The 55724-nt window shown below is 68.1% G+C and carries 55 protein-coding genes and 2 pseudogenes (1 of these 57 running past the window's edge); 29 read left to right on the forward strand and 28 right to left on the reverse strand.

Annotation, left to right across the window (positions count from 1 at the left end):
• Positions 1 to 345: 345 nt before the first annotated feature.
• Both ADL25_RS30095 and ADL25_RS30100 read right to left on the reverse strand, forming a co-directional pair.
• Entirely contained in the window at positions 346 to 1278 is a 933-nt protein-coding gene (locus ADL25_RS30095; protein ID WP_059131028.1) for a 2-dehydropantoate 2-reductase, read from the reverse strand.
• Positions 1269 to 2549, reverse strand: coding sequence for an MFS transporter (locus ADL25_RS30100; protein WP_079050658.1), 1281 nt, complete (start codon positions 2547 to 2549; stop codon positions 1269 to 1271). Before ADL25_RS30100 ends, ADL25_RS30095 begins: the two co-directional genes overlap by 10 nt.
• 42 nt (positions 2550 to 2591) lie before the next feature.
• On the opposite strand from ADL25_RS30100, the gene ADL25_RS30105 reads away from it, so the two are divergent.
• Entirely contained in the window at positions 2592 to 3215 is a 624-nt protein-coding gene (locus tag ADL25_RS30105) for a CGNR zinc finger domain-containing protein (RefSeq protein WP_059131029.1), read from the forward strand.
• A 265-nt stretch (positions 3216 to 3480) separates the two neighbouring features.
• Here ADL25_RS30105 and ADL25_RS30110 read toward each other — a convergent pair whose 3' ends face one another.
• The 7 genes from ADL25_RS30110 to ADL25_RS46645 form a co-directional block, all read right to left on the reverse strand.
• Positions 3481 to 4200 (reverse strand): DinB family protein, encoded by a 720-nt coding sequence (locus ADL25_RS30110; RefSeq protein ID WP_059131030.1) that lies wholly within the window; start codon positions 4198 to 4200, stop codon positions 3481 to 3483.
• A gap of 145 nt (positions 4201 to 4345) precedes the next feature.
• The gene (locus tag ADL25_RS30115; RefSeq protein WP_420711380.1) at positions 4346 to 4846 is read right to left on the reverse strand and encodes a VOC family protein; all 501 of its coding nucleotides are present in this window, start codon (positions 4844 to 4846) and stop codon (positions 4346 to 4348) included.
• A gap of 144 nt (positions 4847 to 4990) precedes the next feature.
• Complete coding sequence (locus ADL25_RS30120) at positions 4991 to 5920, reverse strand: pyridoxamine 5'-phosphate oxidase family protein (protein ID WP_059131032.1); 930 nt, start codon at positions 5918 to 5920, stop codon at positions 4991 to 4993.
• Positions 5921 to 5971: 51 nt separating this feature from the next.
• Complete coding sequence (locus ADL25_RS30125) at positions 5972 to 6580, reverse strand: CGNR zinc finger domain-containing protein (RefSeq protein ID WP_199839225.1); 609 nt, start codon at positions 6578 to 6580, stop codon at positions 5972 to 5974.
• A gap of 441 nt (positions 6581 to 7021) precedes the next feature.
• On the reverse strand, positions 7022 to 7609 hold the full coding sequence (locus ADL25_RS30130; protein WP_079050659.1) for a LysR family transcriptional regulator substrate-binding protein: 588 nt from the start codon (positions 7607 to 7609) through the stop codon (positions 7022 to 7024).
• Positions 7506 to 7913: a LysR family transcriptional regulator gene (locus ADL25_RS46640; RefSeq protein WP_079050660.1), complete on the reverse strand. Its 408-nt coding sequence runs from the start codon at positions 7911 to 7913 to the stop codon at positions 7506 to 7508. The genes ADL25_RS30130 and ADL25_RS46640 overlap by 104 nt, the downstream gene beginning before the upstream one ends.
• A gap of 319 nt (positions 7914 to 8232) precedes the next feature.
• Entirely contained in the window at positions 8233 to 8844 is a 612-nt protein-coding gene (locus tag ADL25_RS46645; RefSeq protein ID WP_159045032.1) for a TetR/AcrR family transcriptional regulator, read from the reverse strand.
• A gap of 371 nt (positions 8845 to 9215) precedes the next feature.
• Between ADL25_RS46645 and ADL25_RS30140 the strand changes: the two genes are divergently transcribed.
• Positions 9216 to 10652 (forward strand): aldehyde dehydrogenase, encoded by a 1437-nt coding sequence (locus tag ADL25_RS30140; protein ID WP_059131035.1) that lies wholly within the window; start codon positions 9216 to 9218, stop codon positions 10650 to 10652.
• A 155-nt stretch (positions 10653 to 10807) separates the two neighbouring features.
• On the opposite strand, the gene ADL25_RS30145 is transcribed toward ADL25_RS30140, so the two are convergent.
• Positions 10808 to 11491 (reverse strand): TetR/AcrR family transcriptional regulator, encoded by a 684-nt coding sequence (locus ADL25_RS30145; RefSeq protein ID WP_063805772.1) that lies wholly within the window; start codon positions 11489 to 11491, stop codon positions 10808 to 10810.
• A gap of 159 nt (positions 11492 to 11650) precedes the next feature.
• Here ADL25_RS30145 and ADL25_RS30150 point away from each other — a divergent pair, with 159 nt between their 5' ends.
• The 5 genes and pseudogenes from ADL25_RS30150 to ADL25_RS30170 all read left to right on the forward strand — a co-directional run bounded on the left by ADL25_RS30150 (position 11651) and on the right by ADL25_RS30170 (position 17548).
• Positions 11651 to 12514: an SDR family NAD(P)-dependent oxidoreductase gene (locus ADL25_RS30150; RefSeq protein WP_059131036.1), complete on the forward strand. Its 864-nt coding sequence runs from the start codon at positions 11651 to 11653 to the stop codon at positions 12512 to 12514.
• Positions 12515 to 12638: 124 nt separating this feature from the next.
• Positions 12639 to 13535 (forward strand): annotated as a pseudogene (locus ADL25_RS48400) (Na+/H+ antiporter NhaA); the annotation flags it as partial.
• Positions 13489 to 13872 carry a DsbA family protein gene (locus ADL25_RS51625; RefSeq protein ID WP_107116740.1) on the forward strand — a complete coding sequence of 128 codons (384 nt, stop codon included), beginning with the start codon at positions 13489 to 13491 and terminating at the stop codon, positions 13870 to 13872. The pseudogene ADL25_RS48400 and the gene ADL25_RS51625, both read left to right, overlap by 47 nt.
• Before the next feature lie 451 nt (positions 13873 to 14323).
• The gene (locus ADL25_RS30165; RefSeq protein ID WP_059131039.1) at positions 14324 to 16750 is read left to right on the forward strand and encodes an ATP-binding SpoIIE family protein phosphatase; all 2427 of its coding nucleotides are present in this window, start codon (positions 14324 to 14326) and stop codon (positions 16748 to 16750) included.
• A 213-nt stretch (positions 16751 to 16963) separates the two neighbouring features.
• Positions 16964 to 17548 (forward strand): CGNR zinc finger domain-containing protein, encoded by a 585-nt coding sequence (locus ADL25_RS30170; protein WP_059131040.1) that lies wholly within the window; start codon positions 16964 to 16966, stop codon positions 17546 to 17548.
• Between the two features lie 119 nt (positions 17549 to 17667).
• On the opposite strand, the gene ADL25_RS30175 is transcribed toward ADL25_RS30170, so the two are convergent.
• Complete coding sequence (locus ADL25_RS30175; protein ID WP_059131041.1) at positions 17668 to 20121, reverse strand: FtsX-like permease family protein; 2454 nt, start codon at positions 20119 to 20121, stop codon at positions 17668 to 17670.
• Complete coding sequence (locus ADL25_RS30180; protein WP_107116741.1) at positions 20115 to 20852, reverse strand: ABC transporter ATP-binding protein; 738 nt, start codon at positions 20850 to 20852, stop codon at positions 20115 to 20117. The genes ADL25_RS30175 and ADL25_RS30180 overlap by 7 nt, the downstream gene beginning before the upstream one ends.
• 355 nt (positions 20853 to 21207) lie before the next feature.
• Here ADL25_RS30180 and ADL25_RS30185 point away from each other — a divergent pair, with 355 nt between their 5' ends.
• The gene (locus ADL25_RS30185; RefSeq protein WP_079050662.1) at positions 21208 to 22506 is read left to right on the forward strand and encodes a sensor histidine kinase; all 1299 of its coding nucleotides are present in this window, start codon (positions 21208 to 21210) and stop codon (positions 22504 to 22506) included.
• Positions 22479 to 23138 carry a response regulator gene (locus ADL25_RS30190; RefSeq protein WP_181923314.1) on the forward strand — a complete coding sequence of 220 codons (660 nt, stop codon included), beginning with the start codon at positions 22479 to 22481 and terminating at the stop codon, positions 23136 to 23138. The genes ADL25_RS30185 and ADL25_RS30190 overlap by 28 nt, the downstream gene beginning before the upstream one ends.
• 136 nt (positions 23139 to 23274) lie before the next feature.
• Here ADL25_RS30190 and ADL25_RS30195 read toward each other — a convergent pair whose 3' ends face one another.
• Positions 23275 to 24180: an NAD(P)H-binding protein gene (locus tag ADL25_RS30195; RefSeq protein ID WP_059131044.1), complete on the reverse strand. Its 906-nt coding sequence runs from the start codon at positions 24178 to 24180 to the stop codon at positions 23275 to 23277.
• A 511-nt stretch (positions 24181 to 24691) separates the two neighbouring features.
• Positions 24692 to 25144 carry a MarR family winged helix-turn-helix transcriptional regulator gene (locus ADL25_RS30200; RefSeq protein ID WP_059131045.1) on the reverse strand — a complete coding sequence of 151 codons (453 nt, stop codon included), beginning with the start codon at positions 25142 to 25144 and terminating at the stop codon, positions 24692 to 24694.
• Between the two features lie 302 nt (positions 25145 to 25446).
• Here ADL25_RS30200 and nthB point away from each other — a divergent pair, with 302 nt between their 5' ends.
• The 5 genes from nthB (at position 25447) to ADL25_RS30225 (ending at position 28710) form a co-directional block, all read left to right on the forward strand.
• Positions 25447 to 26115, forward strand: a complete 669-nt coding sequence (gene nthB, locus ADL25_RS30205; RefSeq protein WP_059131046.1) for a nitrile hydratase subunit beta — start codon at positions 25447 to 25449, stop codon at positions 26113 to 26115.
• Positions 26115 to 26711 carry a nitrile hydratase subunit alpha gene (gene nthA, locus ADL25_RS30210; protein WP_059131047.1) on the forward strand — a complete coding sequence of 199 codons (597 nt, stop codon included), beginning with the start codon at positions 26115 to 26117 and terminating at the stop codon, positions 26709 to 26711. The genes nthB and nthA overlap by 1 nt, the downstream gene beginning before the upstream one ends.
• Positions 26708 to 27064 carry a nitrile hydratase accessory protein gene (locus ADL25_RS30215; protein ID WP_059131048.1) on the forward strand — a complete coding sequence of 119 codons (357 nt, stop codon included), beginning with the start codon at positions 26708 to 26710 and terminating at the stop codon, positions 27062 to 27064. The genes nthA and ADL25_RS30215 overlap by 4 nt, the downstream gene beginning before the upstream one ends.
• A gap of 669 nt (positions 27065 to 27733) precedes the next feature.
• The gene (locus ADL25_RS30220) at positions 27734 to 27928 is read left to right on the forward strand and encodes a hypothetical protein (RefSeq protein ID WP_059131049.1); all 195 of its coding nucleotides are present in this window, start codon (positions 27734 to 27736) and stop codon (positions 27926 to 27928) included.
• A 269-nt stretch (positions 27929 to 28197) separates the two neighbouring features.
• On the forward strand, positions 28198 to 28710 hold the full coding sequence (locus ADL25_RS30225) for a hypothetical protein (protein ID WP_159045034.1): 513 nt from the start codon (positions 28198 to 28200) through the stop codon (positions 28708 to 28710).
• 121 nt (positions 28711 to 28831) lie between these two features.
• Here the strand turns inward: ADL25_RS30225 and ADL25_RS30230 are convergent, their stop codons facing one another.
• From ADL25_RS30230 to ADL25_RS30240, 3 genes are all read right to left on the reverse strand, one after another.
• On the reverse strand, positions 28832 to 29776 hold the full coding sequence (locus ADL25_RS30230; RefSeq protein WP_059131051.1) for a D-2-hydroxyacid dehydrogenase family protein: 945 nt from the start codon (positions 29774 to 29776) through the stop codon (positions 28832 to 28834).
• 426 nt (positions 29777 to 30202) lie between these two features.
• Positions 30203 to 30928, reverse strand: coding sequence for a hypothetical protein (locus tag ADL25_RS30235; protein WP_063805773.1), 726 nt, complete (start codon positions 30926 to 30928; stop codon positions 30203 to 30205).
• 159 nt (positions 30929 to 31087) lie between these two features.
• Positions 31088 to 31288 carry a hypothetical protein gene (locus ADL25_RS30240; RefSeq protein ID WP_147317815.1) on the reverse strand — a complete coding sequence of 67 codons (201 nt, stop codon included), beginning with the start codon at positions 31286 to 31288 and terminating at the stop codon, positions 31088 to 31090.
• Positions 31289 to 31692: 404 nt separating this feature from the next.
• Between ADL25_RS30240 and ADL25_RS30245 the strand changes: the two genes are divergently transcribed.
• On the forward strand, positions 31693 to 32241 hold the full coding sequence (locus ADL25_RS30245; protein WP_059131054.1) for a GNAT family N-acetyltransferase: 549 nt from the start codon (positions 31693 to 31695) through the stop codon (positions 32239 to 32241).
• A 365-nt stretch (positions 32242 to 32606) separates the two neighbouring features.
• Here ADL25_RS30245 and ADL25_RS30250 read toward each other — a convergent pair whose 3' ends face one another.
• Complete coding sequence (locus ADL25_RS30250; protein ID WP_059131055.1) at positions 32607 to 33983, reverse strand: FAD-dependent oxidoreductase; 1377 nt, start codon at positions 33981 to 33983, stop codon at positions 32607 to 32609.
• A gap of 71 nt (positions 33984 to 34054) precedes the next feature.
• Between ADL25_RS30250 and ADL25_RS30255 the strand changes: the two genes are divergently transcribed.
• The 3 genes from ADL25_RS30255 to ADL25_RS30265 all read left to right on the forward strand — a co-directional run bounded on the left by ADL25_RS30255 (position 34055) and on the right by ADL25_RS30265 (position 37063).
• The gene (locus ADL25_RS30255; RefSeq protein ID WP_059131056.1) at positions 34055 to 34987 is read left to right on the forward strand and encodes an AraC family transcriptional regulator; all 933 of its coding nucleotides are present in this window, start codon (positions 34055 to 34057) and stop codon (positions 34985 to 34987) included.
• A gap of 108 nt (positions 34988 to 35095) precedes the next feature.
• Positions 35096 to 35911, forward strand: a complete 816-nt coding sequence (locus tag ADL25_RS30260; RefSeq protein WP_059131057.1) for a DUF899 domain-containing protein — start codon at positions 35096 to 35098, stop codon at positions 35909 to 35911.
• A 483-nt stretch (positions 35912 to 36394) separates the two neighbouring features.
• Positions 36395 to 37063: an SAM-dependent methyltransferase gene (locus ADL25_RS30265; RefSeq protein WP_234381093.1), complete on the forward strand. Its 669-nt coding sequence runs from the start codon at positions 36395 to 36397 to the stop codon at positions 37061 to 37063.
• 232 nt (positions 37064 to 37295) lie between these two features.
• Here the strand turns inward: ADL25_RS30265 and ADL25_RS30270 are convergent, their stop codons facing one another.
• From ADL25_RS30270 to ADL25_RS49215, 3 genes are all read right to left on the reverse strand, one after another.
• Positions 37296 to 38522: a CaiB/BaiF CoA transferase family protein gene (locus ADL25_RS30270; protein ID WP_059131059.1), complete on the reverse strand. Its 1227-nt coding sequence runs from the start codon at positions 38520 to 38522 to the stop codon at positions 37296 to 37298.
• Between the two features lie 5 nt (positions 38523 to 38527).
• A complete protein-coding gene (locus tag ADL25_RS30275) occupies positions 38528 to 39754 on the reverse strand; it encodes an acyl-CoA dehydrogenase family protein (RefSeq protein WP_079050663.1) in 1227 nt (408 codons plus the stop codon).
• 289 nt (positions 39755 to 40043) lie between these two features.
• Positions 40044 to 40181, reverse strand: coding sequence for a hypothetical protein (locus tag ADL25_RS49215; RefSeq protein WP_159045035.1), 138 nt, complete (start codon positions 40179 to 40181; stop codon positions 40044 to 40046).
• A 424-nt stretch (positions 40182 to 40605) separates the two neighbouring features.
• Here ADL25_RS49215 and ADL25_RS49930 point away from each other — a divergent pair, with 424 nt between their 5' ends.
• From ADL25_RS49930 to ADL25_RS49940, 3 genes are read left to right on the forward strand one after another with little or no spacing between them, the layout of a single operon-like run.
• Positions 40606 to 40911 carry a hypothetical protein gene (locus ADL25_RS49930; protein ID WP_199839226.1) on the forward strand — a complete coding sequence of 102 codons (306 nt, stop codon included), beginning with the start codon at positions 40606 to 40608 and terminating at the stop codon, positions 40909 to 40911.
• Entirely contained in the window at positions 40847 to 41371 is a 525-nt protein-coding gene (locus ADL25_RS49935; protein WP_234381091.1) for a hypothetical protein, read from the forward strand. Before ADL25_RS49930 ends, ADL25_RS49935 begins: the two co-directional genes overlap by 65 nt.
• Positions 41368 to 41724, forward strand: coding sequence for a hypothetical protein (locus ADL25_RS49940; protein WP_059131061.1), 357 nt, complete (start codon positions 41368 to 41370; stop codon positions 41722 to 41724). The genes ADL25_RS49935 and ADL25_RS49940 overlap by 4 nt, the downstream gene beginning before the upstream one ends.
• Positions 41725 to 41922: 198 nt before the next feature.
• Here ADL25_RS49940 and ADL25_RS30290 read toward each other — a convergent pair whose 3' ends face one another.
• From ADL25_RS30290 to ADL25_RS30315, 6 genes are all read right to left on the reverse strand, one after another.
• The gene (locus ADL25_RS30290) at positions 41923 to 42459 is read right to left on the reverse strand and encodes a hypothetical protein (protein ID WP_059131062.1); all 537 of its coding nucleotides are present in this window, start codon (positions 42457 to 42459) and stop codon (positions 41923 to 41925) included.
• A gap of 285 nt (positions 42460 to 42744) precedes the next feature.
• Positions 42745 to 43257 (reverse strand): hypothetical protein, encoded by a 513-nt coding sequence (locus tag ADL25_RS30295; protein WP_059131063.1) that lies wholly within the window; start codon positions 43255 to 43257, stop codon positions 42745 to 42747.
• Positions 43258 to 43487: 230 nt separating this feature from the next.
• Positions 43488 to 43688, reverse strand: coding sequence for a hypothetical protein (locus tag ADL25_RS30300; protein WP_147317817.1), 201 nt, complete (start codon positions 43686 to 43688; stop codon positions 43488 to 43490).
• Between the two features lie 253 nt (positions 43689 to 43941).
• Positions 43942 to 44388: a hypothetical protein gene (locus ADL25_RS30305; protein WP_059131065.1), complete on the reverse strand. Its 447-nt coding sequence runs from the start codon at positions 44386 to 44388 to the stop codon at positions 43942 to 43944.
• Between the two features lie 284 nt (positions 44389 to 44672).
• A complete protein-coding gene (locus tag ADL25_RS30310) occupies positions 44673 to 46280 on the reverse strand; it encodes an FAD-binding oxidoreductase (protein WP_059131066.1) in 1608 nt (535 codons plus the stop codon).
• A gap of 158 nt (positions 46281 to 46438) precedes the next feature.
• Entirely contained in the window at positions 46439 to 47221 is a 783-nt protein-coding gene (locus ADL25_RS30315; RefSeq protein ID WP_059131067.1) for an SDR family NAD(P)-dependent oxidoreductase, read from the reverse strand.
• An 86-nt stretch (positions 47222 to 47307) separates the two neighbouring features.
• Here ADL25_RS30315 and ADL25_RS30320 point away from each other — a divergent pair, with 86 nt between their 5' ends.
• The 7 genes and pseudogenes from ADL25_RS30320 to ADL25_RS50805 all read left to right on the forward strand — a co-directional run.
• A complete protein-coding gene (locus tag ADL25_RS30320; protein ID WP_059131068.1) occupies positions 47308 to 48165 on the forward strand; it encodes a helix-turn-helix transcriptional regulator in 858 nt (285 codons plus the stop codon).
• 1110 nt (positions 48166 to 49275) lie between these two features.
• Positions 49276 to 50355, forward strand: coding sequence for a MerR family transcriptional regulator (locus tag ADL25_RS30325; protein WP_079050665.1), 1080 nt, complete (start codon positions 49276 to 49278; stop codon positions 50353 to 50355).
• Positions 50356 to 50411: 56 nt separating this feature from the next.
• The gene (locus ADL25_RS49220) at positions 50412 to 50714 is read left to right on the forward strand and encodes a hypothetical protein (protein ID WP_159045036.1); all 303 of its coding nucleotides are present in this window, start codon (positions 50412 to 50414) and stop codon (positions 50712 to 50714) included.
• 37 nt (positions 50715 to 50751) lie between these two features.
• Entirely contained in the window at positions 50752 to 51570 is an 819-nt protein-coding gene (locus tag ADL25_RS30330) for an SAM-dependent methyltransferase (protein WP_059131069.1), read from the forward strand.
• Between the two features lie 711 nt (positions 51571 to 52281).
• Positions 52282 to 53211, forward strand: a complete 930-nt coding sequence (locus ADL25_RS30335; protein WP_059131070.1) for a class I SAM-dependent methyltransferase — start codon at positions 52282 to 52284, stop codon at positions 53209 to 53211.
• Positions 53212 to 53463: 252 nt separating this feature from the next.
• Entirely contained in the window at positions 53464 to 54030 is a 567-nt protein-coding gene (locus ADL25_RS30340; RefSeq protein WP_059131071.1) for a GNAT family N-acetyltransferase, read from the forward strand.
• A gap of 102 nt (positions 54031 to 54132) precedes the next feature.
• Positions 54133 to 54620 (forward strand): annotated as a pseudogene (locus tag ADL25_RS50805) (sigma factor-like helix-turn-helix DNA-binding protein); the annotation flags it as partial.
• 151 nt (positions 54621 to 54771) lie between these two features.
• Here ADL25_RS50805 and ADL25_RS30345 read toward each other — a convergent pair.
• A complete protein-coding gene (locus ADL25_RS30345; protein WP_059131072.1) occupies positions 54772 to 55572 on the reverse strand; it encodes an MBL fold metallo-hydrolase in 801 nt (266 codons plus the stop codon).
• 48 nt (positions 55573 to 55620) lie between these two features.
• Between ADL25_RS30345 and ADL25_RS30350 the strand changes: the two genes are divergently transcribed.
• Positions 55621 to 55724, forward strand: the 5' portion of a protein-coding gene (locus ADL25_RS30350) for a MerR family transcriptional regulator (protein ID WP_059131073.1). Its footprint extends 316 nt past the window's final position; only the first 104 of its 420 coding nucleotides appear in the window; its start codon is at positions 55621 to 55623; the stop codon falls past the right edge of the window.

Below are 55724 nucleotides of genomic sequence, written 5' to 3' on the forward strand. Positions count from 1 at the left end.
CCAGGCCGTCCAGCTCTTCGCCGGCCCCGACCGCGACCGGCTGCGCCCCTGCCTGGCACCCAACTGCCTGCTCTTCTTCGTCAAGAACCACGCACGCAGTCGGTCAGCGCTGCACGAGCGTCGCGACGGCATCACCTGTCCGCCGTGCCGAAACGTACAGATCCCTGATCCTCCCTCGCCGACTTCACCAACGTGTCCGGATGTCCCAACGAGACACCCGGCTCAACGACGTCAGCGTTCGCCCGCCCGGTCGGCTACGGGCCTTCGAAATCTCGACGGAAGACAGCAAACGCGCTGCGGCAGCCAGTTCTTCCGGCGGAAGGCAGAAGCAAGCCGCCTCACGGTTCACCGGTCGGGATCGGGCCGTCCCAGCTCGTACGGGGCGAGGACGTCGGCGATCGTACGGTTCCGTGGTACGGGGACCCCGAGTTCGCGGCCGAGATCGACGACGCTGCCGCTGAGCCAGGGCACTTCGAGGCGGTTGCCCTGCATCAGGTCGTGGTACATCGAGGAGGTCATCCCGGGCGGCAGGGTGTCGCAGAACTCCAGCCGCTCTTCGGCGAACCGGGGGTCGAGATGCACCCCGGCGGCGCGGCCCACGTTCACGGCCTCCGCCATCACGTCGTGCAGGAGTTCCCGGGAGTGGGCATCGGAACGGATGACGCCGATGGGCTGACGCACGGCAGCGGTGGTCGCCGAGAGCCCCACCAGAAACACGAACTTCTCCCAGATGACCCGTTCGATGTCGGCGCTGAGTTCCGCATCGATTCCGGAGGAGACACAAGCCTCCAGGAAGTCCTCGGCGCGCTGGGTGTCGGCGTCGTCGTAAGGACCGAAGACGACCTTCTGCATCTCCCCGCGGTGGGAGACCACGCCCGGCTCCTCGATGACGGCCGAGATGTAACAGACTCCTCCCCACACGTTCTGCGCGGGCAGATGCTGCCGCAGTACCGAGTCCTTGCGCACACCGTTCTGCAGGGAGATCACACGGGTCCCCTCGTTCACGACCGTACTCAGCTGAGCACCGACATCCTCGCTGTCCCACAGCTTCACGGCGACGAGCACCACGTCGACGGGGTCCAGTTCAGCAATGGTCGCCACCACCGAGGTCGCCGGGACCTTCAGGTCACCCAGCGGACTGCGTACCAGCAGTCCATGTTCCCGTATGGCCTCGAGATGCCGGCCTCGGGCGACGAAGGTGACCTCGTGCCCCCCTGCGGCGAGCCGGGCACCGAAGTAGCCTCCGACACCGCCCGCTCCCACGACGGCTATGCGCATGACGTTTTCCTTTCCCATGCGGGATCTGGGTGTGATTCGCGCCGGACAGTCGGCGTCCCGGCAGGACCTTCGGTTCCGCGCCGAACCGACCGGCCACGCCCCGCAGAGGGGCCACTGCCGGAATCCGGCGCGCGGACCAGCGCTGTGGCCGGGATCAGCGCGGCGACAACGCAGGCGGCACAGATCAGGGGTACGGCCGGTGGCACCCAGTGCCCGACCGCGGTCACTAGGTAGGGGGCCGCGAACCCCAGATAGCTCAGACAGTAGAAGACAGCCGCAGCACCGGCGAGTTCGTTCGGCGCGGCCAGCGCCTCCACGCGGCTCAGTCCGGCCACCATCAGCAGGCCGTAGCACGCGCCGAGGGTGATCGCCGCCGGGATGAGGACAACCGGATCGTGCAGCCGGATGGTCACGGCGCCGAGCAGGAACCCCACGGTCCCCGCCGCCAGGCCCCAGTGGCGGATCGCGTGATGACTGCGCTTCGACATCCGTCTGGCCAGCGGTTGCGCTGCGGCACCGCTGGCCAGCGTCAGACCGGCGAGACCGCCGCTGGCAGCGACGCTGGGGCCGTGCGGTGGTACCAGAGCGGGCAGCACAGCGAGACTCGTGGTCGCGGCCCCGAACACCAGCGGAGCCGTCGGTGCGACCTGGAAACGGAATCCCCTGTGTCCGAAGATCGCGCCCAGCCCACGCAGTCCCGCTTCGTCGTAGCCCGTTGCCGATGTGACGCCGGTGGGAGCGTTCCACACCAGTGGCGCCACGCAGGCCGTCAGGCCGATGTGGACGAGGTAGGGCACCACTTCCGGTGCCGACAGCCATTGAGCGAGCGCCCCCGCCACCAGCGGGCCGCCCCCGAATCCCACGGAGAGGGCCATCGCGGCGCGGCGCGCACCGGCACCGGGAGCGTCGCCGTCCGACAGTTCCTTGACCCAGGCCGTACCCGGCCCGAACGCGGCGCCCGAGGCGACGCCGGCGAGCAGCCTTCCGAGCACAAGGGCCCAGATCCGCTCGCCTCCGACCACAAGGATCAGCGACGCGACGGCGGACAGAGCGAGTACCGCCCGCATCGTTCTTACCTGCCCGCAGCGGCGAGCGATGGGGACGGCCAGCAGTGCCGGGATGAGACCGAGCGCGTACGCCCCGAACGCCATGGTCACCGCGGACTCCGAGACCGCTCCGCCGCGCCGGTAGACCAGGAGAAGAGGGGAGAACTGGTTGGCTCCCCAACCCACGGCGAACATCGCGAGGGCGACGCGCATCCATGGTTTCATGTCTGGCCCCTTAGTAACCCTATACAGGGTTACTATAACGGAGTGACCGAAGGAACCCACGACGGCCGCCGCACGCGGATCACGGCACGGCAGCGTGAACTGCGCTTCGACGCCGGATCCCTTTCGCTGAACCTCATCGCGACGGTCGGGCGCCGCCCGACCACACCGATCGAGCGCATGGGCGACATCGAACGGCTCACGGCCTGGATTGCGGGGGTGGGGCTCGCCGTGCACCCGGAGGAGGATCTGGGGAGTCTGCTCGCCGCCCTCCACGATGTGCGGGCTTGCGCGTACGACGTCACGTCCGGGTATCTACGTGGCCAAGCTCCCCGAAGCGAGTCGGTGCGGCTCCTGAACCGGCTGGCCCAAGTGAATCCGCCCGTCCCCCAACTGGAAGTGGGAGCCGACGGGCTTCCCGCTGCGGCGACCGACACCGCCCTTTCGGCCCCGGCCCTGCTCTCCACGATCGCGCGGGACCTCATCACACTGCTCTCGGATCCTGTGCGCCGGCAGAACCTGCGCGCGTGCGACGCCGAGATCTGCCGGATGATCTACCTCGACACCGGTCAAGGGAGGCCCCGAAAGTGGTGCTCGATGCAGCGCTGCGGCAACATCACCAAGGCGGCGCGACACCGACGGCAGCGCGAGGCGGCAGTCGAAACATGACCGTTGCGGATTGAGCGCTCGCCAAATGCCCCACACCATGCTCTGGCAGTGGATCCTGCCGGAATCGAGCAGCGCGGCGCTCGGAATGCGCTCGCCGTCCGGGCTCCCGCCATGGCGTGGCGGCCCAGGCCGCGCTCGGCATCGTGAAGTGCGACTGGGACGACGAGCCGATGAGCTGGTGGCCGCCGTGCAAACGCCACCGGCATCGGAAGTCCGGTAGAGGCGACGGTCGCCCTAATCATGAACGCCCGCTGCGCGAACCGACCTAATCACGACCGGTGAAGCGCGCCCTCCAGAGGTCGCGGAGCAGCGCGATCTCCGCCATGTGGTGGATGAATTCGAGGTTGGCCCCCCACAGCACGGCGATGAAAGGGTCGTCGGGGTCGGAGCCGTACGGATACTGCGAGAAGCCGATCGTGTCGAGCTGCTCCTCGGTCACGGTGGCGATGCTCTCACGCCAGCGGTCCATCACCGCCCAGAACCGCTCCACGGCCAAGCCTGCGTCGGGGGTGAAGTCGACCAACTCCTTCGGCTCCTGCCGTCGTTCGCCGAAGGCCCACTCCCATCCGCCCGCGAAACAGAAGTGCAGGTGCCCCAGCCGCCACGCGATGGTGGTCACGGGTGACTCGTCCGCCTCCGGCGGGCCGACGTGTCCAAGGATCTGCTCCACCCGTTCGACACTCACACTCCAGTCGTCGGCGATCTTGACGACCGACATCCCATCGGCAGCCTGGCGGGCGACCTCGGCGTACTCGCTCGCCGGGATCTCCGGGGCGCCTTGGTCGAGGAGCCAGTCGCCCGGTCCGAATGCCCTGGGCGTCGTCGCCTCGCCTCGGCGGCGGATCGACCAGCAACCGGGTACCGGCTCCCACAGATACTCCTCGTCGCTGAGCCCGGTAAGCCGTACCTGCGCCTTCTCCCTGACGGAGTCGAACTGGTCGAGCAACACGCCCAGACGATCGGTCCGCACGCCCTCGGTCACCATGGCCGGCCCCTCTCGCGGTCACGTACCTCGCCCCGCTCAGGCGGAGGCTAACGGCTGCGCCTCACGGGGCGCGACCGATTTCCGGGCTCAACCCGGCCTGTCCAGACTGCCATCGGAAGGGACTCGAGGCTTGTAGCAGGGCGCTTCACGAGCCGCTGGCCGTCGCCTCGTGACCTCGCTCCTGGACAAGCCACTGGTTCCCGTCGGGATCCGTGAAGTCGAAGAAGCTGGCATAGTCGCGACGGTCGGGATCGATCCCGGCTTCGAAGCCGCCACGCCAATCGGGAAGTCGGGACTTGTGCCGGATCCCACTCGCACGCACGCCACGTTCCACCAGCGCATCCCGGGCGACTTCGATGTCGGTCACGACGAGGTAGGTGCCCCGGGTACTGCCGGGCTCGGCTTCGGTGAGCCCCACGCCGAACTGGATCGAGACGCCTGACCCGGGCGGGGTGAGTTGCACCACCCGGAACTCGTCGTCGGGCGCGTAGTCCACATCGAGGTGAAACCCGACCTGCTCAGTGTAGAAGGCCAAGGCTCGGTCGACGTCCAAAACGGCCAGCGTGACGACTTCGAAAGTTTCATTTCTCCAGTGTTGACTAACCCCGAGTTCATGAGGAAAGCGGGAACCATGAATTTTCTGGATGGCGCGGCGAGAATGTGCGCATGCCGCACGCGGTTCCGAGCGCTGTGTTCGTCGATTTTGTCGATTGGCGGCGTAGTTTCACGTACCAAGGGTCCGCATGCCTGAACAGGCCAGCGTCGGACCTCGTCGCAGGCGTCCGGGGGCTCAGGCGGCGCGGGGCGTCGTCACGGCTGGGTTGTACGGCGAGAAGCTCAACAGGTCGCCGTGGAGCGGGATTTCACCGCTGCGGATCCAACGCGGTGTGAACCGTACGCGTCGGCCGGTCCCGCCTTCGTCCGCCGAGGGGTCGAGCCACTCGACCCGTGCCTCACCCGAGAGTTGCAGCGTGCGCCCCGTGGCGAAGTCGATGAACAGCAAAGCCGCAGCAGGATCGACGGCGATATTACCCAGGCTCTTGAACATGTTGTTTCCCGCGTAGTCCGGCCACCAGATCTCCCCGTCCTCGACCCGCACGAAGCCCGGCCTGCCGCCCTTGTGCGAGGCATCGGCACCTCGCGTGGGGTGGGTCGTGCCGAGGAAGAAGGTGTCGGCGTTGCGGATCAGTTCCATGTGGTCCTGCCGAAGCGTCCCTGCGTCTGACGTGTCCTGCGGGTGCCCGGCGTCGGCCCCGTGAGCGGGCGTCCGTGTCACCGTGAGGTCGCGCTGCTGGATGTAGGAAGGGCAGTTCCCGAAGGCCTCGTCAGCGAGGATGGTCAGCGTGTCCGCCGAGCTGTCGGTCAGTTCTCCGTTGACACGGATCCTGCGGCGGATGCCGAAATCGATCGCGAGCAGTCCGACCTGCTGAGGGACGGGCGCGTCGTGCAGTGGGTCACCCGCGGGTGGCGAAGTGTGCACGGTCACGGTGGTCCCGTCGGCGACGAGAAACCCCGGCTCCCCATGGACGGGCGAGGTCCACAGCGTGCCGTCATGATCTCGACCGGTGAGGACGGCGAAGGAGCGCGCCGCGAGTACTGCGCCCAGCCCTCCGCCGGGGCGCGGGGGCTGAAGCATGCCCTGGAGCCGGTCAGCCTCGTCGACCACTCCGGCCAGGCGCTGGATGGTCCGTTCGCCTTCGTGAAAGCCTGCAGTGCTCATCGGCGTTCCTGTCGATCGCTCATGTCGGATGAGGGGTTGGCGAGGGCACGGTCACGCGTCTGCGGACCGCTCCTGGTGAATGCGTTCGTAGTGACGGGCGACGCGTGCCCGGTTGCCGCAGAGGTTGCCGGTACACCACTTGCGCCGCTTGTTCTCGGCCAGGAAGAGCATGGAGCACGCCGGGTTGGCGCAGCGCCGCAATGTGCTCAATCGCTGCGGGTCGGCCAAGAGCGTGATCGCTTCCCCTGCGATGGCGGCCAGTGCGGCGTTCCCTCCGAGCTCGGTGTGCCAACGGCGTTCACCCTGGAGCCCTTTGGGTGTCATCACCAGTCGGGGGCTCGTCGGTGCGCCGGCGGCTGCGGCGTTCAGGTCCTCCAGGGCGGTCGAGTCGGCTTCCCTGCCTTCGAGCTGAGCGTCCAGAAGGTCCCTGACGGCCGTGCGCAGTCGGCGAAGGGCCGATGGGTCGGGCATCGGTCCGGCAGGCAGCCCGGATGCCTCGAGCTGCCACCACTTCTCCGCCGCCTCTGCGGAGGCGATGAGGTCCTCGGTGGGTCGCACGGCCGTCATCACCGTGTCGGCCAAATCCACCGCAACCAGCGGCTCGCCCCCCATGGGGAATCCCGCCCCCTGCATCGCCTCGACGCTGACTCTAACGCCCATACATCCACTATACCCATTAGCATTGACGATGGAAGGGCCCTCGCAGTGCTGATGAGCCGCGTATATCCGACCCCCCTCGCTGCTCCGGCGCCCAGTATCTCTAACGCATGATCGACCACTATGAGCATTAGACCCACCCGCACAGCACAAGGCCAGCGGCGGGCCACCCAATTGGTCCGCACCGTCCGAGAGCGGCTCCCCTGGTGCCGGGCCGGACAACCGCCCCCCACTGGATCCATCGGAGCTCTCGACAGGTGAAGTGCTGCCGCACTCCACGGGCCGCCCGGCGCGTCCGGACCGACGCGACTACCGAGGCACCGAGGCACCGAGGCACCGAGGCACCGAACGCCAAGCACCGCCCGTCGATACCGTCCGAGGCCCTCTGTCCGCGATGGTCACATGCCGGGCCGCCGAGGACCGTCCACGCGGCGCGAGGACTGCTCAAGCGGAAGCGCTCGGACCCGGCAGGCCACGCCGTCGCAAGTCGCGCAGAAACAGCGAGACCAGCGCGTCGGAGGGCGCGGCCGCGACGGCGACCACTCCGCGGTACACCCGCGGCTCCAGTGGGCGCACCACGCCCGCGGGCTGCGCGGTCAGCGCCGACGTGGGGACGATGGAGACACCCATGCCCGCCCCCGCCAACTGCGCCGCAGTGCGCGGGCTGCGGGTACGCAGGACGGGCATGAGAGACACCTGGTGGGCGAAAACGAACTGATCGAGCCAAGCGGCATTGCCGTTGTCCGGCGTGTAGTGGACAAACGGCTCGTCGATGAGCTCCTTGACCGCAACGGACGCCATACTTGCGAATCGGTGGTCGCTCGAGGCGACGACGACCATTTCCTCGTCCCCGAGGTGCTCCACATGGGCCGTGGTGCCGCTGGGTTCCGGCCCGACGACCAGGTCCGCCTCGCCCGCCATGAGCAGTTCAACCATCCTGTCGCTGCTGGTGAACTCCATGAGTTCCAGCTGCACATCGGGCCGGTCGGAACGCCATCGCCTCAGGATGGGAACGAGAAGCCACACCGTCATCGTCTCCGCGGCACGCCAACCGCAATCGGCCCGCACCTCCGGCGGCCACATCCCGCCCGGCCTGCACGGCCCTCTCGGCCGCCCTCAGCGCCACGCGTCCCTCCGCCGCGGCGGCCAGGCCGGCCGCGGTGACCCGCACCCCTCGGGACAGGCGTTCCACGACGGGGGTGCCGAGTTCCCTTTCGAGGGACGCGATCTGGTGGGAGAGGGCGGGCTGGGACATGTGCAGCGCTACCGCCGCCTTCGTCACGGATCCCGTGTCGACGAGTGCCACCAGGCACTCCAACGCTCGCAAAGTTGCCATTCGTAGAATCTAAGCCAGACCAATAAAAGATTCATGACTCGAAAGCCGCTGAGCGTCGAGCGTAACACTATGATGGGTTTCCTCAAACCGCCGAAATCCGGCAGGAGCGGTTGGAATCCTTACGCTCGACTAGAGCCGCGCTCACTGAGCGGGGCGATCCCGGCACGTATGCCGACGCCACCCGCGTTCCGACCCTCAATGTCCGACGGTCGCGCTGTCCACTCCTGACGCCACTATCGATACACGGACTCGGGAAGAATCCATGAAAGGGCCGTTGCAACCTGGCCCTGCTTCGCCATTGAGGTCGCCGTAACGGAACTCACGAGGCTCCGGATCCGAATTCTGCAATTGCCTCGAAGAAATACAGCGACTGCTGGACTACGTCCTCGCGAGAGGTGTGGAGAATTCCGTCGGCCCAGTTCAGAAGTATCTGGTTCACACCACCGACGACGGCCATCGCCATCGCGGTGGTATCGATGCGCGGATCGTGCCGGTCCGCAAGGAGCAGGGACTCGACCTGGCCGGCGATGTGCCGCAATCCCCGTCGGCGTTCCCTTGCCGCCAGGGGGCCTGCAGAGAGGGACTCGATCAGTTTGACACGCCCTTTCCGTGGATCATCGGTCACTGCATGGGTCAGCACATCGAGCATGCGACGTGCTCGCTCGCGACGCGTTCCACCTTCGTCCAGAGCTCTCCGGCATCTCACGGCCTCATCCTCCTGGATTTCCCTGAGGACCGCGGCCATCAGTGCGTCGAGGGACGGGAAGCTCTCCGTGAAATACCTCTCCTGCACGCCACTGTGACGAAGAACCGAACGGATCGACGTATGGGGATATCCCTGGGTGGCGAAAAGCTCGAGGGCCGAATCCATGATGCGTCGACGCCGTGCCGACCGGCGCTCTTCGGCGGTGAGTCCGCCATACGTTCTCATCTCGGTAGACCTCTCGGCCTTCATATCGCTGAGCGGCTGTGCATGCTCTCGCCTCAACGTCCATTATTGCCGTGCAGGGCGGGTCCGCATGTGCCCGTGGGTGCGTTCGACTCGAGGTGCGTCGGACGGGCCTGCGGCCATCTGAGGGCACGTGCCCTCAGATAGGTGTAACGTAGGTCACACTCAAGTGCAGAGCCCTACGAGTTGCCACCCTGCGGGACCCAGCCGTCCGCGGATGGCCCAGGGGATGAGCGCCGTATCGCCCGGTTCGCGGGCCCGGACCACTCATGGACCCCAAAGCCGTTGACCCACCTCCAGCCGACCACGGGGCGATCAGCCCGGTTCGGACGCAGCTGAGAGAAGACCGTGTCATGCACGCCAATCGCTTGTTCATCGGGGGGCAGTGGGCCGCGCCGTCCGGCCACGACACCATCACCGCCATGTCCGCCAGTACGGGTGAATGCCTGGGTTCGGTGCCGGCGGCGGTGGAAGAGGACGTCGACCGGGCCGTCCGGGCCGCCCGCCTCGCATTCGACGCCCCTGCCGGATGGCCGACCTGGGAAGCCCATGAGCGCGCCGCTGTCATGATGAAGTTCGCCGACGAGTTGGACGCCAGGTGCAAGGCGATGTCGAGCACCGTCAGCGCCCAGAACGGCATGCCCATCACCACCGCCGAAGCCTTCGAGGGCACGGTCCCGGCCGTGCTGCTGCGCTATTACGCGGGCCTGGTGTCGAATGCGTCGCGTGAAGAGCGCCGTGTGGGTCTGCCCCGTGGCAGCACGCTCGTCCGCCGGGAACCCGTCGGGGTGGTGGCTGCCGTGATGACCTGGAACTTCCCCCAGACCATCGGTTTCTTCAAGGTGGCTCCCGCTCTTGCGGCAGGCTGCACACTCGTCCTCAAGCCGGCGCCGGAGACGGTGCTCGACTCCGTGCTGCTGGCCGAAGCCGTGGAGGCGGCGGGTTTCCCGGACGGCGTGATCAATATCGTGCCCGGCGGAAGCGATCTCGGCGCCTACCTGGTCTCCCATCCGGGCGTCGACAAGGTGTCATTCACCGGATCGACGTCGGCGGGCCGTCAGGTCGCGGCCGCCTGCGCTCTCCTGCTGAGGCCGGTGACTCTGGAACTGGGGGGCAAGTCGGCCGCGGTCATCCTGGACGATGCGGATCTGACCGCGCGAGCAGAAGAAGTCTTCATGGCCAGTCTTCTGAACAACGGCCAGACCTGCTACGCCAGTACGAGGATTCTCGCTCCCAGCAGCCGGTACTCGGAGGTGGTCGAGTTCTACACCGCGCTGGCTCAGGGAGCTGTCGTGGGCGACGCACTCGACCGTGCCACGCAGATCGGTCCACTCGTCAGCGCCAAGCAGCGGAAGCGAGTGGAGGGCTACATCAGGCAGGGGCTGGTGGAGGGTGCCAGGTTGGTCACGGGAGGTGGCCGCCCCGCCGGGCTGGAGTCGGGTTGGTTCGTGGAGCCGACCGTATTCGCGGACGTGGACGCCTCGTCGACCATCGCGCGGGAAGAGATCTTCGGTCCCGTCCTTTCGATCATGCCCTACGGCAGCGAGGACGAGGCCGTGCACCTCGCCAACGACTCCGCGTACGGCCTCGCCGGCACCGTCTGGACCACCGATCTCGACCACGGCATCCGCGTCGCCGGCCGCATCCACACCGGCACCGTGGGACTCAACGGCTATCTGCCGGACCTCACTTCCCCCTATGGGGGCATGAAGGCCAGCGGCCTCGGACGAGAGCTGGGGCCCGAAGGACTGCAGGCGTACGAGGAGTCGCAGTCGATCTACCAGACCTGACCTGCCGTCCGTCCGGGCTCGGGCCGGCGGCCGCCCCGGTCCGCCACGCCCGCTCGCATCGGGCCTTGCAAGCACCGGGGCGGACTTCACCCGCGCCGACCGCCCGACCCGCGGAGGCTCCATCGCACCCGGTGGACAGCCACCTGTGTTTGCCACTACGGCACTTCTGGGCTGTGGGCCGTGGTGACGGGACCGGTGTCGGAGGCGAGCCCGGACGCCGTCGCCTGGAGCAGTCGGGTCAGCCGGGGTTCGAAGTCGAGCGCCACGTGGCCCCAGCGCGGATGTTGGGCGTAGAGCTCGGCGAGGGTGGGCGTGGGGTGTGAGAGCTGCCAGAGATTCGCCGTCAGCGCCAGCGCCACGGTGATGAGGCCCTGCACCTGAGCGCTGGTCATGGTGCTCGCGGCGGTCAGTACGTCGACGATGGCGTCGTAGGCGGCGAAGGAGTTGGTCTTGAACCGGCGGGCCCGCTCGATGTCGACGTCCCCCTCGAGGCTGAGCGGTACATGAGTCAACAGGTCGCAGAAGAGCGGGTGTGAGGCAAGGGTGCCTGCCACCGCGGCCGCCGTCTGCTCAGGGGTGAGGTCGTGGGCCCCGGCGAGGTGGGATGTGAGGGCGTCGCGCCACTCGCCCCAGCCGCGCTCGGCCAGTTCCAGCAGCAGTTCCTCCTTGCTTTCGAAGTAGCGCCGCACGGCGGAGGGGTGCAGTCCGGCGGCCTCTGTGACGGCGGCCAAGGTGATGTGGCGGACCCCGCCCCGATCGGCGGCCAGACCGCGGGTGGCTTCGAGGAGGTCTTCGGTGCGGCGGAGTTTGGCCTCGGGCGATCGGGCTCGGCGATGCATGTCCCCACATTAACGCAACCAAGGTGCGTTACATGGCGCACACGTGTTACCGTCTCCATTAACGCACTTGGATTGCGTTATCCCTCGGCGACCGCGCCCGGCCACCCGGAAGCGCCGCCCGCCTCCACGAATCAGCCCGTATCGTTCGGAGTCCGCCCCATGTCAAAGGTTTTTCTGGTCACCGGTTCCTCTCGCGGTCTGGGCCGCGAGATCGTCAGCGCGGCTCTGGCCGCCGGGCACCTGGTGATGGCCACGGCCCGCAACCCACGCTCCCTGGACGACCTCGTGTCCGCCCACGGGGACCGGATCCGCATCACGCATCTCGACGTGACCGACGCAGATGCCGCCGAGCGCGCCGTACGCGAGACCGTCGAGGCGTTCGGACGTCTGGACGTCGTGGTCAACAACGCGGGCCAGGGTGACCGCGCCTCGTTGGAGGACACCACCCTGGAGGCGTTCCACCGGCAGATCGACACCAACTTCTACGGCACCGTCTACGTCAGCCGGGCAGCGGTGCCGGTGCTGCGCCGGCAGGGCGGCGGCCACATCATCCAGGTCTCCTCACTGGGCGGCCGGATCGGCAGCCCCGGCATGACCGCCTACCAGTCCGCGAAGTGGGCCGTGGGCGGCTTCTCCGAAGTCCTCGCATCCGAGGTCGCGCCCCTCGGCATCAAGATCACCGTCCTGGAACCCGGCGGCATGCGAACCGACTGGGCCGGATCGTCCATGCACACCCCGCCCATCAGCGAGCCCTACCAAGGAACCGTCGGGGCCGCCGCCACGGCGATGCGCAACTTCACCGAAGAGGCCAACGGCGACCCGGCCAAGGTCGCGCAGGTCGTCCTCACCGTCACCGACCTCGACGAGCCCCCGTTGCGCCTGCTCCTGGGCAGGGACGCCTACGCCTATGGGCACGCCGCCTGGGCCAAGAGGCTGGAGGAGGACGAGAAGTGGCAGTACCTCAGCGTCTCGACCGACCACGACGAGTCCGACGGTGACGGCTCACGCTGGCTCGACGACTGACCGGAACACCAGCCGACGACCGCCCCCCATGACTCCTGCGAACGTGGGCGCCACGCGATCCACGCTCGACGTACCAGACGGGCAGAGAGTGTTGCAGTCAGCCGTCCCACAGTGCGTTCAGGCCATGCGTCCCAGGAACGGCCCCCGACGGCTCGACCCCTCCGTGCCACGACATGATCCCGATGGGCCCGAGCAAGGCAGGCAGTCTGCTCGGGCCATCGGGAGGCGCGGTCGCCCTCATCGGCGCCATCCTGGCCGCCTTGGCGAACAACCCGGACCAGCGCGAGCCCGATCCGCACTGTCCGGGCTCCACTCCTCGCTGTCCGCGAACGCCCGCCTTCAGCACGCACTGCACCCATGGACGACCTACCTGATCGCTCCGCTCTTCGCCCTTGCCAATGCCGGGATCCGGATCGACTCCGGCCTCCTGCACAGCAGCGTCACCTCGCCGGTGACCCTCGGCATCGTGCTCAGCTGCACACTGGCCAAGCCGCTCGGCGTCCTGGCCGGATCCTGGGCGGTGGACCGCGTGAGCCGGGGCCGGCTGCGGCCCTCGGTGGGATGGGGCGCCGTCCTCGGTAGCCGCACCCTCGCCGGGGTGGGATTCACAGTCTCCCTGCTGATCGCCACCCTCGCCTTCACCGGACCCCAACTCGACCAGGCCAAAATAGGCGTGTTGAGCGCCGTCGCGATGTCGACGGCCTCAAGTTGGCTCCTGTACCGGCTCATCGCACTGCAGCCCGGGCCTCGCCGAAGGCAGGCACTGCTCGGCGACACCGGGCAGCTTCTCGATCTTGATGAACCGGCCGACGCATCCAGAGACCACATCCGCGGTCCAGCCGACGCACCGGGCACAGTCGTCGAGTACAGGGACTTCGAATGCCCGCACTGCGGCGCGGCCGAGCCGGTCACCCGCGAACTGCTCACGACCCACCCACAGGTGCGCTACGTCCGGCGCCACCTCCCGCTCGGCGATGTCCATCCGCACGCGGGCCTGGCTGCGGAGGCAGCCGAAGCCGCCGCGGCACAGGGAGCGTTCTGGCCCAGCACGCGCTGCTGTTGGGACGCCAGGACCACCTGGACATCTCCAATCTCATCGCATACGCAGACGAACTGGGCCTCGACATCCAGCGCTTCGAGCGCATCTGCGCGACAGGGTGCACCGGCCCACCGTCGAGCGCCACATGGCATCGGCCGACGCCAACGCGGTCACCGGCACGCCCACGTTCTTCATCAACGGCAAGCGGCACCGTGGGCCCTACGACGACATGGCCCTGCTCACCGCGATCGAGGAGGCCGCGCACACCCAAGGGCAGGAGATGCCCGGCCTCTCTGTCCCATATGCGGCGGCAGCCTGACCGCACGAGGCGGCGATGAGACGGGATTCCGGATCTCGTCTGGAGCATGTGCCCTCGTCGCCGCGAAGATCCGCGGGACGTGATCCAAGCAGGGGTTCTACGCCGGGGCTTCCTGGCCGTCTCCGTCCGCCGGCCTTCTTCTGCTTCTCCCTGTTTCAGGCCGGATGGGAGCGTGCCGGAGTTGCTTTTACACATGGCCGACGAGGCGGCGCGGCGTTCCCCGGCGAGAGGTGCGTTCTCTTTCCGGTGGCTCGAAGGTCCCATGCGCATCGACACAAATACAACGAAACCTCACCGGCCGAAGGACTTCCTCGCACGGATCACCGGATTTGATGCACCAAATGAGTTGCAATACTGCCGACAACCTCGGCCTCGCGGAGGAGGGGGCGCAGGAGCACAATGGGACCAGCGCCTGTGGCATGGGTGTCCTTTTTCGCGCAGGAGTCCCCGCATGGACCAGGCGAACAGCGATCGACACGGGCAGCGGTCACCCCTTCTCGCCGTCGGGGCAGCGGTTCTGGACCGTGAGGGCATGGTGGTCCGCTGTTCCTCGACCGTCGCTGACCTGCTCGGCCGCAGCCCGGACGACATCTGCGGTCATCCCATTCAGGACCTCTTCGCCGAAAGCCCGGGTACGGGCCGGAACACCGGCGCAGGGAAACCGCCCGCCGAGGGGGTCGTGACGTTTCGTCTCGGCTCCGGCGGGACCGTCGATGTGGACCTCCGCGTCCTGCCTCTCGACGGCTCGCCGGACGAATACGTGATCATAGCCGCGCCGGCCGACTCCTCTGACGACTGGCGATTCGGCGGGGCATTCTTGCGTGCACTGCTCGCCCAGGACCAAATGGGCATCGCAATTCACGACGTAGATATGAATGTCATACGGACGAACATCAGGACCGAAATATTCGAGGGGCCGCCCATAATACCGGGAATCCGCTTGGAAGAAGTTATTTCCGCAGAGGACGCCGAAACGATAGAGCACCTGCTCGGCCAGGTGATGGAAACCGGTGTCCCTTTCGTCCGGAAGAGGCTGGAAATTCATTCCTCGGCGGTTTCGGGATACCAGTGGGACCTCTCGCTGTCGGCATTCAGATTGCAGGACCCCGACGGCGCTCCCTCCGGCATCGCTGTCACCGTCAACGACACCACGGCGCAGCAGAGGATCCGTCGTCAGATGGATCTGCAGCACCAAGCGGCCGTGCGGATCGGCTCCTCGCTGGACGTCGTCCGTACCGCGCAGGAGCTGGCCGACGTCCTCGTGCCCGAACTCGGGGATCTCACGGCCGTTGACATATCCGACGCGGTGCTCGTGGGTGACGAACCGCTGAACGTCATCGAGGGAATGCCATCGCATCTGGTCCGGGTCGCCATCTCGTCGGGATCCGAGCAGTGGCCTCCCGGCCTGCTCGAACCGGGAAAGTCGCTCAGCCAGCCGTTCGGGACGGCCCACATTCATCAACTCCAGCTGGGGCAGGCCCTCTCGCTCGACCGTGAGGACATGCTCAAGGTGCTGAGCAGCCCGCTCACGAGAGGGCACCTCATCCCAGTCGGAGCGCATTCCATGACGATCGCACCGTTGCTGGCCCGAGGTCGCATGCTCGGCACGGTATCGGTCTGGCGAACCGAGCAGCCGGATCCCTTCGACACGGCCGAAAGGGCGCTGCTGACCGAGATCGCCTCCCGCGCGGCTCTCGGCGTCGACAACGCGCGGCGGTACACCCGGGAACACAGGGCGGCGGCAGCCTTGCAGGAGCGCTTGCTGCCACGCGCGGAGACCGATACCGCCGGCCTCGAGACCGTGGGCATCTACCACCCCGCCGTCGCGGGCGCCGGCATCAGCGGTGACTGGTTCGACGCCATTCCCCTGCCGTCACTGCGGGTCGCACTGGTCATCGGGGACGTCTTCGGTCACGGACTGTCCGCCACCGCCACCATGGGTCGCCTCCGTACCGCGATCCAGACCTTCGCCGATCTGGAACTTGACCCGGCGGAGGTTCTCACCCATGTCGAAGGACTGGTGCAGCGACTGGCCTCCGAGACCCCGACCGAACAGCGGGACGTCGTCGGTGCCACATGCCTGTACGCCGTCTACGACCCCATCACCGGGAAATGCACGATGGCCAGTGCGGGACAGCCTCCTCCTGTTGTCGTGGGGCCGGACGGCACCGCGCGGGACATAGAGGTCTCCCCCGGTCCGCCGCTGGGTGTGGGGGGTGTGCCGTTCGAGTCGACCACGGTGGCTCTGGACGCAGGCAGCGTTGTGACGCTGTACACCGATGGACTCTTCGAACTGGAAGGCTTCGACGCCGTCCACGGCATCAACCAGCTCCGCAACCGACTTGCGGTCCTGACAGGGGCCGACCGGAGCCTGGCCGCCATCGGTCGCGACCTCATCGGCGATCTCACCGACCGGCCCCCCAGCGACGACGTGGCGCTCCTGCTCGCCCGCACCCGGATCATCTCCGAGGAGAACACCGCGAGTTGGCAGTTCCCTGCGGAGCCGGCCTCGGTCGCGGACGCACGGGAGTCCGTCACCAGGCAACTGGAGCGGTGGGGACTGGACGAACTGGCGCTCAGTACCGAACTGGTCGTGAGCGAACTGGTGACCAACGCGATCCGATACGCCGGCGGCCCGGTAGGACTGCGGCTCATCCGTGAGAACGTGCTGATCTGCGAAGTCGCCGATCCGAGCAACACCCAGCCCAGACTCCTCAGGGCCGCACCCACCGACGAGGGTGGGCGCGGGCTGTTCATCGTGGCCCAATGCACCAGCCGATGGGGCAGTCGGTACGGCCAGCGCGGCAAGACGATCTGGACCGAGCAGCCCCTGGACGGACTGCCCGACGAGATGGTCCCGCTGTTCGATCTCGCCTGAGCACAGCATGCCTTGGCAGCCGCGCTGAGGAACGGTCCGCACCGGGTGGCAGCCGGCCGCTCGGTCCGCCAGCGATGAGCCCTACCGGACTGGGGACGGAGAAGGGCGGTGACACAAGAGTCACCCACCCTGGCCCTCAGAGACCGAGTAAGAGATGTAGGCTGTATGCATCTGTCGTCGGACACATGACACAAGGCATGGGGAGTGATCCGAATGAGCTGGCCGGCCACGGCTCGCTACAACACGGAGCCTGCCCCGGAGGGGCTCGCCTTCGTGCAGGACCTCATGAACACGATCCCCGCCGGCAAGCCCCGCACGAACGACCTTCTGGCCGATCCCGGCTCCGCCCAGATCTGGCTCGACCAGGCGCTGGAGGAGTGGAGCCTGGCCACCGGCAAACCCCTGGCCGGGGTCCAGCTCGACCCGCACGACCAGGAGGAGCTCCGCACCTTCCGCGACGATCTGCGCCGGGCGGCAGGTCACGGCAACGACGACGCGCTCCCCCCGCTGCACACCGCGTCCGTCGCCATGCAGCTCGGCGGGGACGGAGAGGTCCGTCCTGAGCCGCGCGGCACCGGGTGGAGGCGTGTGGCGGCGCTGGTCCTGATCGAGGTCTTCCGGGCCCAGCGGGCGGACACCTGGCAGCGGCTGAAGCTGTGCCGCAACGACCGGTGCGGCACTGTGTTCTTCGACCGGTCCCGCAACAACAGCGGGGTCTGGCACAGTGTCAAGGTCTGTGGCAACGCGGCGAACCTTCGGGCCTACCGGGCAAGGCAACGCGCCCAGAGCGCGTCGTAGGCACGGGGCGGTCGGCAACGCAGAGAAGCTGACCGCCCCCTCGGCAACAACGACTTCGGCACTGTGACCCCGCGCGCCGGGCACCCGGAGGGGCCCCGATCCGCCAACTGCCGCCAGGGTCACCCCCGTCCGGCCGCCGACTCCACGGCCCGGCGACGCAGGGCGAACCAAGCCGGGACGACGGACGCGACCAAGGCCAGCACGGCACAGGCGGCGACTGCAGCGCCGATCACGGCCCAGGGCAGCTCGATGGGTGGCCACACCGACAGCAGACCCAGCGCGCCCCACATACCCGCCAGGTCGAGACCGGCGACCAACAGCCCGAGCAGTGCACCCACCACGACCACCACCAGCGCCTCGGCGCCCACCAGCCGCAACGCCTGCCACCTGGTCGCTCCGGCGAGGCGCAGCACGGCCAGGTCGCGCACCCGGTCCGAGGTCGCCATGACCATGGTGTTGGCCAGGGAGATACCCGTGTAGACAAGGGCGATGCCGAGTACGAGCATCAAGCCGAGCCGGGTCGTAGGGTTGGTTTCCGGGTAAGTGGCCCGCACCCACTCGGCTTTGGTGAGCACCTGCCCACCCGAGTCCCGCATCGCCGCTCGCAGTTCCGCAGCGACGGAGCCTACGTCGGCACCGGTGGCCAGCGTGACGTCGACGCGGTCCACGCTCGCGCCAGGGGCGTTGCGCGGTGTGACATAAGCGCCGTTGTTGCCGGTACCGGTGGTCATCACCGCGGCGATCCGCAGCGTCTTCTTGGTGCCGTCGTCGAGCCACACCTGGACGCGCTGTCCCACGGTGTGCCGCTGCCACTCCTCGTTGACGATGATCGAGTCGTCGTCGAGGTCGTTCACCTTTCCCGCGGCGAGCGGCAACCGGGTGGTGGCCGCGAGCAGTCCGGGCTCCGCCGCGCGGGCCTCGGACCTGACGAGCGCCACACCGTCCTCCATCACATGGACGGCGGTGGAGGAGGTCGCCGACACCGTTGCGCCCGGCACGGCACGCAGTCTGGTCAGCGTCACCTTGTCGAAGCCCGCTCCGCTCGCCGCAGTGATGACAAAGGCGGCGGTGGTCTGCGTACGCGTCTCCGTGGCCTTCGCCTTGTTCAGCGTGGCAGTGGCACCCAGCAGTGATCCAGCAAGGGCGACCGTCACCAGGACGGGCGCGGCGATCGCCGCGGTACGGCGCACACCGGCGGCGGCGTTCTCGCACACCAGCATGCCCCCTGCACCAGGAAGTCGGGCCGGCAGCCAGGCCACGAGCCGGACCGACGGGCGCACCACGATCGGTGCGAGAAACGCGAACGCGGTGATCAGCAGCATGGGCCTGCTCACGTACGACTTGCGGTGCAGCAACTCACTCGGGTCGCCGGAAAGCGCCATGCCCAACGTGACCGCCGCTGTCAGCAACAACGCCGTGCCGGACAGCAGACGGCCCCACGTCATCACGCCGCTGTCGACGGAGGCATCGTTCAGCGCCTCGGCGGGACTCGTCCGTCCGGCCCGCCAGGACGCGGCGACCACGCCGCACAGGGCGACGAGCAGTCCGGTCCAGAAGGCCAGGTGATACGGCCATGTGCCGTTGCCGATGGTGTACCAGCTCGGCGCGAGTCCCCCCTCGACCAACCACTCGGCCAGACGGGGCGCGCCGTAGGAGCCGAGCAGACAGCCGGAGACGGAGGCGAACACGCCCACCACGAGTGCCTCGATGAACACCATGCGGCGGATCTGCCCCGGGGTGGCCCCGGCGGTACGCAACAGTGCGAACTCCCGCCGCCGTTGAGCGACCGTGAACGCGAAGGTGGACGCCACCACGAACACCGACACAAAGGCGGAGACACCGCCGGCCGTACCGAACAAAGCGGTCATCGCGGTGATGGCCTCACGATCCCGGTCGAGGTCGGGGTCGGCATGACGGCGCGCATCGCCGGTCAGGACCTCGACGCCTACGCCGCGAACCGCCCTGCGCACGGCCGCCGCGTCGGCGTCGACAGCCGACTGGATGCTGATCGGCGACAGTCGGGCGGCTTGTGCGTCGGTGTAGAAGACGGCGTTCTCGAAGCCGCGGTCGGCGACGGTGCCGACGACCCGTACGGTGCCGCGGCCGGTCCGAACCCACTCGCCAGGCTTCGACCAGTCACCACTGACGACGACCTCGTCGGCGGCCTTCGGCGCCCGTCCCGCGGTGATCTCGTACGGCGCGAAGGCCGCGATGGACCAGGGATGACCCACCAGGTTCCCGGGGCCGTCCGCGGCGCTCACGGAGAACGTCCGGTCCTGGACGACGGTGCCTAGTTCCTTGAGCTTCAGCACGGTTTCGGTGGGCACCGCTCGCGGGTGTGCGAGCCTCTGGGTGCGCTCGCCCATCGGGGTGGACACCCGCAAGGTGTCCGTCCCCTTGACGACGACCGGTGCGGCCGCGAACCGCTCGGGCTTTCGGCCGGGCGCGTCGGACGACGAGTCGAGCGCCAGGCCCATGACGGTGAGCAGCGCGACACCGAGCGACAGCGCGACGAAGGCTCCGCCGAAGGTGACGCAGCGGGTGTGCAAGGTGCGCAGGACGACGCTCAGCACGGCACGGCCTCCAGCTTGGTCATGCGTGCGGCGATGTTGTCGGCACTCGCCCCGACCAGTTCGCCGTTGACCCGCCCGTCGACGAGGAAGACCACGCGGTCGGCATGGGAGGCGGCCACCGGATCGTGGGTGACCATGACGATCGTCTGGCCGTCGCGGTCGACCATGGCGCGCAGCAGGCCCAGCACCTCGCGACTGGTAGAGGAGTCCAGGGCACCGGTCGGCTCGTCAGCGAAGAGCACCGCGGGGCGGGTGATCAGGGCCCGGGCAAGGGCGACGCGCTGCTGCTGGCCGCCGGACATCTCATGGGGCCGGTGTCGCGCCCGGTGGCCGAGGCCGACCTGCCGCAGCGCCTCACGGACCCCCGCCCTGGAGGGTCGGCGGCCGGCGAGCCTCAGGGGCAGGGCCACGTTCTGCTCGGCCGTCAGGGACGGCAGCAGATTGAACGTCTGGAACACGAAGCCGATGTGCTCCCGGCGCAGCAGGGTCAGCCGGGTCTCGCTCAGTTTCGTCAGTTCGACCCCTCCCAGGGTGACCGAGCCGGAGGTGGGCCGGTCGAGGCCCGCGGCGCACTGCAACAGGGACGACTTGCCCGATCCGGAAGGCCCCATGACGGCGGTGAACGAACCTACGGGGAAGCAGAGCGAGACTTGGTCGAGCGCCGTCACTTCGCTGTCGCCCGACCCGTACCGCCGGCTGACGGAACACAACCGGATTGCATGATCGACCACTTGTCCACCTCGTTGAGTGTCGGTCCTCCCGCGCGGCAGGCGGGTGGAGTCTTCGGGCGACGGCGCCGGAAGGCCACTGCCGGGACAGCCGGTCGGGCGCGCGAAACTGTCTGTCTGCGACGGCGGTCGGGCGTTCCGGCCCGACGACTCGTCCGGTTCCGGCAGAGGAAGTGCGGCGAACCCAGCCCGCATGCGATCGCCGTCTCCCTTGTCATTTCGGTGCCTCAACAAAACAGCGCGGGGGCACCTCGGCGCACTGCGGCAGAGTCGAGACCTGGGGTAGGGCCGGCCCTACCCACGATCCGCCGGCTGGACCGATGGTGTGGGCCCCGCCGGGCCTTCTACGGTCAGTGTCATGCACCCTCGGAATGTGTGGCAGGCCATGTCCCGGCCCGGCTACCTGGTGTCGCCCTGGCCGTGGCGCTCCGTCGCATACCTGCTCACCGGCATGGTCACCGGCATCGTCGTGCTGGCGGGGCTGGTGACCTCGGCGGCGGTCGGCGGCGTACTCGCCATCGTGCTCGTGGGACTGCCGCTCCTCGTCCTCACCGCGCTCGCCGGCATTCCGGTGGCCTGGGTGGAACGGCACAGGCTACGCCTCGTCGACCTGGCCCCGGCTCCCGACCGGCACACCAGGCCCCCCACCGAAGGGCTCTGGTCCTGGCTGACGACGCGGCTGCGCGAGCGGACGACCTGGCAGGAGCTCGGCTACACGCTGCTCTTCGCCTGCGTGCTGTGGCCGGTCGACGCCGTCGCGGTCACCGTCGCACTGCTCTTCCCTCTGTCCATGCTCGCGGCTCCTCTGCTCATGGCCACGGTCGGCGACGGCCGCCAGACGAAGGTGCTCAAGCAGTGGACCATCAACACCTGGCCGACCGCGTTCGGTGTCGCACTGCTCGGGCTCGTCCTCTTGGCCCCCTGCGCTTACGCCCTCGGGGTCGCGGCCGGCGCACGGGCCGAACTGACCCGGCTGTTCCTCGCCCAGCGCGACGGCGGCCTCGACGCCAAGGTGGTCGAACTCACCCGCTCCCGTGTGCGATTGGTGGACGCCTTCGAGAGGGAACGGCGCCGCATCGAACGCGACCTGCACGACGGCGCCCAACAGCGCCTCGTCGCCCTGACAATGACTCTCGGTCTCGCACGGCTGGACGCACCGCCAGGCCCACTCGCCGACCAACTCGCCAAGGCACACGACCAGGCGGGCCAGGCACTCGCGGAGCTGCGCGAACTCGTGCACGGCATCCACCCCAAGGTGCTCGCCGACTACGGTTTGGAAGCCGCCGTCGCCGATGCCGCGGACCGATCCCCGGTACCCGTGGACGTCGCCCTGGAACTGTCGGAGCGCCTGCCCCAGTCCGTCGAATCAGCCGCGTATTTCGTGGTCTGTGAAGCACTCGCCAACATCGCCAAGCACAGCGGGGCGAGCCGCGCCGAGGTGAGCGGCGGCCATCGCGACGGACGACTGCACCTGCACATACACGACGACGGCGGGGGCGGCGCCGATGCCTCGGTCGGCACCGGGCTCACCGGTCTCGCGGACCGGGTCTCGGTCCTCGATGGCAGACTTACCCTGTCCAGTCCCCCTGGCGGACCGACCCAGTTGAGTGTGGAGTTCCCTTGCGATCCCTGCCCGCCGACCGATCGCTCCGCGTAGTGCTGGCCGAGGACAGTGTCCTGCTGCGAGAGGGACTCATAGGCCTGCTCCACCGTTGCGGTCACGAGGTCGTCGCGGCCGTCGGAGACGCCGAGGCACTGTTCGCCGCTGTCGAGGAACACTCACCCGACATCATCGTGACAGACGTCCGCATGCCCCCGGGATTCCAGGACGAAGGGCTGCACGCAGCAGTACGTCTGCGGGAGCGGGCACCCACCCTGCCCGTCCTGGTCCTCAGCCAGTACGTGCAACGGACATACGCCTCCGAACTGCTCGACTCCGGAGACGGATCGGGTGTCGGCTATCTGCTCAAGGACCGGGTCGGGCAGGTCGAAGAGTTCGTGGACGCCCTGTGCGAGGTCGCCGGCGGCGGCACGGTCGTCGACCCGGAAGTCGTACGCCAGCTGCTGCGCCGTCGTCGCGACCCGCTGGAGCGGCTCACACCGCGTGAGCGCGAGGTTCTCGCCCTGATCGCGGAGGGCAGGTCGAACGGCGCGATCGCGCACGAACTCGTGGTGTCCGAGGCGGCAGTGGGCAAGCACATCAGCGGCATCTTCGCCAAGTTGGACCTGCCGCCCGCGGACGCGACGCACCGCAGGGTCCTGGCCGTCCTGGCCTATCTGAGGGCGTGAGCCGGCACGATCCTCCTTCCGTGTCGGCAACCTTCCGCCGGATCCGTACGTCTGTGACCGTCATCGAACCGACGGCATGAGTCACCACGATGTGGCTCCGCAGGACATCGGCGTCGCATCCGGCCGAAGCGGCGTCTCACCCCAGGTAGAAGTCCCTGCGGTCGGCCACAAAATCCTCGACCGTCCGGGCGGGTACACCGGTCACGCGCTCCACGTCGTCCGACGCGCGGTCGTAGCGGTTCCGTTGATGCAGGCTTGCCATGACCGCGATGTGGTCCTCGATGTGCTGCGGCAGACGCACCTTCGCCAGCACCTCGGCCCGCCACCAGTCCAGCGGCACGTCCGTATAGGTCACCGGCCGCCCGAGCGCCCGCGTGAACTCCTCGGCCATCTCGGTCATGTCGAGGGTACGGGGCCCGGTGAGCTCGTAGACGTTGCCTATGTGCGAAGCCGGCTCACGGAGCACGGTGGCGACCACGCGGGCGACGTCGTCCACCGCGACGGGCGATGTGCGCCCGGTGCCGAACGGCAGCGCTATCGTGCCGCTCGCCCGGATCGATCGCGCCGCCAGCGTGGTGAACAGCGGATTGTCCAGAAAGGACGTCGGCCGGATGTGGACCACCGGCAGATCCGACCAGTTCAGCACCTGCTCGGCCAGCCAGTGCAGTCGCTGCTGATGTGACTCCGCGGTGCTGGTGGCGGTCATCTGCGAGACCGTCATCTGTGACATGCCGACCAGAGCGTCCAGTTGCCCGTGCTCTCGGGCCACTGTGGCCACCACGGTCGCCGCGAGGAGGTGGTCGCGCGACACGGGCATCGCGAAGTACATCCGCCCCACGCCCTCCAGTGCGGCCGCCACGCTCTCGGGCCGGGTCAGATCGCCGAGGACCACCTCCGCGCCCAGCGCGCGCAACCCGGCCGCACGTTCGTCGTCGCGGCGGACCATCGCCCTTACCGGCACGCCCTGGGCCCAGAGCAGTTCGAGAACGGTACGGCCCACGCCGCCTGCGCCGGCGATCAGGACACGGTTGCTGGCAACCATCGGTAAGTCTCCTTCGAGATTCTTGAGTAGCCGGGTGAGCAGTCATGTGTGTGCGTAGAAAGGCCCCGGACAGACGGCCATCAGGCGCGAGACACGGACCGTGACGCCGCTCCGATTCCCGGCGCGCCCACCGCGGTCAGCAGACGCACATGCCCACGGACCTGCACGCATCAGCATTAGGAGCATATGCTCGTATCGATGTGAACACAAGGCGCAGAAGGACTCCCCCGACCACACCGGGAGCGCTCGCACAGAACCGGCCCAGCAACTGATCCCGCAGCCACCGCGACGGCACGTCAAGGACCTGAGGCCACAGCCCTGCCGCAACCATCGACCGGACCGGCAGGCCGGTCACCCGACCGGTGCGGACGCGCTCGTGACCTGCTACTTCGCGACTCTGGACATCACGATGGGAGTGGGCGACCAAGGGTGGACACAGAGGGCCGGTTCGTCCCGCTCGACGTCAGTGCTCGCGCCCCGACCCACGCACCTGCCCGCAAGAGGACCGCTCTCACTCCGCCCAGGGCTGGAAGCCGGTATGGAGGACGGCTTCGAGCGACGCGCGCAGGCGGGCCGCGTCGTCGACCCCGAAACTCCCCTCGAACCGGGCCTGCACGCCCTCCCACAAGGGCAGTGCGGCCTTCATCCGGGCTACACCCTCAGGCGTGATCGTGACGATCCGGGCACGACGGTCCGCCGCCGACGTCTCGACGGTGACCAGGCCTTCCCGTGCAAGCGGCTTGAGGTTGGAGGCCATCGTCGTGCGGTCCATGGCGATCACGTCGGCGAGGGCCGTGATGGTCATCTCCCCCTGGGCACTGAGCCTCTGGAGGATGCTGAACTGCGTCCCCCGAAGACCGGCGGGCGCCAGAGCCTTGTCGTACGTCGCACCGAGGTACCGGGCCGCCTTGCGCAGCGCCAGGTTGTTGCACAGATCGTCACGGCTCGCGGGCGTAGCGGTCATGGTCTCCTCCAGGGCTTCGCCCTCAATGATAGGAGCATCTGCTCACAAACCGAAAAGGGTGCCGTGACGCCGAGGAGAGGGGTGGACCAGGGAGTTTGACTGAGGGTCCCTGATCCACTTCTTTCCGTGACCAATGGGTTCGCGATCACGGCTTCGCCGCAGACGCGTCCGGCCGGCTACCCCGAGAGAGTGACGTCGGGGCCGAATGATCCACAGGCGGCCTGTGCCGTGGAGGCGTCGTCACGAACCGCATACGATTCGAGGACCTTAAGCCTTTACATCCCTATATCGGAGAGCCTGCCATGGATGGTATCGCCGACATGGGCGGCACCCGGGGATGGGGCCCGGTGCGCCCGCCGAGACGCGACGAACCCGTCTTCGAGGAGCCCTGGCAAGGCCGGGCGTTCGCACTGGCGATTCTCTCCAGCCGCATCGCGTGCGGCGGCATCAACCCGGACGCCTTCCGGCACGCGCAGGAACGCCTGGGCCGAGCCGCCTACCTGGACGACGGCTACTACGGGCGATGGCTCAACGCCGCCGAACTGATGCTCACCGACAGCGCCGTCCTGGCGCCCGGCGCGATCGAAGCCCGCGCCCGCAACCTGCGTGACGAAGGCGTCGAGGAACCGCCGACCCCGGAACCCGCCAGGCCCGACTACGCGCCGACCGCCGAGGGCTCGCTGCGCACCGTGGACACCACCCCGGCCTTCACCGTGGGCGGGCGTGTACGCGCCAAGCACATGTCCGTGCCCGGACACACCCGGCTGCCTGGCTACGTGCGGGGGCACACCGGTGTTGTCGAGGTCATCCAGCCGGCCGCAGTGCTGCCGGACACCAACGCCCACTTCCAGGGGGAGAATCCGCAGCACGTCTACTCGGTGCGGTTCGACTCGCACGAACTGTGGGGCACCGACGCCGAGCCCTTCACGCTCATCTTGGAGATGTACGAGACCTACCTGGAGACGCCCTGATGACCACCACCGGATCGGGCGAGCACCTTCCCCCGGCCCTGCGCACCGAAGCGCTCGAGCAACTGCTCACCGAGCGCGGCTTGATCGACCCCAAGGTGATGAACGGGATCATCACCGAGTACGAGACCAACGTGGGCCCTCTCAACGGTGCCAGGGTCGTCGCCAAGGCGTGGACCGACCCGGATTACCGGCGACGGTTGCTCGAGGACGGTACCGCCGCCATCAAGGAGTTGGGCTTCTCCGGACCGCAGGGCGAGCACATCGTCGTCGTGGAGAACACCCCCAGCCAGCACCATGTGGTGGTGTGCACACTGTGTTCGTGTTACCCATGGCCGGTGCTCGGCCTGCCACCCAGCTGGTACAAGGATCCTGCCTACCGTTCGCGCGTCGTCAGGGAACCGCGCGCGGTGCTGTCCGAGATGGGGCTCGAACTCGCCGACGACGTACGCATCACCGTCCACGACTCCACCAGTGAGGTGCGCTGGCTGGTGCTGCCCGAACGTCCCGCCGGCACCGAGCACCTGACCGAGGAGGAGCTCGTGCCGCTGGTCTCCCGTGACGCGATGGTCGGCGTGGCGAAGGTCGAGGCGCCATGAGCGCGCCCCTGGACATCGAGGGCCCGACCGCACCGCCCCGCACCAATGGCGAGTTGCTGTTCTCGGAGCCGTGGGAGAGCCGCGCCTTCGGCATGGTCGTCAGCCTGTACGAGGCAGGCAGATTCACCTGGCCGGAGTTCCGGACCGCGCTGGTCACCAGGATCCGGGCCTGGGAGACCGAGCCGGCTCGCGACGAGCCCTGGCACTACTACCGCCTCTGGCTTGCCGCCCTGGAAGACCTGCTCGTGGGCCAGGGCGCGGTCTCCACGGACGAGGTCACCGCACGTACACGGGACCTGGCGCAACGGCCACCCGGCCATGACCACCGGGACGGTCACGACCACATGCACTGACCCGAACACCCGCCCGCCGGGAGGGAACCGAGCCGTTCCAGGCTCTCCCTGCCCGTAACGAACCACGGCGGTCAGCACCCTTGGAAGTCGACGGCGGGTCTGGGCAACCCGGCTTCGAAGGCTGTGACCGCGGATGCGAGCACCGCCTTGACGTCGTCGGTCTCTGCCGTCTCGGGTGTCCTGCCTCCTGGAGCCGCCGTGCGCGCGATCACCGACCTGAGCTACTTCGACGGCGCCCACGCCATCAACCCACTGCTGACACTCGGGACATGGGCCGTGGTATCGGCGCTGCTGGTATGGGGACGCACCAGATACCAGAGCACAAGGCCCCGTCAGGTACAGCCGAGCGGCACGGAGGCGACAGCCCCCGCGGCAGTCGGGGCGACAGCTCGCCCCGGCAGCGACCCCCGTCGGTGAGTTCCGCGCTGCCAAGTTCCCATCGAGTTCGCTCGACTCCCGGTGCCGGGAGACCGCCTACGGCCCCTCCCCCGCGGCGCACGGGCTCCCGGCACCGGGCTCCCGCGGGAGCCGCGATCGCCGAGAGGTCGCCCATCCGCAAGGCGGCGAAGGGGAGTTGACGGCACGCGTATGCTGGGCATGAAACGCATCGACGCCCGCACCGGACCGTGATCCGGGTGGGCCGAGCGGGGGAAGAAAGGTGCGTGCCCGATGACGATCGGGCTCCTCTCCACGATTGCCGGTGTGTTCTACGGGGGCACCGTCTCCATCCTCGCCCTTACGGCGACCTTTGCTTCACGCGGCGCATTGCGGCGTGAAGCGCGCAGCACCCTCGCTGTCCTGGTATCGGGGAGGGCGGTGCCGTCGCGGCAAGCGGGTACCAGGGACGTGAGCCGCAACGGCTGAGTGGCCGGCGGTGAAGTGGCGAGGCCGGAACTCTGCCCCCGTTCGGCGCCCGGCCGAACGACGAGGATCGGCACATCACTTCACCGCCTCCGTCGACTGCCGCCCTGCGCATCGCCCGACGTATCGCCCCGGCCCATGGCATACGCGCTGGCCAGGATCAGTCCACAGCCTGCCGGTTGCAGCGGAGTCGGGCGCTACCCCTGAACGCCCGGCCGCCCGCATAGGGGCTTCTGTGATGCTGGATACTCTTCCCGAGAGGGAGGAAGAGCATGTCCATAGAGGCAGATGCACGAGTGGACTTGACCAACGCGTACACCGAACAGGTACGCGCTGATCTCGAACGGGTCGACGGTGAAATCGCGCAGTTGGAAGCCCGCCTCAGGTCGCTCCACGCGGACCGGATGCTCTTGGGTAAGCTCTGGGAGAACCTCTCCAGCGTGGCTGCGGACTCTGCGGCGCCCGTCCCGTCGGCAGCGACCGGTCACGGCTCCCAGGAGAGTTCCGCACCCGCTCCGGAGTCTGTCGGCGGCACCCGCGGCCGCCCCGCCAAACGGGGATCCGTACGGGCTGCCGTACTGCGGCGCTTGCGGGCGTCCCACGGACCCATGTCCGTCAACGACATGTTCGAGGCCTTGCCGAGCGCGGTGCGGGCCTCGGGAAAGGTCGTCGTGCGCAATACCCTTGAGGCTCTTGTGGCCAGAGGTATCGCCGAGCGTTCACGCCAGGGGCAGTCCGTCCGGTACACATTCGTCGATCTCCCGGCAGGGGACGAAGAGGCGTAGGCCGTTCACGGCTTTCCCCACTCCAGGGCCCTCCATCACGGAGCCGCGGTGCCACTGACACTGTCGGCCACCATTCTCGAGAGAGTGTCCGGTGCGGACTCGGCCGAGCGCCGTGCCGCGGTCAGAGGTTCAGGACGCGTAGTGGGGCTCCATTGCGATACGCGGCGATGTCCTCGACCGCTTCCCGGTAGAACACGTCGTAAGTGGCCTCGGTGACGTAGCCGATGTGGGGTGTGAGCAGGGTATGCGGCAGACCGCGCAGTGGGTCCTCGGCGGGCAGCGGCTCGGTGTCGTAGACGTCCAGTGCCGCGCCTGCGATCCGGCCCTGACGCAGCGCCTCGACCAAGGCCGCGGTGTCGACGATCGGGCCGCGTGACGTGTTCACCAGCAGGGCCGTGGGCTTCATCCAGGACAGTTCCTGCGCGCCGATCAGGCCGATGCTGCGCTCGCTGAGCTTGTAGTGCACGGTGACGATGTCGGAGGTGGAGAACAACTCCCGTTTGTCCACCGCCGTCACGCCGTGTTCCGCGGCGCGGGCGGGGTCCAGATGTGTGCTCCAGGCCACCGTCCGCATTCCGAACGCGGCGCCGACCGCGGCGACGCGCCGACCGAGGTTGCCCAGGCCGACGATTCCCAGGGTCCGTCCGGCAAGGTCGCCACCGATGGTGTGCTGCCACGCCCCCTGCCGCATTCCGGCGGCCTCCTCGTGGATGTGCCTGGTGAGGGAGAGGATGAGCCCCCACGTCAGTTCAGCGGTGGCGTGCGGAAGGATCCCGGTGCCGCACACGGTGACCCCGAACCGGCGGGCGGCCTCCATGTCGATGGAGGCGTTGCCCATACCGGTCGTCACCAGCAGTCGGAGCGCGGGCAGCGCTCCGAGGCGCTCCGCCGTGAACGGCGTCCGTTCGCGCATCGCCACCACGACGTCGAAACCGTCGAGCGCCGCAGTCACCGCATTCGTGTCCCCAAGATGGTCATGGACGAACACCACCTCCGCCCCGAGACCGTCCCAGTCGGCGAAACGACGAGCGGCCCTCTGATAGTCGTCGAGCACGGCGACACGCATCGCACACTTCCTTGTCTCTGTTGGTGTCTGGTTCCGGGTCACCGCCGACCGCGACCGACGCGTAATGGACAGCGCGCCGGAGGAAATCGGGCGATGCTCACCTCGTTCCGGGCGGGCACGCCGTGCGACATCGTCCCGGCCGTGCCGACGGGCGCCGGGGTGTCCATCCCCGATGCTCAATCACTCGGTGCGCCGTGACGGTGCATGGCCCGCTGTGGGGTCCTGCCGGGCAAGTGAGGCGCAGCGCACACGGGTCCGTTTGGGGAGGCGTTCTGCCCGGACGACGTTGGACGGGCTCGCGCGTCACGTCGCGCTCTTGCGTCCACTGACACCCCGGCCTCCCATTTCCCCGAGCGTACCCGGAGAACCGGCCCGTCTTCGCATCTCTTGACTGCGACGGGAAGTCGGAGCCGCGCCCGGGCCCGATCAGACCGTCCACACGCTTTCAATGTCGATTCCGATGGACCAGTCTTCACTCAGAGAGTCGTCGGGGTTCCACCGGTGCACACGACGTCGGGTGGGTACCTTGATCCCGTCGAACTCCCTGTATGCGCCGACATAGTGGGCAACGGCCACGCCGACGTTGACATCGACGTTGTAGTCAAGACGCCGCAGCAGACCGTCGTCGCCGAAGTAGAAGGTCTGCCGCGCACAGTGCGTGGCGATGGACCGCGGAAAGTGCACCTCCAACCGATGCCACACTTCACCGTTCTCGACACACCGCTCACCCTCACGCGATGTGACGCCGGGATACGTGAGGAGAAAGGGCGTGGTGAGGTAGTTCCACATGGCGTAGCCAATGAAGTAACCAACCTGTAGCGACTCCCAGGGTGAGTTCAGCTCGTAGCCCGCGTAGGTCGACCTGATGCCGGACCTGCTCTCCAGGACGGTGTCGTCTGCGGCCACTCGCACCTCGACCGCGTCGTCCTCAGCCCGCACCAGTATGTCGTGTTCAGGCCTTTTCCAGGGGCTCAAGCGAATCACCTCCCTGCGGGTCTCGACCGTCAGTCTCTCCCTCGACGGCTTCTCCGAAAATCCGCGCACGGCCCAGAAGGGGCCGCGAAGGATGACGTCGGCCTGCAGTCGATCGATCTGCGACCATCGTTCCAGGCCGCCGTGGGCGTCAAGGACATGACTCAGCACGTCGTTCATCTTCATCTCCGATGGTGCATGGAATTTCGTGTGAGCTTCCGTCGCCCTACAGGGCATTGGGGACCGGGAAGAGGCCGACACCGAACCATGATCGGTCTGGCCTGCCGGGGTGCCGTGGCAGGGCAACGACTCAAAAGCCGAGGTGTACACGTGCGGCGATCAGCGGAGCGTCCGAAAAGCGCCGGCTTGCGCGGCCGCTGCCGGCCGGAACTTGTCGACCGTCACCATCCGTGTGGCGCTCGCGTACCGACGAGAGGCGGCCCGAGCCAGGTCACCGGGCTTTTGCCGGTCGATCACCGCACTGATCCGGCCGCTGAGATTCCCGCATTCGCCCATCAAGACGTTCAGGTGGCTGATCACGGTCAACATGATCGTGTCGCGGTCGCATCTGCGAGCGGTCATACGGTTCCTTGATCATCCGGTCAGGCTCTGCACCATCGTGGGCGAAGGCCCTGGTCCGTGTCGGCCCGGACTGCCTTCGCCGCCAGTGGTTGTGCCCCGTCGGGGGATGCCGGACGCACACCATCGGCGCACACACAACTGGTGCAGGCGCGACATCGCAGTTAATCGTATCCCCGGGCCACCGCCATGGCGCGGTAACGAGGCGCGGCGCGGCGAACGGCTCTATGGCCACCGTGCATCGCTCCAGCCCTGCGCCGGACTGCGGATCAGGCGCCTCACCGGTCCAATGACGGCTCGACGTCGTCACCGGGACGTTCTTTAACCGGTCGCCTGCAAACTCGACTCTCCCTATTCTCAGGCCCATGGATCTGCGGGAAGAGCGACCGGATGACAGGCAGGCCGTGCGGAGTCTCCATCAGGAGGCATTCGGTGATCACGGTTCTGTCGTGGCCGAGTTGACGGACGACCTGCGCGACACCCTCGCGCCCGACGGCGGGCTGTCGCTGGTCGCCGAGCAGGCCGGGCATGTGGTGGGCCACGTCATGTTCACTCGCAACCTCCTGGACGCCCCGCGGTGCCTCGTCGACGTGCAGGTGCTCAGCCCCCTGGCCGTGGCGCCAGGTCACCAAAGACAGGGTGTCGGCTCGGCCCTGATACGGAGCGGTCTGGAGATCCTCTCCAAGCGGCCGGTTCCGCTTGTCTTCCTCGAAGGGGACCCCGCCTACTACTCGCGCTTCGGGTTCGTGCCCGGCGGGGAGTTGGGCTTTCGCAAGCCGTCCCTTCGCATCCCCGACGCCGCCTTCCAGGTGCTGAAGCTTCCGAATTACGAGGAGTGGATGACGGGCACTCTGGTCTACTCGCAACTGTTCTGGCAGCACGACGCGGTCGGCCTCCGGGACGCCGACGCCTGACCGACGATTCCGACGGCGGTCCGCTCCCACTCAGGGAGCGGCCCCGGCTGCTGCAACGGCCGTACGCGTCAGGTCACCCAGGGCCGTCGCGCGCAGCGCCGTGACCATCCCCTTCGTCCAGCGCGAGTCACAGCGAACGCTTGCCCGAGGCCTTCACCGGACGTCCGTGCCCTGTCCGGACCACGCCCGTACCCTTACTCTCCTGCCGCTGCGGGGCAAAGGACAGGGCGCTCGATCAGAGCGTACGGAACACGCAACTCCCCTTATTTCAAGAGGAGTTGTCGCGCTGACGAGCGAGAACACCGTGCTCGGCCGTGGGTGTCGCCATGCACGAACGGTGAGCAGTACTCGGTAAAGCCGAGGGGTCAGCGCACCACAGTCGCCAGCACCTCGTTGAAGGCCTCCGTCGAACTGGGGTGGGTCCAGATCGCGTCCCGTAGGCCGCTCGCCGTAACCCCGCTGCGCATCGCCAGCGCCACGGTGTTCACCAATTCCTGTGCATCCACGCTGAGTAGGGCCGCTCCGAGGATCTCGTCGGTCTCGGCGTCCACGACGAACTTCATCAGCCCGCGCACTTCACCCACGATGCTCGCCCGAGGCATCGCCGCCATGACCGCGACCGCCTTGGACGCGACACGCACGGATCGGCCGGCGGCCCGTGCCTCGTTCTCCGTGAGGCCCACCCGAGCCAGCGGAGGCGTCATGAAGTGCGTGTAGGGGACCGCCACCCGGTCGCTTGTGGAGCGCTTGCCTTCGCCCGACAGTTGGTCGGCGACGATCCGGTAGTCGTCGAGGGAGATGTAGGTGAACTGGGGTCCGCCGTTGACGTCACCCATCGCGAAGATATGCGGTCGGCTGGTGCTCAGGTACTCGTCCACTTCGATGGCGCCGTGGGCGGTCGTGCGCACACCCGCGGCCTCCAGTCGCAGTTCTGCGGTGCGCGGTGCACGTCCCGCAGCGGCGAGCACCGCCTCGGCTTCGACGGTGTCCGCGGCGCCGTTCGCCTCGTAGTGGACGATCGCCGCGCCTTCTGTGTCGGCGACCTGGGTGACACGGGCTCCGGTCACGAAGGTGATGCCCTCCTCTCGGAGGATCTCCTCCGCGGCCTGGGCCACGTCCTCGTCCTCACGCGGCAGGATGCGGTCGGCGACCTCCAGAACGGTGACCTCGCTCCCGTAGCGGCGCACCATTGCCGCGAACTCGAGCCCCTGGTAGCCACCGCCGATGACGGCGAGTCGGCGTGGCAGGTCGGGCGAGCCGATCAGATCCGTGCCGGTGACCAGGTGTGCACTGTCGCGCAGGCCGGGGATGTCCGGCACCACCGGCTCCGCGCCGGTGTTGACCACGATGGTGTCGGCGGTGATCTCCAGTCGGTCGTCGCCTGCCACGACCTCCACCCGCTTGTCGTCGAGGAAGGCCGCGGTGCCGGTCACGACCGTCACCGAGTCCAGTGAGTCGAGCATGCGGAAGTTCTTGTCGCGCATCGCGGAGGTCAGCGTTGCCGTCGATGCCACGGACGCCGAGTACCACGCCTGCGGATCCGCGTCCTCAGGCCGGGCGGAAGCCCGCTGAATGAGCGCCTTGGTCGGTACACAGCCGATGTTGATGCACGTGCCCCCGTACATCAGGGCGGACTGCTCGACCATCACCACACGTCGTCCCAGTCGGCCCATGGCCGCCGCGAGTGTCTTCCCGCCCTTGCCGAAGCCGATGACCAGCAGATCCGCATGCAATTCGTCCATGGGCGTCAGACTCCGTCGAACCTGCCGATCCGGCAAGACGGCAATGGATCAATTATCGTCGAGATAGGCTCATGGACACGATCAGCACACTCCTGCGTATGGCCCGCCTCGAAGGCGCGGTCGATGTGCGCTGCATGCTGGCCGGAAGCCACACCCTGGACAACCCGCCCGGCGGGACCGGGATGGTGCCCTTCCATCTCCTCCTTGACGGCCTGTGCATGGTCGAGACCGGCGGTCGCACCGTCGAGCTGCGCGCGGGCGACGTACTGGTACTCCCCCGTGCCGAGCGGCACCGCGTGCGCGTCACCGCCCTGGAGCCGCCGGTGCCCGCCGACCGGTATGAAGGCAGGTCGGTGGCCACCCTGCGCAGCGAGGGCCCCACCACTGTGGATCTCTTCTGCGGCCACTTCACCTACCGGCCGGGCGCCGGGGAGCTTCTGTTCGCCGGGCTGCCCGACGTCCTGCACGCCTCTTTCGGCACAGGGGCCGACTCGCCACTGCGCCTGCTCGGCGAGCTGATGCGGAACGAGGCGACCCTCGACGGCCCCGGCGCCGGGGCCCTGCTGGCCTCGCTCTGCGAAGCCCTCCTGGCACTCGTCCTGCGCGGAGACGGCTCCAACGGTCCCCCGGCGGCAGTCGTCCCCCCACCCTGGACCGCCGTCGTGGACCCCGCTCTGCGAGCCGTGGTCGACGCCGTGATCCGCGAGCCGCACAGACCGTGGACGATCGCCCGCCTGGCCCGCCTTGCCGGGGTCTCCCGGGCCACTCTGGTACGGCGCTTCTCCACGGCGACCGGCATGGGCGTCGCCGACTTCCTCACCCGGATCCGGATGACGATGGCAGCCGATCTGCTGACCACCACGGAGTGTAGCCTCGACGACGTCGCCGCGCGTGTCGGCTACCGCTCGCCCTCCGCCTTCGGCCGAGCCTTCCGGACCACCACCGGTATGACCCCCGCCCGCCTGCGGCGATCCGCGGCGGAGTACGGGCACTGGCCGACGTAGGCAGCATCCCACGCAGCGATGAGTTCCGGCCGGGCCACCAGTCTGTTCTGGTGACCGTCGTAGGACGCCGCACGACGCTGCCCGGCACAAGACACCACGGAGGACACCATGACGACCACGCCGGACGACCCGACGACCGCTCTGCCCGGCCGCCCGCCCGTCGTCGACCTGGCCATCTGGCAGGCCGCCCGTGACGAGCTTCTGGTCCGCGAGAAGGCGCACACCCGCGAGGGCGATGCGATCGCCGCGGCCCGCCGCCGGCTGCCGATGGTGGAATTCGACGGGACGGTCGAGGTCGTCGGACCCGACGGACCGGTCCCGTTCCTGGACCTGTTCCAGGGCCGCGAGGAGCTCGTGGTGTACAAGCACATGTGGTACGACGGCGCACCGCACCAGGGGCAGTGCGAGGGCTGCACCACCACGGCCTGGCACTTGGACGACGCCGTCTACCTCAACGCCCGCGGCGTCTCGTTCGCCGTCCTGACCGCGGGCCGCCCGGACGAGGTGGCCTCGTACGTCGAGTTCATGGGTTACACCCAGCCCTGGTACTCGGTGCGCGACGTGGAGGCGCCGGTCGACGGCGACATGGGGCACATCACCTGCTTCCTGCGCGACGGCGACCGTGTGTTCCTCACCTACTCCACGACCGGCCGTGGCAACGAGCCGGTCAACGGTTCCCTGAGCCTGCTCGACATGACGCCCTACGGCCGCCGCGAGGGGTGGGAGGACAACCCCGAGGGCTGGCCCGAGGCTCCTCAAGTCGGCTCCCCGGTCGGTGGTCATGGGGCGCCGATCTGTTGGTACTGGCGCTCGGACGCGGACGGGAACGCCGCCTGGGGCCCGACCAGCCGCCCCGTGCCACAGTGGACCCGCCCTGGCGCAACCCCCGTGGAGACACTGGGCCGACAGGGCGACCACCACTGACGCGCCTCGACGGGCGGTGGCATTTCCGGCCCCGTTGGACGATGACCGAAGGGCAGCGGGCACCGCCGGCGCCGGTGCTGCCAGTGGCCTGGAGCACCAGCGGCCGTGAGGCAGTCCCAAGACATAGGACTGGTGCCTGGTCCTGGGCGCGATCGTGAATCTGGTCCAGGGCCGACTCGCCCGGAGCACCCTGCCGGCCGGCATCCCGCCCGCACCGCTTGGCACTTCAACAGGGGCGCGATCCCGGAACTCGGCGCATCGGCCGACTTCCGGCGCGAGCGGCACCAAGCACGGGGATATTCGGCCTGCGTGCTGGCGCAGGCACGCCGGTGAGGGAAGCAGAGACTCCGGCAGATTGCGGTCAGTCTGTACCCGGGGCGCAGTTCACTCACCGCCGACGAACTCCATGGCGTGGACGAGTTCCACATCGGAGGTCATGCGGCGACACAACAGATCACCGAGCACCTGCGTCTGCGGCCGGGCATGCGTGTACTGGACGTGGGGAGCGGACTGGGTGGGCCGGCCCGCCATCTGGTGCAGCAGGCAGACGTCGATGTCACCGGCGTGGACCTCACCGCGGAGTATGTCGCGGCCGCACGCCGGCTCACCGATCGCGTGGGCCTCGCGGACAGGACGCACTTCGTGCATGGAGATGTGACTGAACTGGCATTTCCCGCAGGGAACTTCGACCGTGCGTGGATGCTGCACGTGGGCATGAACGTCGAGGACAAGTCCCGGCTCTTCAATGGGATCGGACGCGTCCTGACCGTCAACGGCCTCTTCATCGTGTACGACGTCATGTTCCTCGGGGATCCCTCCCTGGTGAGATACCCACTCCCCTGGGCCTCGGAGCCTTCGCACAGCTTCATCGCCGGGCCCGAGCAGTATCGCGCGTCGCTGAGCTACGCCGGGTTCGAGATCGTGGCCGAGCACGATCGTCGGTCGCAGGGCATCCGGGCACTCCGTGGCCTCCGCACTGCGGTTGCTCACCACGAGGGCAGCGCCCCGCAAGGCCCCGGAGCGCCCGACGCGCGACCGGCGTCGGTCAACGTGGCGATGGGCGCAGATGCGTCGACCAAGATCGCGAACGTGCTGCAGCACATGGAGGAAGGCCTGCTCGCTCCTACCGAACTGGTCTGCCGTCTGCGGTGACACCACAAGGCGCGCCGCCCGGCTCCAGGCCGTGGGCAGCGCGGTACATCGATTCCTGCGAAGGCAGCCGATCCGCTCGACCACTGCCTCGGCACCTCACACAGCGGACCCGCCGACCGTTGTCACCGGCCGTGCGCGAAGCGAGTCGTGGCAATCTCGTATCGAGGCCGTCGGCCACCAGCGCGCTGACGGTTGACCCACACCACGGCCGCTTCGCGCACCGTACTCGTTGCTACATCTCCGCTCTCGGCGGGGTCGGGATCGCGCCCTGGGTCCGCAGCTCGGCGATCTCGGCGGGGCTGAAGCCCAGCTCGGCGAGGACCTCGTCGTTGTGCTCGCCCAGGTCCGGCGCACGCTTGGCCGCCACCTTCGGCACCCCGCGCAGATTGATCGGGCTGCTGATGGTCTCCTTCAGATCGCTGACCCCTTCCAGGGGTACGACGATGTCGTTGGCGCGCAACTGCGGATCCTGCGCGGCCTCCTCCGGAGTCTGGATGAGGCTGAAGGTGATGCGCTCCCGGTTCAGGGCGTCCTTCCAGTGGGCGAAGGGCTGAGACCGAAACTCGGCGTCGAGCAGCTCGGTCAGTACGGCGGAATGCTCCACGAAGCCCTCGACGTCGGCGAACCGGGGGTCCTCGAGCAGCTCCGGGTGCCCGATGACCCGTGTCAGACCTGGCCAGTTCGGGGCTGAGGTGACCAGCATGAACCACTCGCCGTCCGCCGTCCGGTAGGAGTTCGTCAGCGGGTTGAGCGGCGCCTTCCGGTCGTGCAGCTCGAAAGGCGTGCCATCGGCGAGCGCAGCGGCCACAAGCGTTCCCGTTGCCCAGATACCCGCGGCGAGCAACGACGTCCCGACGCTGGCCCCTTGTCCCGTCCGCTCACGCCGGTAGAGGGCCGTCACGATCGCCGCGTAGATGGCGACGGCCGCCATGTAGTCGCCGCTGCCCCAGACGGGCACCGTCGGCGGGGCTCCCGCGTCCCGGGTGGAGGCCAGCAGCCCGCTGCGCGACCATGCGGCGGTCAGGTCGAACCCCGGCTGCCCCGCATCGGGACCGGCATCCCCGAAGCCCGTGATGTCGGCGTAGACGACCCTCGGGTTCCAGCTCGAGACCTCGTCGTAGCCCAGGTGCAGTTTCTCGCGTGTGCCGTGCGGAAAGTTGGTGATCACCACGTCGGCCCACTCGACGAGGCGCTTGAGGATCCTTGGGGCCGCAGCGGACTTCAGGTCGATCACCATGCCGCGCTTGTTGCGGTTGGCGAGGTGCCAGCTGTAATTGCCCTGTGCGCGTGGACTCGGTGGCACGGAACTCAACCGCCGCTGGGGGTCGCCCTTCCCGGGAGGTTCGATCTTGATGACGTCCGCCCCGAAGTCGGAGAGAATGGTGGCCGCGGCCGGTGCCGCGATGAAGCTCGAGGCGTCGAGGACCTTCAGGCCGCTGAAGACGAAGTCGTTGGTCATCTCTGTCACCCCACGAAGGCGCTCAGGCCGCCGGTCACGGCACGTCCGACGATGAGGGTCTGGATCTCCCGGGTCCCCTCGTAGGAATAGAGCGCCTCCGCGTCGGCCACGAACCGGCCGACCTTGTAGTCGAGGACGATGCCGTTGCCTGCCAGCAGTTCCCGGGCCCATCCCACACTCTCGCGCATCCGCACCGTGCAGTAGGCCTTCGCCAGCGCGGACTGCTCGTCCCTGAAGACCCCGGCGTCCTGCAACCGGGCCAGTCGCGTCACCATCCCGCACGAGGCCGTCGCATTGCCCAGCATCTTCACCAACAGGTCCTGCACGAGCTGAAAACTCCCGATCGGGCGCCCGAACTGCTCACGTTCCTTCGCGTACTGCAGCGCGATCTCATAGGCGCCGAACATCACTCCCACCGCTTGCCACGCCACCCCGCTGCGCGTCTTGCGCAGGATCTGGGCAGTGTCCTTGAACGTGTTCGCGTTCTGCAGCCGGTTGGTCTCAGGGACGCGGCAGCCGTCGAGGACGATGTCGGCGTTCTGCACGATCCGCAGCGCCATCTTGTGCTCGATCTTGGTCGCGGTGAACCCCGGAGTGTCCTTCTCCACAACGAAGCCGAGCACGTGATCGGTCTCGACGTCGCGGGCCCAGACGACGACCAGATCGGCGAACGTGGCGTTCCCGATCCACCGTTTGGCTCCGTCGAGGATCCACCCGTCCCCGTCGCGGCGCGCGGTCGTCTTCAGGCCGCCGGCCACGTCCGAGCCGCCGTGGGGTTCGGTCAATGCGAAGGCGCCGACCTTCTCCAGCCGGCTCATCGCGGGCAGCCACCGCCGCTTCTGTTCGTCGGAACCGCAGGCGAGGATGGTCCCTATGGCCAGACCGGCATGCGCGCCGAAGAACGTGGCCAGAGATGCGTCGGCGTGCCCGAACTCCAAGGCGATGAAGCCCGCGAAAAGGTTGCTGGGCTGTGACTGCGTGGAGTCCGGGTCGGCCCAGTCCATGAGGCCGAGCTTCCCGAAGCCCTCGACCAGCTGAAAGGGGAACTCGGCCCGGGCCCAGTAGTCGTCGACGATCGGGGCGGCCTGCGTCCGGAGGAACTCGCGGATGGACTCGATCTTCTCGCGTTCCGCGGCCGAGAGCAGCTCCGCATAGGCGTAGAAGTCGGCCGGCAGCAGCCCCTTGCCCAGGTAGGGACCGGACGGTGCCGGCAAAGCCGTGGTGTCGCTCATCGCAGTCTCCCTCAAACAGACGCTGTCAGGACGCGCTCGGTGGCTCGCTCGTGCGCGCGCTGCCGCCCGCCGTGTCGGTTCTGTACTGCGATTGAACGTCGATTCGCGCCCGATACCCCGAACCCACGCCGCCGACGGGTCCCGCTGCCACTCCGGACCACCCCGTCAGCCCGACACAGCCCGGCGCGAGCGGGACCGGAACACCGCTGGGCACGGGCCCGTCCTGGTCCGCTGCACTCACGTCGGTGGGCAGTCAGCGGCATGTGTGAGTGTCATCGCCGTGCGTCCGTCAGCCGGTGCAGAAGTCGACGGTGACGGGGCTGCCGGAGCAGTTGGTCCGACGGCTGGCGCGGATGGACGAATCGGCGAAGGCACGGAACTGCAGCTTGGTCCCCACCCCGCCGACCGTGGCGGCGGTGTTGTCCATGACGGCTGTCCTTCACCACGTACTGTCGGCACGCCGCAGTGGCCGGTCCGACCACCCGGACAGCCTCCGCCGTACGGCCCTCCCCGAGGGTGACGACCACCGGGTCCCGATGCCGGCGGGGTCTTCGGCGGTGTCCTCACAGGCCTCGGACACGGCAGACACACTCGGCCGAGCGTGGGTCTCGGCGTCGCCGCACTGCGGGAGTCAAAGGGCATGGACTCGGGCTGCTTGTCCTGCTGTACCACCTGCGACGAGGAGGACACCCGGATGAATGTCGCGAGGAGTTCACGCGTCCCGACCAACCCGGCCAGTCCCCACTTGGCGACCTGTATGAGGGCCGGGGTTGACTCCTCTTATCGACAGTTACTTCAATTTCACAACTAAACTTGTAAAAGTGCAGTACGCGCGCCTTACGGTCTTGGCCATGAGCAAACAAAGCCAGGTGACCGACCCTGTTCAGGCGCCCGAACGGGCCGGCACGGGCAGTCCGCACATGATCCTCGCAATCCTGTCGCTCGCCGCGTTCATGGCGAGCTTGGACGTCTTCATCGTGAACGTCGCCTTCGACAAGATCGGCGAGAGCTTCGAGGGATCGTCGCTCGGTGACGTGAGCCGCCGTGCTGGGCGGCATTCTGGTCACCGCGAGCTGGCGATGGGTGTTCCTGGTGAATCTGCCGGTGGGGATCATCGCGCTGGTGGCGGCCGCCCGCGCCGTCCCGGACTCACGTGACTCCCAGGTCTCCAGGCTTCCCGACCTGGCCGGCGCCGGCCTGCTCACGACAGGCATCGGGACCCTCGCGTTGGCACTGGTCAAGGGCGGCGACTGGGGCTGGGGGGACGGCAGGACGATTGCTTCGTTCATCGTCGCGGCTCTGCTCCTGGCGGGATTCGTCCGGCGGGCCGAGCGCCGTCCGGCACCGGTGGTCGAACCCGATCCCTACCGTGTCCGCAGCTTCGCCGCCGCCAACGTGGCCATGATCACCTTCAGCATCGGCTTCGCAGGCCACCTCCTGACCGTGGTGCTCTGGATGCAAAACGTCTGGCACTGGTCGACGATCACTACCGGCCTCGCCGTGGCACCCGGTCCCGCGATCGTCCCCGTCGTCACGGTGCTGGTGCAGCGCTACGGCCGCCGTGTCCACCCCGCTGTGCTCACGGCTGTCTGGCCTTCGCAGCCGGCATCACCATGACCCTCGCACTCGCCGGCCCGAACGGCTCGAACCATGCGAGGGAGTTGCTGCCCGGCCAACTCGTCTCGGGAGTCGGCATCGGGCTGGCGCTGCCGACCCTGCTGTCCTCCGCGACCGCAGGACTGCCGGCACACCGGACCTCGACCGGCAGTGGTGTCATCAACATGACCCGCCAGATCGGCTTTGTTCTCGGCGTCAGCATCGTCGTCGCGATCCTCGGCGTACCCAGCACCTACACGACCACTCACGATGCGTTCGTACACGGTTGGTGGACCCTGACGGTCATCGAACTGGTCGCCGCGGTCGCCTGCCTCGGGCTGCTCGACCGACGAACGCGACCGACCGGCACGTGAAGGGGGCCACGACCGATCGCTTTGCACTTGAGCCGCACGACCGCCGCAGGCACGGAGAACTACGGACCGACGCACCCATGGCAGGCATGAGGAGGCCTCCTCGGAGGCCGCACCTCGTCAGCCTCAACGGGCGCACCCCTCGTCGGCCTCCCCAGCCGAACTCCGCTAGCTCCGCAGAGGCGTCCACGCTTCAGCCGATCACGTCAGTTCATCCGGCACCGGTGCGCCGAGATGACGCAGGAGAGCCCCGACCTTGCGGTCCAACTCCCGCCCCACTTCGGTGATCTCGGGTCGACCGAGTACCGCGACCGTGTCACTGGGGCGATCGATCGCAAACAACGCCTCCCCCGAGGGAGACTCGTGGATCGTAGTACGCAAGGGGACGTAGAGAAGAGCCCCCGCGTCATGCCGGTACATGCGCTCGGCGATGACATGATTGCCCATCAGGTACTCGGTGCAGCGGGCGTGATCGCCGGCCACGCCGAACAACGGCTGGGCGTCGAACTTCCAAAAGATCATGAATCCCAAGGGAGCGTTCTCGTCGGCGAGATCCTGAACCGCGCTCCACGGCGCCTGCACCGTGACCAGATCAAAGGTGCGCCGGTAGTCAAGGGGAGGGACCGCCTGTTCGTAGCGTGCTCGAAACTGCTCGTAATCCTCTTCGACCGCAATCTCCAGCCGGGCGACAGAGCGAGCAAGCGCGAGCGTCGCGGGGTGCGTCGTCGTGCCGACCATGACCTGCTCCCTTCTCGCTTCCGTTCTAAAAGCCAAGGTAGAACGGCGGCGAGATTGCGCAACCGAAGCCTCCCTTGCGCCGACTGCCCCGGCGGGGCACCCGTTCACACTGGAGGAAGGAGCACCGTGTGCAACCGAACAAACACGCAGGATGACTGACCGGGTCGTTCTCAACGGCCAAACAGTACGGACAGCCGCGCCCCGCTGTGCGCCACCCCGTGGATGGCAGGAACGACACCGCGGGACCAAAGCTCCGACGTGCACGGATTCCGAAGGGGCGCCTGATCAGTTGGGTACGCCCAGGTCCTCACGCATGATCCGGCGCATGGCAGTGAGTGCCAGCTCTGCGGCCTTCAGGTCGACCAGTGCCTGCTCCGCGGTTTCACCTTCCCCGGCGAGACCGCGGTCGATGCGCTTGGCGGTGGCGTCGATCGCCGCCAGGACGACGTTCAACTCGCGAGATGCCCGGAGCACCGCTTCAGGGACGACCATCTGGGACTCGGCATAGCGATCCCTGTAGTCACGCCGCGCCTCCTCGACCTGGGCGCGGTCCTCGTCGCTGTAGACCCCGTCCCGCATACGGTGCAGGGCATCCTTCAGCATGGTGTGGAAGTGGCGGGAGGCGCGGTTCATCGCGGTGTATGCCGCGCGCCGATCCTCGAAGGTGCGTCTTCTTTCCTCGACGCGTGATTCCTCGGCACGTTGGCGCTTCGTCGTCCAATTCGCGATCACGGGCGCCAGAAGCGTGCCGAGCACTCCGACGACGGCAGTGACCATGGCGGCAGTCGTGGCTCCCATGTGCGCGACCCTAGCCGCTCGTGAACACCCGCTTCTACACCGCGACATGCAACCCGTCGGTCGACGGAACGACGAGTTGGGCGGACGCTACGCGTTCACTTCGCGCCCCCTCGCGGCCGGGGCAGCGTGTCCGCTTCCTCAGCCGGGGCACAACACCGATCGGGTCGGAGAGCCGGCGGCCTCTGCGGAACTCCGGAGTGCCCGGACATACACCCCAGGTCTTCCGGCAATCAGAGATCCGACTTCACGGCCTCGATCGAGACACCGTGCCTGCTCAGGTATCCCCGTATGCGCATGTCCCAGAAGTAGCCGGTCAGAAACACGACACAACCCAAGGCGAGCCCGCCGCCGAGGATGACGATCTTCCCCTCGCCGCTGACGAAGGTCCAGACCGTCACTCCGACACCCAGCAGGGCCAGCACGACCCCCATGACCCTCCGTACCCGCGCCTGAGAGAGCTCCGTTCTGATCTCCACCTGCAAGCCGGTGTCATCGGGTGCGGCCCGTTCGGTCCCTCGTTCGCCCACCGCTTCATGTGCCCCCTGTAATCGATGGCGCAGGGACAGTACACCGGGCGCCGCGGCAGCAACCCCCACACATACGATCTGTCACTCAATCTTCGGTGAGATGCGCCTATTGTTCGCCGACAAGTCAGCCGGTTGAGGGGCCGTAAAGGAAGCAGCCTTACTGCTCCGAAGTATCGGCAGCGGCGCGGCTTGCCAGGCGTTCATAGCGCTGCCTGGCCGCTTGCGGCGTGCCGAGCCCAAGCCCGAAGGCGATCTCCTGCCAGGTCATACCGCGTCCTCGTGCCATCTGGAGGAGTCCGGTCTCGAGTTCGTCCATCTCTCCGCGCACCAGCGGGACGAGGGTCAACGCGGCGGTGATGTCGGCATGGTCCACCGCCGGTTCACCGTCATCGGGTTGCGCGGCCCCACTGAGCAGGAACGACACGAGCCTGACGGCCTCATGCGGCCCGACGACCAAAGGATGAACCTGCCGGCGGCGTTGCTCGTCGGTGGCGGCGTGCCGCTCGGAGATGCGCGACAGGGACGCGTAAACGCGGTGCGCTCGAGCCTGTTCCGGCTGCGGAGGTGTGAAGGGGTCGGTGTGCTCATCGGGAGTGGACGACATGACACGAGCATGAGGCAGCGCATGAATCGATGTCAACACGGTGTTTTAAACGAGTCGTTCAAGCCCGCCTTGCCGTGGGGACACCCTTACTGGATCCCCAGTGGCCCGACGCCCAGGGCTTCACGCATGAGGCGCCGCATCTCCGCCATGGCCGTACGCCGATGTGCTGTCAGGGACGCTTCCTCGGCGGAGCCGACCGCCGTTCCCCGAGCGTGGGCATCACGAAGCTCGCACATTCCGTCCATGCGGAGCCCAACGTCCGGATGTGCCACCGCCTCCGGCGGTCAGTCAAGGAGGACACCCGGGTTGAGGATCCCTGCCGGGTCGAGTGCCGTCTTTGCGGCACGGAGGGCGAGGGCGAACGGCTCGGGACGCTGACGATCGTACCCGGGCCGGTGGTCACGCCCGACCGCATGGTGGTGGGTGACGGTCGCGCCCAGGTCGTGGAGGATCTGCATGGCCGCCGACTTGATCCGGTCCCACATCGCGACCTCCTCACCGCGGCGCCCCGGTGCGATGACGGTGAAGTACGGCGCGGGGCCATCGGGATAGACATGGGTGAAGCGGCAGTTGATCATGCCCGCCGAACCGGTCACATCCCTCACTACATCCGACAGTTGACTGCGTACCGACTCATAGAGCTGCGGCACACGATCCCACGTGCAGGCGGTCTCGAACGTCTCGGTGATCAGGCTCATCCGGGCGAGTGCATCGCGGAGGTAGGGCATTCTCAGGAATGCGGAGCGCCAGGTGTCCGCGGCGGCGTCCGCCGATTCAGGCGCCGTCGATGCGAGTGTGCCGCCGTGGTCGCGGGCCAGGCCGAGGAGTTCTGTGAGGCGCCCGTCGACGGGGGCGTGGGCCGACTCCACACCGAGGATGAGTGCGCTTCGGCTGTCCTGCGCCACTCCTGCCAGCGCCGCCTCGCCCGGGTCCAGGAGCCTGCAATTGGCCGGGTGCAGTCCGGATTGCGCGACGGCGCGTACGGCCTCGAAGGCTGCGTGGACGTCGTCGAACAGCACCGTGGCCGAGGCCTTGTGGCGCGGGCGTTCCTGCAGCCGCATCCAGGCCTCGGTGATCACGCCGAGTGTCCCCTCGGAGCCCAGGAACAGCCGATCGGGAGAGGGGCCCGCACCCGAGCCGGGCAGCCGTAGCGACTCGTTGACCCCGACGGGCGTCACGACGCGCAGTGACTCCACAAGGTCGTCGAGGTGGGTGTACAGCGTGGCGTAGTGGCCGCCGGCACGCGTGGCGAGCCAGCCGCCCAGGGTGGAGAACTCGAAACTCTGCGGGAAATGGCGCAACGTCAGTCCATGCGGACGCAGTTGGGCCTCCAGACCGGGGCCGAGGGCGCCGGCCTGGATCCGCGCGGCGCGGCTGACGCGGTCGATCTCCAGTACCTGATCGAGGGCCGAGAGGTCCAGGGACACCACCCCCCGATGCCGGTCCGCGCGGTACTCGACCCCTCCGACGACCGAGCTGCCCGCGCCGTAGGGCACGACTGCCACGTCTGCGCCAGCCGCCCAGTCGAGGACGTCGATCACCTCCTGTTCGCTCCGCGGCCACGCGACCTGGTCGGGCGCCGGGGCGAGGTCGCCGCTCAGCGCGCGGACCACATCGCGATACGCCTTGCCGTAGGTGTGCGAGGCCCGGTCCTGGGGCGTGGACGACATCAAGGGGGCAAGTGCGCGCGGGGGTTCGACGCGGACCGTCGGCAGCGCGAGGGCGGTGACGTCGGGCACAGGCAGCGGCGTTTGTGCCGCACCCGGGACCAGGGACCCGAGAGCGATGCACTCGGCGTCGGGCAGCGCTTGGTCCGTGGCGCCCCAGCCCCACCAGGACCGCTTCCGGGAGGGCTCGAGGCGACGCGCGGTCGGTGTGCTGCTGTCGGCCACGAGTTGACCTCCCAGTTGTTTACCCGTTGGTAAGTTACTGGACCGTATGGCACACGACACAACGGCGGCAAGAGGCTCAGCCGTGCAGAACCCTGCTCACAGCAGTTCTGCGGGCCATCGCAGCGCGGCTCCGCGCCGACCGCGCGGGGTCTGTTCCTTCAGGCGCCGGCACCACCGTCCACCGGCACGATCGCGCCGGTCACCATCGAGGCCCGGTCGCTGAGCAGCCACGCGGCGACCTCGGCGACCTCGCGAGGCTCGGCCATGCGGCCGAGCGGGATGGCCGCGTTGATGCGCTCGACGACCCCCGGGGACGCCGCCTCCCACCGGTCGATCATCTCCGTCGCGGTGCCACCGGGGGTGATGCCGTTCACGCGGACCCCCTGACGCCCCCACGTCACGGCGGCCGTCTCGGTGATGCTGTTCAGCGCGCGCTTCATCGCGCCATAGGCGGGGAGCTCCGGGTTCGCGCGGCGGCTGCCGATGCTCGAGGTGTTGACGATCGCCCCACCACCGCCCCGGCGCATGAGCGCGGCTTCGAGCGTCATGGCAGCCCAGTGCCCCCGGAAGTTCACCGCGAACTGTTCCTCGATGTCATCGTCGCTCGTCGTGTCGAGCGGACCGGGCTGCTGGATCGCCGCGCCGTTGTTGAACGCGCCGTCGAGCCGTCCGTGCAGCTCCTCCACGCGGTCGACCGCCGCGCGGATGCTCTCACGGTCGGCAAGGTCCACTGTCACGGCATCCGCGACGCCGCCGTCGGCACGGATCTCGGTGACGATCTGCTGAATGGCTTCGGTGCTGCGGGCGGCGAGCACGACCGCGGCACCCTCGTGTGCGAAGAGTCGGGCCGCGGCCGCCCCGATGCCGCGACTGGCGCCGGTGATGAACACGACCTTGCCGGTGAGCAGGCCGCTCGGTGCGATGTCGATGTTGTACGTCATGGCGAAAGTGTCAGGTCGGACTCCGGGCCGGATGCAGGCACAGGCTGTACCAGGATCCGTCACCGCGCGACGTGCAGACTTGGAGTATGGACAAGCACGAGTTCGGGGCGTTCCTCCGCAGCCGTCGCGAGCGGCTCCGCCCGGAGGACGTGGGCCTCCCCTCGGGTTCGCGACGCCGGACACCGGGCCTACGCCGCGAGGAGGTGGCGGTCCTCGCGCACATCTCCACCGAGTACTACGTCCGACTCGAACAGGGAAGGGCGCCTCGACCCTCGGGCGAGGTTCTCGCCGGCATCGGAGGAGCGCTGCGGCTCACGGACGCCGAGTTCGATCACCTGCACGTCCTCGCGGGCACTGCGCCCATCCGTACCGGACTCCATCGGCGCGATGTCCGCCCGAGCATCCTCGCGCTCCTCGAGAGGCTGCCGCAGACGGCCGCCTTCGTGACGTCCGCCGCGTTCGAGGTGCTCGCATGGAACGACCTCGCGGCGGCGCTCATGGAGAACTTTGCCGAGCTCGCCCCCGAGGACCGCAATCTCGCGCGCCGGGCATTTCTCGGGCCTGCGCGCGCCGGCGCGACGCTGTACGGGGTCTCCGACGCCGCAGAGTTCCGGCACCACGTCGTCATGGGGCTGCGGTCCACCCTCGCCCGGTATCCGACCGACCTCGCGGTGACGGAACTCATCGAAGAGCTCCGCGACGGCAGCCCCGAGTTCGTCCGGCTCTGGGAGCGGCACGACGTGCAGGCTGCGCCGATGCTCACGAAGACCTTCCGACACCCGGTCGTGGGAGAGGTCACCGTCGACTGCGACTCGCTCGCGCTCACGGACAGCGACCAGCACCTCGTGCTCTACAGCGCGCCGCAGGGATCCCCCGATGCCGAGGCACTGGCCCTTCTGAACGTACTCGGGCCCCAGCGCGTCGACGTAAGCGGATCACTCTGACGGAACCGGAAACGAAGGACTGCGGTGCCGTGGTCGCACCAGCCATGGCTGTGGTCGTTTCGCAGTGGCCACTGAGGCCGACCAGGTTCACGAGCCCTCCCTGCCGCCGGCGAGACGGCGACGCCACCACAGGTCGGAGCCCCACTGACGTTGATCAGCGAATGGATCCGGCAGAGTGCGCCGGAGGTATGCGGCGTCCAGAGAAACCACTCGGCGCCTCAGCTCCTCGCGAGCACGGGCAGGCAGTCGCTGCAGAACTCGATGTATCGCCAGACTGGTGAGACTTGACAGCCAATGGATCCGGCCCGGTGGCGGATCTCCGCAGGAACGCAAGTCATGTCGTTGGTCGGCGCGAAGCCTGCCAGGCCGTCTACGCGGCATCGGCCTTTCGGGATGAGGTCATGAACGTCATCATGCCGGCAACCCGAAGTGACGGGACAGCAAATAGTTGCGGCTGAATCGGACCGTAGACGCCGCCCCTGGCAACGGTCGGGGCGGCCCAGCCGGGCTGGGCCGCTTTTCACCGCGACTGCCGTTCTCCCCACCCCCACCGGTGCGGTTGATGTGCGATGGGTGGCGATCCCCGCCGCGGCAGGATCCGGGGTATGTGCCGCTTGGACGCTGTGCTTGATCTAGCTTGCGGAACCTTTTTCAACAACATGTGCCTTGGTGTCACTCCGTTGCGCCACTGCGGCAGCAAGCGCGAGCAGAGCCTCCACCTGGGCTGTCGCGATGAGCTGATCGGCGCTGAGTCGCCCCCTCGCCCACTTCTCACCCGCGGCCAATAGCTCTTGAGCCTTGTGAGCATGTGCAACGTAGTCCGCCACGAGACCCCCTCATCTCTCTGAGGCTCCCACGGTAGCGACCGCTCCAAGGCGACGGGGCTGCAACCGCCTTGTCGACCACACACAGGCCGCGGCCCCCTCTGCTGCCCCACTGGTGCAACATCGGCCCCGATACCGCGCGTTCGTCGTGGTCCCGCACGCTGCGGATCGGAGGTCATCCCACTCTGCTCCGGCCACGCCGAACGCCTGACCTCGGTTGGATTCCAAGATCGAGCTTGACCCTCGACCTTGTGCAGGGCTCAGAGTTCCAGGTGTGGAGAGCGAGATGCGCAGCATTGGTGAGATGGCCAGGGACAGCGGACTGGGCGTGAGCGCCCTGCGGTTCTACGACCGTACCGGTGTGCTGGTCCCGGCCCGGGTGGACCCGGTGAGCGGCTACCGCTGGTACGGCTCCGCGCAGCTCGAGGAGGCGCGCCTGCTGGCCCGGTTGCGCCGGGCCGGTATGCCGCTGGCGGACGTACGGCTCGTCCTGGCCGGCTGGTCCGGCGCGGACGGAGACCTGGTGCGTGAACTGCTTCAGGCACACCTGCGCCGTCTCGAAGCGGATCTGTCCGATGCCCGAGTTGAGTTCTCCGCGCTCCAGGGACTACTCGCACACAGGGAGAACATCATGACTCCAAGTCGCATCACCATCCGACTGACCACCTCGGCTCGTGCTCTGGCAGCCGCACTGGACGCGGTCCGCTTCGCGGCAGGCACCGACCCGGAGCTGCCGATGCTGGGTGGCGTCCTGTTCGACTTCGAAGGCGAGACGCTTCACGTCGTGGCCACGGACCGCTATCGGATGGCTGTCGCACGAGCCGAGACGACCGGGTACGACCGACCCTCTGCACAGGTCATCGTGCCCGCCCCGCTGGTCGATGCGATGCGGGCGTTGCTGAACCGCGAAGGACCTGTCCAACTCGACGTGGACGGCGACAGAGTGACCCTGGAGACCGGGGACGGGCAGGCGTCCGGCCGGTGTCTCGACCACGCCTTCCCGGATTACCGTCGTCTCGTCCATCTGCCGACCGGAAGCCGCGCCCTCGTCGACGCAACCGCCTTCCGGACGGCACTGGAGAATGGACCGGTCCGCACGAGTGAGGCCCGCGAACAGGGCGCAGCGTCACATGACCTCAGCGTGCTCAAGGTGGCAGACGACGGATCCGTGGTCATCTGCGACGACGGCGACGACGACCAGAACCACATTGCTGTCAACCGAGAGTTTCTGCTGGACGCTCTTGCCGCCGCAGGAGACGATCAAGTGATCATCGAGTTCGGCGTCCCCACGGCGCCCATCGCGATCCGTCTGCCCGGCGACGAGGCGACGTTCTCGATACTGATGCCGGTGCGCCTGGACCACTGATACGGACGTCGTCGACGGGGACGTACCGCCCCACGTGGCCGTTTACACGCGGCCGCGTGGACGTACCGCCGCGCGACCTACCATTCCCGCCACTGTTCGGTCAGTTCCGCCATGTCCTGGCGGGCGAGGAGAGCCGCGACGTCGACACCTTGTTCCGTCAGGACGTCGTCGATGTATTCACAGAGGTCCTCGCGCTCGATGGTGAAGTACGCCCCAAGCTGGCAAACCTGCGCTGCCGACGAGTGAACATCCTCCCCAGGCCATCGGTCCGGTCCGGCGCTGCGGCCTTCCGAACCGGCCGAGCACCGCTGCCCGGTGCGATCGCGAAGAAATTGCTGCTGCCAGAGCTTCCAAAGTGATGGTCAACAGGCGACGTCGCGGAGGATGATGGTCGCCATGACGGATGCTGGCTCGACCATCGACCCCACCAGGCCCAGTATCGCGCGCGTTTACGACTATCTGCTCGGCGGCAAGGACAACTACGCCGTGGACCGCCAGGTGGGCGACGTATTCAAACGGGACCTGCCCGGCTCGGTGGCAATCGCTTTCGCCAACCGCGCCGCCCTGACCCGCGCGGTTCGCGAGATCGCGACCACGACCCAGGTGCGGCAGTTCATCGACCTGGGCAGTGGACTGCCGACCGCTGACAACGTCCACCAGGTCGCACAACGCCACGCCCCTGAGTCCAGGGTCGTGTACGTCGACACCGATCCTCAAGTGCTCGTCCACGGGCGGGCATTGTTGGAAGCGAACGACCGGACCAGGGTGGTCGCGGCTGATGTGCGCAACCCCGAGGACATCCGTTCACACCCGGACACCCGCGAACTGATCGATTTCGACGCCCCCGTCGCCGTCATGTTCAGCGCCATCCTCCACCACGTCAACGACGAGGAGGATCCGGCCGGAATCGTCCGCTACTGGGCCGAGCGCGTGCCCTCCGGGAGCTACTTCTTCGTCAGCCACTTCCGTTCCGGCAACAACCCGGAGACGGCGGAGGCCGAACAGATCCTCCAGAAGACCTTCGGCCGCGGCCGGTGGCGTACCGACGAGGAAATCGAATCCCTGCTGGACGGGCTGGAGATCCTCGACCCCGGAATCGTCCCCGCTCCATTGTGGCGCCCTGACACGACCGACAACGCATGGGCCGGAAGCGGCGATCGGGAACTCACCGTCTGGGAGCGCCTCATCGCCGCCGGACTGGCCCGGAAGGCGTGACGAATCCCGAGGCGGCGGAACGACGGTGACGAGGGTGGGAAGGTCGCGGTAGAACCCGCCTGTGTACGTCTCCCTTCGTGTCAGCCGTTGCTGTCGGAATCGGGCGACTTCTTGGCAGACTCGTCCTTCGCCCGCTCCCCCGGACACAGCATCTGATGCACGGGAATCACCGGCTCGCCGGGTAGCGGTTCGATACACCGCACCCGGACGGCAAGACATCGATGACCACGGGCGAGTAAGGGCGCGCAAGGTTGACGAGGCGCCAGCGGAAGCGTGGTGGAAGATCCTTGGCCGGCAGCTCGGCCAAGGACAGACTCGCCCACCGGTCGTAGACGGTGGGACAGACACGAAGGCCGGAGCCGCACCGCGCGCAGTTCGGCGGCTCCACCAAGGTCACATCATCCGGATCCGGCCTCGGTTGCGCTGTGGCGCCCTCGTCCACCGCCATCCGGTTGGCGAGTCGATTCCAACAGCCGTTGAAGAGTGCGGCTATGAGATCGGTATGCCCACGGCTGCGGACTGTCCGGCCGGGCTCTCGACAAAGGGCGCGTCACAGGCCAGTGCCCTTTACGCAGCGACCTATGCCACCTTCATTCGAAGTTCGACAGATGTTTTCCTGTCGGACAACTCCGAACCCTTCCGCTCTGGAGGGTCAACCCTAACCTTTCCCTTACCTTTGATCCTCCGCGAGACATTGAGGTCCTCTGTTCCATGAACAGCCGCTCCCTGCTTCGCAGTTCAGCCTCCCGGCGCCTCCTCCGCCCCGTTGCCGAGCTTCTCGACAAGCGCATCGAGCGGCAGGTCCGCTCCGCGGTCGCCCGGTCTCAGTCGGAGAACGAAGAGCTGAAGCGCGACATTCAAGTGTTGCGGCAGCATCAGTACACCTTCGATCTCCTGGTCGGCCCCGGGGCCCGAGGCATCTCCCGGATCGTCGTGCCCGGCGCCATGGGCCGTCTGCAGGACGAGGTCGCCACGCTGGGCGGCGGTGACCGCAAGGCGGCCGAGCGCAACCTCGCCGCGGCCTTTCGGCTGCTGGTCGCGCTGGAGTCGCTGGGCGTGGGCAGGATCGCGGGCGGCACCATGAACATCTGCGGCAAGCTGGGCTCGATACCGCTGTTGGACCCGCCGAACGACGAGATCCTGGAGATCGGCACGCTCTACGGCATGTTCTCCGCCGGGCTCATCCGGATGCTGGAGCGCGACGGCCGCAGCCCGCGTCTGACCATCGTCGACCCCTTCGCCGGCGTGCAACTCCAGCCCGGCACCGAGTACCGAGCCGACCCCACGGGTACGCCGGTCGACGAGCACGCCGTCCGGACGAACCTGGCGCTCGCCGGCACCGCGGGCGTCAACGCCCGGATCCAGCAGGGCTTCTCGGAGGACCCTGACACCCGCGCGGCAGTCTCCGACCGCCGCTACGGCGTGATCATCGTGGACGGCGACCACTCGGCCGAGGGAGTCGCCAAGGACCTGGAGTGGGCCGAGGAGATCGCGGCGCCTGGTGGGATCGTCGTCCTGGACGACTACCGCGACCCGAACTGGCCGGGCATCAAGGAAGCGCTCGACAAGCACCTTGCGGGCGACACGCGTTTCACGTACCTCGGCAAGGCGGCACGGTCGGCGTTCCTTCGGGCTTCCTGAAGGGGCTCGAAAACCGAGGGTGTCCCGGGCGCGACGGCAACCGAACGTCGTGCCCGGACGGCCGCCCGGCCCGCACATGTCGTTGATCAGGTGGGCAGCCGGCTGTGCCGTGCAGCCCTCGCCGAACACCGCTGGCGACCGGCAATCCCCGGCCCTTCTCTCCTATACGCCGCGCGCGGGCCGGCCGCACGGCAACGCGGGCCAGCCATCTCTGTCGGGCAACTCTCGTGGGCCTGCGATAGGTTGCCCGCCATGACTGAACTCGGACCCGTCGCCTGGCCACCTGCGCCGATAAGGACCGAACGGCTCGTGCTCCGCCAGTCCGAGGGCCGGGACCGTGCGGCGTTCATCGAGCTCTTCGCATCGCCAGAGGTGCGCACCTACCTCGGTGGCCCCATGCCGCGTGATGAGCTCGAACGCGCCGTGCCTGAGGTGCCCGGGCGGCGCCCTGGCCTTTTCGTGATCGATCTCGACGGATCGATGATCGGTACGATCACGCTCGATCGGCGCGACGCGGAACGTCGGGGTCATCTCCGTCCGGATGCCGAAGAGGCCGAGCTCGGCTACATGTTCCTTGCGGAGGCGTGGGGATGCGGGTACGCCGCCGAGGCGTGCGCAGCGGCACTCGACTGGTTCGCCGACACACTCCCCGGCGAACCGGTGGTTCTCTCCACCCAGACCGCCAACAAGCGCTCGATGCGCCTGGCGGCCAAGCTGGGGTTCACCGAGGTGGAGCGGTTCCAGGAGTTCGGCGCCGAGCAGTGGTTCGGTGTGTGGTCCTCAACCGCGCCGTCCGGTGACGACGGCCGTCGCCGCTGAACTTCAAGGAGTGTTGTCGGGCTCGCGAGGTCAGCCGCCGCGGAGCCAAGATGTCCGCGTGACGGAAAGCGAAGTGGATCTGCTGTCCTTGCCGGGCGGGCTCTGACCAGCCCGGACGTTGCCGGGGACGTCGAACTCGCGGAAAGCGCCTCATTCGTCATGCCGACGGTGCTGGAGACGCTCGCGCCCCCGGAACGGGCAGTGTTCGTGTTCCGCGAAGTCCTCGACATGCCGACGGCGACGTCGCCGCGGCCATGGGTAGGTCGGCGGCCGCGGTGCGGCAGATCGCACGGCGCGCACGCGTGCACGTGAAGGCACGGCGGTCGCGCGTACAGGTGCGCCCGTCGGAGCAACAGGCCGTCGTGGACCGGTTCCTGATCGCACTACGGACCGGACAGTTGCGGGAGCTGATGGAGGCCATGGCGCCAGATGTGGTCCTGAACGCCGATGGCGGAGGGATCCTGGCCGCCATCCGGGTTCCGATCCACGGTGCAGGACCGGTGGCAATGTTGCTCGCGCACGCGAACCAAGTGGCCCCGTTCGAGGCGGCGATCGCGTGGCTCAACGACGCTCCCGCAGTCCGGATCGACACTGGCACGAAAACCCGGTGCCGTGGCTGTTCCGGGCGGTCGGAACCGCCCGGAACACCCATGGTCGCCCTCGAAGACGGCCGATGGACGTCGGACATCAGTGCGCACGCCCGCTCGGGCGCCTTCGCCCAATCACGTCCGGTCGGCCGCTTCACCCCGCGCAGCGGGCGAACTCCCAGGGGTCGTGCGCGGAGAAGACGTCGACCTGGTCACCGTGGTCGCGGACAAGTTCGCGCAGCCGGGCCTGGGTTCCGATCCTCAGGTCGCGGTGCACCTGCGAGCGTGTCTGGACGATGTCGAGAAGCGGGTGGGATTCCTTCAGTTCACCGATTTCGCGGTGGTAGTAGTAGGCATCACCGCAGTGGAGAAGCCATCGTTCGCCGTTGTGCACGGCCACCCCGGTGTGGCCTGCGGTGTGCCCGCCGAGGGGGATCAGCTTGATCTCCTGCGGCAGCCCTGTCGGCTGCACCGCGGTGAAGCCGAACCACTGCTCATCGGATTCGTGGTGGTAGGTGACCCACTTGGGTCCATGGGCCCAGTGGGCCGGACGGTAGCGGTAGCTGGGCGCCTCGGCGGACGCCGCGTCGAGTTCGGCTGCCATGACGTGGACCTGGGCGTCGGGGAAGTCGGGAAGACCGCCGCTGTGGTCCACGTCCAGGTGGGTGACGATGATGTGCCGCACGTCCGAGGGTGCGTGTCCGAGTCGGGTGATCTGCCGGACGGCCGTCTCCTCCTCTGCGAGGGCGGGTTGGGTCATCTCCACCCAATCGGTTCCCAGCGTGCCGCCCGGATCCCGGATGTCGCCGAGGCCCAGGCCCGTCTCGATCAGGACCAGGCCGTCGGTATCGGTCTCCACGAGCAGGCAGTGGTTCACGGCGGGTGCGGGTTGCGGGCCGTCGTAGGTGGCCTCGATGGTCCGAATCGATCCGCAGTTCAAGTGACGGATTTCCATGGTGAGTAGGCTGCGACTTGAACCACGATTCAAGTCAAGGGGGCCGTGATGGACGAGCCGTTGCTGGACATCTCCGAGGTGGCCCGTCGGTCCGGGCTGGCGCCCTCGGCGCTGCGGTTCTATGAGCGGAAGGGCCTGATCGCCGCGGCGGG

The sequence above is a fragment of the Streptomyces sp. NRRL F-5122 genome (assembly GCF_001507435.1).
GTDB classification, from domain to species: domain Bacteria; phylum Actinomycetota; class Actinomycetes; order Streptomycetales; family Streptomycetaceae; genus Streptomyces; species Streptomyces lannensis.

What these genes read in the sequence shown, in the direction of transcription:
- ADL25_RS30095 (WP_059131028.1), bottom strand. Translation starts at nt 1,278, where the DNA reads ATGCGCATAGCCGTCGTGGGAGCGGGCGGTGTCGGAGGCTACTTCGGT.
- ADL25_RS30100 (WP_079050658.1), bottom strand. Translation starts at nt 2,549, where the DNA reads ATGAAACCATGGATGCGCGTCGCCCTCGCGATGTTCGCCGTGGGTTGG.
- ADL25_RS30110 (WP_059131030.1), bottom strand. Translation starts at nt 4,200, where the DNA reads ATGGTGACCGAGGGCGTGCGGACCGATCGTCTGGGCGTGTTGCTCGAC.
- ADL25_RS30120 (WP_059131032.1), bottom strand. Translation starts at nt 5,920, where the DNA reads ATGAGCACTGCAGGCTTTCACGAAGGCGAACGGACCATCCAGCGCCTG.
- ADL25_RS30125 (WP_199839225.1), bottom strand. Translation starts at nt 6,580, where the DNA reads ATGGGCGTTAGAGTCAGCGTCGAGGCGATGCAGGGGGCGGGATTCCCC.
- ADL25_RS30130 (WP_079050659.1), bottom strand. Translation starts at nt 7,609, where the DNA reads ATGACGGTGTGGCTTCTCGTTCCCATCCTGAGGCGATGGCGTTCCGAC.
- ADL25_RS46640 (WP_079050660.1), bottom strand. Translation starts at nt 7,913, where the DNA reads ATGGCAACTTTGCGAGCGTTGGAGTGCCTGGTGGCACTCGTCGACACG.
- ADL25_RS46645 (WP_159045032.1), bottom strand. Translation starts at nt 8,844, where the DNA reads ATGAGAACGTATGGCGGACTCACCGCCGAAGAGCGCCGGTCGGCACGG.
- ADL25_RS30140 (WP_059131035.1), top strand. Translation starts at nt 9,216, where the DNA reads ATGCACGCCAATCGCTTGTTCATCGGGGGGCAGTGGGCCGCGCCGTCC.
- ADL25_RS30145 (WP_063805772.1), bottom strand. Translation starts at nt 11,491, where the DNA reads ATGCATCGCCGAGCCCGATCGCCCGAGGCCAAACTCCGCCGCACCGAA.
- ADL25_RS30150 (WP_059131036.1), top strand. Translation starts at nt 11,651, where the DNA reads ATGTCAAAGGTTTTTCTGGTCACCGGTTCCTCTCGCGGTCTGGGCCGC.
- ADL25_RS51625 (WP_107116740.1), top strand. Translation starts at nt 13,489, where the DNA reads ATGTCCATCCGCACGCGGGCCTGGCTGCGGAGGCAGCCGAAGCCGCCG.
- ADL25_RS30165 (WP_059131039.1), top strand. Translation starts at nt 14,324, where the DNA reads ATGGACCAGGCGAACAGCGATCGACACGGGCAGCGGTCACCCCTTCTC.
- ADL25_RS30170 (WP_059131040.1), top strand. Translation starts at nt 16,964, where the DNA reads ATGAGCTGGCCGGCCACGGCTCGCTACAACACGGAGCCTGCCCCGGAG.
- ADL25_RS30185 (WP_079050662.1), top strand. Translation starts at nt 21,208, where the DNA reads ATGCACCCTCGGAATGTGTGGCAGGCCATGTCCCGGCCCGGCTACCTG.
- ADL25_RS30195 (WP_059131044.1), bottom strand. Translation starts at nt 24,180, where the DNA reads ATGGTTGCCAGCAACCGTGTCCTGATCGCCGGCGCAGGCGGCGTGGGC.
- ADL25_RS30200 (WP_059131045.1), bottom strand. Translation starts at nt 25,144, where the DNA reads ATGACCGCTACGCCCGCGAGCCGTGACGATCTGTGCAACAACCTGGCG.
- nthB (WP_059131046.1), top strand. Translation starts at nt 25,447, where the DNA reads ATGGATGGTATCGCCGACATGGGCGGCACCCGGGGATGGGGCCCGGTG.
- nthA (WP_059131047.1), top strand. Translation starts at nt 26,115, where the DNA reads ATGACCACCACCGGATCGGGCGAGCACCTTCCCCCGGCCCTGCGCACC.
- ADL25_RS30215 (WP_059131048.1), top strand. Translation starts at nt 26,708, where the DNA reads ATGAGCGCGCCCCTGGACATCGAGGGCCCGACCGCACCGCCCCGCACC.
- ADL25_RS30220 (WP_059131049.1), top strand. Translation starts at nt 27,734, where the DNA reads ATGACGATCGGGCTCCTCTCCACGATTGCCGGTGTGTTCTACGGGGGC.
- ADL25_RS30225 (WP_159045034.1), top strand. Translation starts at nt 28,198, where the DNA reads ATGTCCATAGAGGCAGATGCACGAGTGGACTTGACCAACGCGTACACC.
- ADL25_RS30230 (WP_059131051.1), bottom strand. Translation starts at nt 29,776, where the DNA reads ATGCGTGTCGCCGTGCTCGACGACTATCAGAGGGCCGCTCGTCGTTTC.
- ADL25_RS30235 (WP_063805773.1), bottom strand. Translation starts at nt 30,928, where the DNA reads ATGAACGACGTGCTGAGTCATGTCCTTGACGCCCACGGCGGCCTGGAA.
- ADL25_RS30245 (WP_059131054.1), top strand. Translation starts at nt 31,693, where the DNA reads ATGGATCTGCGGGAAGAGCGACCGGATGACAGGCAGGCCGTGCGGAGT.
- ADL25_RS30250 (WP_059131055.1), bottom strand. Translation starts at nt 33,983, where the DNA reads ATGGACGAATTGCATGCGGATCTGCTGGTCATCGGCTTCGGCAAGGGC.
- ADL25_RS30255 (WP_059131056.1), top strand. Translation starts at nt 34,055, where the DNA reads ATGGACACGATCAGCACACTCCTGCGTATGGCCCGCCTCGAAGGCGCG.
- ADL25_RS30260 (WP_059131057.1), top strand. Translation starts at nt 35,096, where the DNA reads ATGACGACCACGCCGGACGACCCGACGACCGCTCTGCCCGGCCGCCCG.
- ADL25_RS30265 (WP_234381093.1), top strand. Translation starts at nt 36,395, where the DNA reads ATGCGTGTACTGGACGTGGGGAGCGGACTGGGTGGGCCGGCCCGCCAT.
- ADL25_RS30270 (WP_059131059.1), bottom strand. Translation starts at nt 38,522, where the DNA reads ATGACCAACGACTTCGTCTTCAGCGGCCTGAAGGTCCTCGACGCCTCG.
- ADL25_RS30275 (WP_079050663.1), bottom strand. Translation starts at nt 39,754, where the DNA reads ATGAGCGACACCACGGCTTTGCCGGCACCGTCCGGTCCCTACCTGGGC.
- ADL25_RS49215 (WP_159045035.1), bottom strand. Translation starts at nt 40,181, where the DNA reads ATGGACAACACCGCCGCCACGGTCGGCGGGGTGGGGACCAAGCTGCAG.
- ADL25_RS49930 (WP_199839226.1), top strand. Translation starts at nt 40,606, where the DNA reads ATGAGCAAACAAAGCCAGGTGACCGACCCTGTTCAGGCGCCCGAACGG.
- ADL25_RS49940 (WP_059131061.1), top strand. Translation starts at nt 41,368, where the DNA reads ATGACCCTCGCACTCGCCGGCCCGAACGGCTCGAACCATGCGAGGGAG.
- ADL25_RS30290 (WP_059131062.1), bottom strand. Translation starts at nt 42,459, where the DNA reads ATGGTCGGCACGACGACGCACCCCGCGACGCTCGCGCTTGCTCGCTCT.
- ADL25_RS30295 (WP_059131063.1), bottom strand. Translation starts at nt 43,257, where the DNA reads ATGGGAGCCACGACTGCCGCCATGGTCACTGCCGTCGTCGGAGTGCTC.
- ADL25_RS30300 (WP_147317817.1), bottom strand. Translation starts at nt 43,688, where the DNA reads ATGGGGGTCGTGCTGGCCCTGCTGGGTGTCGGAGTGACGGTCTGGACC.
- ADL25_RS30305 (WP_059131065.1), bottom strand. Translation starts at nt 44,388, where the DNA reads ATGTCGTCCACTCCCGATGAGCACACCGACCCCTTCACACCTCCGCAG.
- ADL25_RS30315 (WP_059131067.1), bottom strand. Translation starts at nt 47,221, where the DNA reads ATGACGTACAACATCGACATCGCACCGAGCGGCCTGCTCACCGGCAAG.
- ADL25_RS30320 (WP_059131068.1), top strand. Translation starts at nt 47,308, where the DNA reads ATGGACAAGCACGAGTTCGGGGCGTTCCTCCGCAGCCGTCGCGAGCGG.
- ADL25_RS30325 (WP_079050665.1), top strand. Translation starts at nt 49,276, where the DNA reads ATGCGCAGCATTGGTGAGATGGCCAGGGACAGCGGACTGGGCGTGAGC.
- ADL25_RS30330 (WP_059131069.1), top strand. Translation starts at nt 50,752, where the DNA reads ATGACGGATGCTGGCTCGACCATCGACCCCACCAGGCCCAGTATCGCG.
- ADL25_RS30335 (WP_059131070.1), top strand. Translation starts at nt 52,282, where the DNA reads ATGAACAGCCGCTCCCTGCTTCGCAGTTCAGCCTCCCGGCGCCTCCTC.
- ADL25_RS30340 (WP_059131071.1), top strand. Translation starts at nt 53,464, where the DNA reads ATGACTGAACTCGGACCCGTCGCCTGGCCACCTGCGCCGATAAGGACC.
- ADL25_RS30345 (WP_059131072.1), bottom strand. Translation starts at nt 55,572, where the DNA reads ATGGAAATCCGTCACTTGAACTGCGGATCGATTCGGACCATCGAGGCC.